Genomic DNA, 55,201 nt, shown 5'->3' with positions numbered 1-55,201 from the left:
GCTTCAGGTGTGACGTGCTTAACAAGGCCGGCACCGAGGTAAACAACATCAGCAACGGCAGTCAACCACCCCAGCGTCCACTGCGTGGCCGCGTCCCCTCCTCATCTGAGGAGGGGAGCTTCATTCCGTCAGCACTTTTTGCCAGGAAAATGGGTTATGGAAAAGTCTTTTTGGGCCTACCTTTGTTAGGGCCTTACCGAGGTCTATTTCCCGCCAACCCATTCGTTTTCTGTATGAAGTTGTCCTTCAAGCCCGCCGACGTGTTCGTAGACCGCCACAACGGTCCTGACGCGGTGGCCGTGGCCGAGATGTTGCGTGTTATCGGCGTTGAGTCGGTCGATCAGCTCATCAACGAAACCGTGCCGCCCCGCATTCGGCTGAAGCGCGAGTTGAACCTGCCTGCCGCCCTCACCGAGCGGCAGTTTTTGCAGAAATTCAAGCAGATTGCCAGCCAGAACAAGGTGTTCCGCTCCTTTATCGGCCTGGGTTACCACGACACCCAACTGCCGGCGGTAATTCTGCGCAACATCATGGAGAATCCCGGTTGGTACACGGCCTACACGCCCTACCAGGCCGAAATTGCTCAAGGTCGCCTCGAAGCCCTGATCAACTACCAAACCATGGTAATTGACCTCACCGGCCTTGAAATTGCCAACGCCAGCTTGCTCGACGAAGGCACCGCCGCCGCCGAAGCCCTGAACATGTTTCACGGCCTGAGCAAGAAGAAAAACGCTTCCAAATACTTCGTTTCCGACCAAGTTCTGCCTCAAACCATTGACGTGCTGCGCACCCGCGCCACCCCGCTGGGTATCGAGCTAGTTATTGGTGACCACCGTACCGCCGACCTCTCCGACGAGACCCTGTTCGGTGCCATGGTGCAGTACCCCGCCGCTGACGGCGAAGTGTTCGACTACACCGATTTCATAGCGAAAGCCCACGACAACGGCCAGTTCGTAGTCGTAGGCGCCGACTTGTTGGCCCTTACCCTGCTCACCGCCCCCGGCGAAATGGGTGCCGATGCCGTGGTAGGCAACTCGCAGCGCTTTGGGGTGCCGCTCGGCTACGGCGGCCCGCACGCCGGTTTCCTGGCCACCAAAGACGCTTACAAGCGCGTGATTCCCGGCCGCATCATCGGCCAGAGCGTGGACGCTACCGGCAACAAGGCCTACCGCATGGCCCTGCAAACCCGTGAGCAGCACATCCGCCGCGAAAAAGCCACCAGCAACATCTGCACCGCGCAGGTATTGCTGTCGGTTATTGCCGGCATGTACGCCGTGTACCACGGCCCGGAGCGCCTCAAGCAAATTGCTTCCAACGTGCACCTGCTGGCCCGCCAGTTAGGCGACGGTCTGAAAGGCTTGGGTGTGGAGCTGTCGGCTGAATACTACTTCGATACCGTTAGCCTCACGCTGGAAAGCGCCGAGCTGCAAGCTGCCGTACGCCGCGAAGCCGAAGCCCTGGGCATTAACCTGCGCTACTTCGGCCAGAGCAACGTGGGCATTTCGCTGCACGAAAAAGCCGACGCGCAGGACGTAGCCGATATCCTGAGCGTGTTTGGTAAGGTGCTGGGTAAATCGGCTGCGGCTGAAAAAGCACCTGCCGATGCCGAGCTGAACTGGCCCACGGGCCTGATCCGGACCAGCGAATACCTCACGCACCCGGTCTTCAACACGCACCACGCCGAGCACGAGCTGCTGCGCTACATGAAGCAGCTGGAGAACAAGGACCTGAGCCTAACGCACTCCATGATTGCGCTCGGCTCGTGTACCATGAAGCTGAATGCCACGGCCGAGATGATTCCGGTGACCTGGCCCGAAATCGGCCAGTTGCACCCCTTCGCACCGCTCGACCAAACGTTGGGTTATAAGCAAATTTTTGAGGACCTGGAAGCCTGGCTGTGCGAGGTAACCGGTTTCGACGCCGTTTCCTTGCAGCCCAACTCAGGTGCGCAGGGCGAATACGCCGGCCTGCTTGTTATCAAAGCCTACCACGAAGCCCGCGGCGACCATCACCGCACTGTGGCCCTCATTCCGGCGTCGGCCCACGGCACTAACCCTGCTTCGGCCGTAATGGCTGGCATGCAGGTAGTGGTGGTGAAGAGCACCGAGCAAGGCGAAATCGACCTCGACGACCTCAAGGCCAAAGCCGAGCAGCATTCCGCTAACCTGAGCTGCCTGATGGTGACCTACCCCAGCACGCACGGCGTGTACGAGGAAAGCATCATCGACATCTGCAACCTGATTCACGAGCACGGTGGCCGCGTGTACATGGACGGCGCCAACATGAACGCCCAGGTGGGCCTTACGTCCCCGGCCAACATTGGGGCCGACGTGTGCCACCTGAACCTGCACAAAACGTTCTGCATTCCGCACGGCGGCGGCGGACCCGGCGTGGGGCCCATCGGCGTAGTAGCCGATTTGGCTCCGTACCTGCCCGGCCACGTGGTGGTGGAAACCGGCCGCAAGGAAGGCGCGGTATCGGCCGCTCCGTGGGGCTCGGCCAGCATTCTGCCCATCTCGTACGCTTACATCAACATGATGGGCGGCGAAGGGCTGAAGGCGGCCACTGAAACGGCTATTCTGAACGCCAACTACATCAAGGCTCGTTTGGAAGGCCATTACCCGGTGCTGTACACCGGTCGTCACGGCCGCTGCGCCCACGAAATGATTCTCGACTGCCGCCAGTTCAAGAAGGCCGGCATTGAAGTAGAGGACATTGCCAAGCGCCTGATGGACTACGGCTACCACGCACCCACCGTGTCGTTCCCGGTGGCGGGCACGCTGATGGTGGAACCCACCGAGTCGGAAAGCAAGGAGGAACTGGACCGTTTCTGCGAGGCCCTGATCAAGATTCGCGAAGAGATTCGCGCCATTGAAGAAGGCCGCGCTGATGCTAAGGACAACCTACTGAAGCACGCGCCGCACACCGCCGCTGTGCTGCTGCAGGAAGAGTGGACGCGCCCCTATTCGCGCGAGCAGGCCGCTTACCCCACCGACTTTGCCCGCCGCTACAAGTTCTGGCCCTCGGTGTCGCGCATCGACTCGGCCTTTGGCGACCGGAACCTGATTTGCGCCTGCACGCCCATCGAGGCGTACGCCGATCAGGAGGAGCATTTGGTGCCCACCGACAAAGGCCCGTCGTACTAGCCCGCGCCGCCTGTTAACTAACAACGCCCGGTACCGTGAGGTACCGGGCGTTGCCGTTTTTGGTGGGGTGTGAAAGGGTGGAGAGGGAAAGGGCGCCTACTGGCCAAAGCAGTTGCGGTACATGTATCCGACCTGGGTTTTACCGGCCGGGTCCGTCACGCGTGCCTTCACGAAATACGCATCAACCGTGTCCATCACCTGCACTTCCATACCGGAAGCGACGGTCATGAGTTGGGGCGACTCTTTTTTCATGCCGTCGTACAGCGTGCATTCAACCACGGTATTGTGCGCGACGGGTGCGCGGTTTGGTCGGTTACCCGACGCAGCGTCGTCTTTGGCAGCGCTGCAACCGGCGAGGGCGCTAACCGCGAGGAGCAGTAAATATTTGTACATAGGAGTGGAGTGTGCGGAAAAGGTACTAAAAAACCGCAGGCATTGGGGCGGTTTTTTACAGTTTCACAACCTTAAATTCTCTTTTCCTTACTGCAGACAGGCCCGGTACATGAAACCAGTAACGCTTTTGCCGTCCTTGTTCAGCCGAGCCTTTACAAAGTATTGATTCACTGAATCCAGGACCTGTACGCGGGTGCCGCTGTCCACGGTGGCCAGCATTTCCGATTGCGTGGAGGCTTGTACGTACAGGCCGCATTGTTTATCAGCGGTCCGCTCGACCACAGTTCGTTTCAAAGATGGAATAACGGCTACGTCGTCGCGCGACGTGGCGCAGGCCGAGCATAGCAGCATTATCCAAAGAAGGTGCTTCATGAATGGAGAAAGAATGTCAGTACGGAATATGAATAGTCAAATGTATTAATCCAAAACCGGATTGTCTTTTATTTTTTCAAGCAGTAAGCCATAATCATATTTGGTGGAACGGAGGCCAGTAGCGGTGTGTTTATTATCTGCGGGGCCTAAGCCGGTTGGCGCAGCATGCTGCCGATGGCCCTTTTCTAAACTGTACCTTTCCATGAAAGCACTCACTCGTTTTTTAGCTCGCCCGGCCGCGTTGGTTGCTGTAGGTTTGAGCTTGCTGTTTGGCGCAGCTGGCTGCGCCTCGGTGCCCCGTGTGGGCGTTTCTTCCGATTTCGACCATGCAACCAACTTCCGCGCTTACAAAACGTGGAGCTGGTACCCCGATCAGCCGACCGATGCCGAAGGCGGTCCGGCTAAGGGTTATAACTCGTTTTTCGACAAGCGCATGCGCACGGCGGTAGAGGCCGAAATGGTGCGCAAGGGCTTCACGAAAGTGGAGAAGAGCCCCGATGTGTTTGTGGCTTACAGCGCCCGCGTAGAAGACAAACAACGTGCGAACCAAACGCCTTACGGCCCTTACGGCTACCCGTTTTGGTACTATGGCTACGGTGCGGCATTAAACCGCCCGTACCAGGTTATGGACTACAAAGCCGGTAACATCATCATCGACATTGTGGATGCCAAGCGCAAAGAGCTGGTGTGGCGCGGCTACGGCCAGAGCCAGGTTGGCGACCAGACCATTTCGGAAACCGAGGTAAACCGCATCGTGGCCGGTGTACTGGGCGACTACCCGCCCAGCGACAACACGGCCCGCCGTTAACCCGGCATTGCACACCCCGTTTTACAGCGCCCGGCCGGTTTGGCCGGGCGTTGTTGTTTAGCCGCCGTACTCGTCGGGGCTGGAAAGCGTAATTTGCTGCCGTTTCATTTACCTGAATCTTGGCGCATGTTACCACGCTTACCCCTGCAGTGCCATTGGCTGCCTCTTTTAGTGGCGCTTGTACCCTTAACGGCCAGTGCCAAACCGGTTCTTTTTACTGAATCAGGCTCTATTGGCACTGTCGGTGAGCAGCCCGCAATGAGCAGGCCCCGTGAGGCGTATACCCCGGCCAATACCACAGCACTAGGCGGCACGTACACCATAAATGCGGCCCTGCCCGCCAGTGCTACCAATTTTACCAGCTTCACGGCGGCCATTCAGCAGCTCAATCAGGTAGGAGTGCAGGCTCCGGTAACGTTTGAAGTGGCAACGGGCCAAACGTTCATCGAAACGCTGCCGGCTATTACCACCGCCGGCGCCCGCGGCGAAGGGGTTACGTTCCGCCGAGCCGGTACGGGCACCAACCCCGTTATCGAGTGCTCAAGCGGCCTGGCCGCCGTAGATGTAGCGGGTGCCGACTTCCTGAATTTCGACGGAATTGATGTGCGGGCCGTGGGTCTGGGGCCTTCTTACGGTTTCCGTATCCGCAATGCCTCGGCTACCAACGGTTCCCGCAATGTAACGGTGCAGAACGCTACCATTACCCTGAACCGGGCCAATCCGGCGTCCATAGCGGTGGTGCAGTCGAGCGTAACGGCCTACGGTGGCATTACGCCCGCCGACACCTCGGGCTGTAACCGCAACAACCGCTACCTGAACCTTACCATCAGCAACACCTACAACGGCCTGTGGGTGATAGGCCAGGGGTTTCTGCTGCCCGAACTGAACACCGAAGTGGGCAATGTTACCATTGGCAACGGCACGGCCGGCGACATTGGCGGCGGCAGCACCGTGGTGTATGCCATGCGGTTGGAAAACCTGCGCGGGAACCGTATCCACCACAACACGGTGCGCGGCGCCACGAGCACCGGCTCGCCCGTATACGGCATTTTCTACATCAACCCCATGGGCGATGCTACCGATGCCAGCCTGCTGTACGGCAACCGAATTAGCGGTTTGCGCTTTCTGAACCCCGCCTCTACTTCTACGGGCGGCATCGTGTACGGCCTGTACGTAGCCATGCCCAACACTGGCGCCACGGTACCCAGCACGGTGAGCGTGTACAACAACGAAGTGCACAGCCTCACGCGTGACTTTGTGGGGAATGAAACCAACCTGCGGCTCATCAGAGGAATTAACGTATTGAATAGCGGCATAGCGGGCAACGAGCTGACCCTGGCCCACAACACGGTGCGCATCGACGCCAGTGCGTCGCCGGCACTGTCGAGCTCGGCTTATGAGTACGCGGGCACCAGCAGCACCGGCGGCACGGTAACCCTGCGCAACAATGTGCTGGTAAACGCTACCGGTGCGCAAACGGGAGTAGCCAAGCACTTCGCCGTATTTCTGGCGGGCACGGCTTTCGGCTCTTCCAGCTCCTCCACCAACTACAACGACCTCCACATTGCCAACCCCGCTAACGGCTTTGTGGGCCGCACCAGCGCCGGCGACTTTGCCACCCTCGCGGCCTGGCGTGCCACGACCAACCAAGATGCCAACTCCCTGAGCCTGGACCCGGCTTTTGCTTCGCTCACAACGCTGCAGCCTACCAACGCGCTGCTCGACAACCAAGGCACGCCCGTAACCGGTATCGGTACCGACATAACCCGCAGCGCCCGCAATCTGGCTACCCCCGACCTGGGCGCCTACGAATTTACGGTGCTTAACACCCGAGCCACTCGTAAAGGGAACCTGAACCTGACGGCCTGGCCCGTGCCGTTTGGGTCGATACTGACGGTGGAGCTAACCACCAGTCGCCGTGGTACCGCCACCCTGGAACTGCTCGACGCTCTGGGACGCACCGTGCGGCAGCAAGCGGTGGAGCTAACCGGCCAGCGGCAGCGCGTAACCCTCACGGAAATGGCTGCGCTGCCAGTCGGCCCCTATTTGCTGCGTCTGCGTACGGCCACTGGCCAGCAAACCATTCGGTTGGAGCACTAGGCTGCTTTACCTCAAAACGAAAAGCCCGCCCCTGAATACGGGGGCGGGCTTTTTGTTTGATGTATACTGACTGCGGTGCCGATTAAATTGGCACGTTTACGTGCCGCTCGGCGTGGTAGGAGCTGCGCACCAGCGGGCCGCTTTCTACGTACTTCAGGCCGCGCCGCAAGCCTTCTTCCTTGTAGTGGGCGAACAAATCGGGGTGTATGAACTCGGCTACCTCAATGTGGCGCTTGGTGGGCTGCAGGTACTGGCCCAGCGTCAGAATGTCGAGGCCGTTGGCGGCCAGGTCGTCCATGGCCTGGTACATCTCGTCCTTGGTTTCGCCCAAGCCCAGCATAATGCCCGACTTGGTGCGGCGGCCGGCTTCCTTGGTGCGGCGAATTTGCTCCAGGCTGCGGTCGTACTTGGCTTGCGGACGCACCAAGCGGTACAGGCTGCCCACGGTTTCCATGTTGTGCGACACCACTTCCTGGCCGCCGGCAATCATGGTATCGAGCGCGGCCCAGTTGGCCTTCACGTCGGGAATTAGGGTTTCGATGGTGGTGGTGGGCGAAAGCTGCTTGGTTTGCACCACGGTTTCGTACCACACGCTGGCGCCGCGGTCTTTCAGCTCGTCGCGGTTTACGGAAGTAATAACGGCGTGCTTCACCCCCATCAGCTTAATGGCTTCGGCCACGCGGCGGGGCTCGTCGAGGTCGTATTCATTTGGGCGGCCCGTGGCCACGGCGCAGAACGAGCAGGAGCGCGTACACACGTTGCCCAGAATCATAAACGTGGCCGTACCGGCACCCCAACACTCACCCATGTTCGGGCAGTTGCCGCTTTCGCAAATGGTATGCAGCTTGTGCTCATCCACCAGCTTGCGCACGTTGGCGTAAGCCGGGCCCACGGGCAGCTTCACGCGCAGCCAGTCGGGCTTGCGCGGTTTGGCCGGAGCCGCTGCCTGGGGCTGAATGACGGGTAACATCAGGATTTCGTCCATGGCTACAAAGGTAGTATCTGGCGGGGTGGATTTCACGAAAAGGGCGGGGCAAAACGGCTGCTCCGGCGGCCCCCAGCAGTCAGGCCCCGGCACAAAAATGGGGCCCACCACCGTTGCCGGCGTGCAGCCCCATAAAAACCGGTCGAATGCTGGTTAGTTGCGGTGCCCGATGTACAGCGTCAGGTAAACCGAGGTAAATACCTGGTCGTTCAGTTTCGCGTCGGAAATACCCTGGTCGCGCAAAACGGTAAGCGGGTTGGTGAAGGCTTCCACCAGCACACCGGCTTCCAGCCCGGCTACGGCGTCGCGGTAGCGGCCGTACTCGAAGTTAAAGGCGCCCCGGGCGTGGGCTCCAATGTTGGGCTTGGTTTCGCTCACGCCCTGAAACAACGGTGCCCGGTCGTAGATGCGAGACGAAAAGTGCTTGCTGGGGTCGTACTGCTCGGCCCGAATGTCGTCGGGGCCGGCGTTGGGGCGAGTGGCGGGTTCGGTGTAGTCGTAGTAAATGTAGTAGGGCATCAGCAGGCCCACGGAAGGACCTCCGCCCGCAATGGCGCTGATTTGCACGCCCGACTCGGGTGCTTTGCGGAAAATAATTCGCTGCACACCAAACGAGGGCCGCACCACAAACAGGTAGTTGCTCTTGCCTTGCACGTAAATGCCGCCGGTATTGGGGTTGCCCACCCGTTGTTCCTTGGGGTGTTTCACCTCCACGCCCTCAATCATCCAGAACCGCGACCATTGGTCGTTGAGCATGCGGGTGGAGCGTACCGAGGCCCCCCCGATAAGGCCGGCGTTCGAGTTAAAATTGATGCCGTATGTAAGTTCTTTGCCGTACCCCAGGCTTTCCGGCGCATCCTGCGCCGAAGCCGAAGGGGCGGTGGCCAGCACGGCCCCCAGCAATGAAGCAACCAGTAGCAGGGTACGTGTATGCACGGTAACAGCAAGCAAGAAGTGGGCAAAAGAAGCAGGACAGCCGTGGGGCGGCTCCTCATCGAAAGTACGTAATTTTGAGCGCATCCGTCTGACGTTTTCTTAAGTTTATGAGCACAGCCACCGCCCGTTACGCCGGCCATTTGCGTACCGAAGCCACCCATGTTGCCTCGGGCACCACTGTTTTGTTCGACGCGCCGGTGGATAACCACGGCCGCGGCGAAGCATTTTCACCTACGGATTTGGTTAGCACCGCGTTGGGTACCTGCATGATGACCATTATGGGCATCGTAGCGGAGCGCCACGCGCTAAACTTAACCGGAGTTTCGTTCGATGTAACCAAGCGCATGGCGGCCGAGCCGCGACGCATTGCCGAAATCGAAATCGAGTTCCGTTTGCCCGGCTCAGTGCCCACCGAGAAGCGCGCCCTGCTGGAACGCGCCGCCCGCACCTGCCCGGTGGCTTTGAGCTTGAACCCGGAAATAAAGCAAACGGTTCAGTTCACTTACGAGGGCTAAACAGCCGACTGGCCAAAGGGTTAAAAACGGCAGCGGGTTTTGAAAAACTTCAAAACCCTCTGCCGTTTCGCCTTTTAGAAAAGCCTGTTGCTAGAGCAACTGCCGCTTCACTTCGCCGAGCTGTATGCTCATGTGTGAGGCGTTGTAGTGGCAAGCACCGTTGCGAATGAGCAGCAACTGCGGCGACTCGTGGTTGATGCCGAATTGCTTGGCTATTTCGTTGGAAATGGGCCGGTAACGCAGTAAATCGAGGTAGTAGGCTTTTACCTGTCCCAGGTCGGCATCTGGCCACTGGCGCTCCAGGCGCGTTTTGGCCATGGCGCTGATGGAGCAGGAGGTGCTGTGCTTGAAAATAACGACGGGTTGCTCCGACGACTCGCGCACGATGTCGGTAAGCTGCTCAGGCTGGGTAAGCGGAATCCACTGCATTATTCAATCGGTTGGGTTTTCTTCTTGCGCCGCGCCGTTTGGTACGACGGGTCACTCACGCGGGCGGTGCCGGTGTTATCGAAACGGTAACGGTCGCGCTTGGTTTGGGAGTTCCGCAGGCGCTGGCCGCTTTCACCGGGGCGCAGGGCCTGCTTATCCACGGCCAGGTGGGCCTGGCGCAAGTCTTCCGAAGCAGGATATTTCTTGGCGTCGCGCAGGGCTTTGCGGGCGTCGCGCTTGGCCGAGCCCGGGTAATCAATTTGCGCATCAGCCACGGAAGCCGTAGCCCACAGCAGCGCCACAATCAGGACCAGGCGAATAAAAGTGAACATAGGCCGCAGTTTAGGATAGTGGAAAAGCAGGATTATTGTACGAAAAAAACCTTGACTTCGGGCATGCAGGTGCTTACCATGGCAAGGTGACACCCAGAAACTTACGCTGCCCCACTTTCTTCTTTAGGCGGCGGCGCTCGTACTTGGGCTTTTTCAGCAGGCCGTTTTTAGTGTAGCTGTTCTTCTGCACTTTAGCTGGCTCCTTGCTGGCGTTCAGATCGGAGCCGTCGGCGGCAGCCGCATCGGTGTTTACGGCTTTCTTGCTGCGCTTTTGCTTGGGTATTACCGGCCCTTTGGGCGTGGGCATGCGGTACGGATGAAACAGCCGGCACCCGCTCATGGCCGGGCTTAGCAGCAGCACCAGCACCAGCAGGTGCCAGCTTAAACGGCGCAGCGAATAAGGAGCAAGGTATTGGACCACGACAAAGACAATGGGAGCTGAAAATTACAAAGCCCGGAGCACATGTGCTCCGGGCTTTGCGGTACTGAACGTATAGCAGCGCGGCTTAACCCGCTCCCAACGCCGTGTTTAGTACGCCAGCAGCTTTTCTACGCACTGGCGCAGGCGGGCATCGGCCAGAAAATTCTTTTCCAGCGGCGGCGCAAACGGAATGGCCGAATCGAGGGAAGCCACGCGCTGAATGGGCGCGTCGAGCAGGCTAAAGCAATGTTCGGCAATCCAGGCGCCGATTTCGCCGCCGATACCGCCCGTGAGCGTGTCTTCGTGCAGGATAATTACGCGGCCGGTTTTGGCCACGGTGGTGCGCACGGCCTCCTGGTCCCATGGCAGCAGCGTGCGCAGGTCAACGATGTCGGCATCGAGCTGCATTTCGTCGGCCAGCTTAAGCGCCCAGTGCACGCCCAGGCCGTAGGTGATGATGCTCAGCTCGGAACCCTCGCGGGCGGTGCGGGCCTTACCAATGGGCACCGTGTAATAATCGGTGGGCACCTGCTCGGCAATGGAGCGGTACAGCAGCTTGTGTTCGAAATAGATAACCGGGTTGGGGTCTTCGATGGCGGCGGCCAGCAGGCCCTTGGCATCGTAGGGCGTGCTGGGATACACCACTTTCAGGCCGGGCGTGTGCACAAACCACGCTTCGTTCGACTGCGAGTGGAAAGGCCCGGCGGCCGAACCGGCGCCGGTGGGCATGCGCACCACCACATCGGCGTTCTGGCCCCAGCGGTAATGGCTTTTGGCGAGGTTGTTCACAATCTGGTTGAAGCCGCAGGTCACGAAATCGGCGAACTGCATTTCCACCATGGCTTTTTTGCCTTTGATGCTCAGGCCCAAGCCCGTGCCCACAATGGCCGATTCGCAGAGCGGGGTGTTGCGCACGCGGCCCTTACCAAACTGCTGCACGAAGCCGTCGGTAATCTTGAACACGCCGCCGTACTCGGCAATGTCCTGGCCCATGAGCACGAGGTTGGGGTAACGCTCCATGCTCTGGCGCAGGCCGTCGGAAATGGCATCCACGTAGCGGCGCTCGGTCGTGGGCGCGTCGGGCGCGGGCGTTTGGTCAGGGGCGGTGAAGGGGCGGTACATGTCGGCCACTTCCTCGGCGGTGTCGGCCGTTACTTCGGGCGTGTCGAACACCACGCGCCAGGCCTCATCGATTTCGTCTTTGATGGTGCGGCGGTAGCGCTGCTTGGCTTCCTCATCGAGCACGCCCTGTTCCAGCAAGTACCGCTCGAAGTTTTCCACCGGGTCTTTCTGCCCCCATTCGTCGAACAGTTCCTGCGGTACGTACTTGGTGCCCGAAGCTTCCTCGTGGCCGCGCATGCGGAACGTGAGGGCCTCCAGCAGCACGGGGCGCGGGTTTTGGCGCATATCCTCGGCGAGGCGGCGCACGGTGTCGTACACTTCCAGCACGTTGTTGCCGTCTACCTGCACGGCTTCCATGCCATAGGCCGGGCCTTTGTTGGTAAACGAGCCGTGGCGGAACTGCTCGTTGGAGGGCGTGCTCAGGCCGTAGCCGTTGTTTTCGACGATGAAAATAACGGGCAGCTGCCACACGGCGGCCACGTTCAGGCCCTCGTGGAAGTCACCTTCCGAAGCGCCGCCGTCGCCGGAGTACACCACGGTTATTTTACCCTCGTTTTCCAGCTTGCTAGCCAGGGCAATGCCATCGGCCACGGCCAGTTGCGGACCCAGGTGGCTGATCATGCCCACAATGTGGTGCTCGTTCGTGCCGAAGTGGAAGCTACGGTCGCGGCCCTTGGTGAAGCCGGTTTTCTTGCCCTGCCACTGTGCAAACAGCTGATCGAGCGGCAACTGGCGGCTGGTAAATACGCCCAGGTTGCGGTGGAGGGGCAGAATGTACTCGTCGGGGTGTAGGGCCAAGGTGCTGCCCACCGAAATGGCTTCCTGCCCAATGCCCGAAAACCACTTGCTCACCTTGCCTTGGCGCAGCAGAATGAGCATTTTTTCTTCGATCATGCGCGGCTTTACAAGGCCTTCGTAGAGGCGCAGCAGGTCGTCGTTTGAGTAGTCTTTGCGGTCGAATTGCATCGGGTGGAAGGTATTCGGGGAAAGGTGGCGGCAAAGGTAGAAGGTTGGGCGAAAGGGCCGAGGGGTTTCCCTATCCTTCTGCCCAAAGCCCTAAGGCTTCACGGTGCTTGGCGGCAGACCAGTCGCGGCGGCTTCGCTCTTGTAGCCCTCGGCTTTTCCAGGGTTATGGTAGCTTCGGGCCGCCTTTAGTTCGGACTTATGGCGTTCAGCCCGCAACGGCTGTTTCCACCGCCGACTACCCGCTTTTTACCTTCGTTACTGCATCCCCCTTTCGTGCCGCTGCCCACTAAACGCTTGCTGCCTTCTATTGCTGCTGTGGCACTACTGCTGGGCGCATGCTGGCTAAGCGTATTCCGTAGGCTGGGCGAGTTGCCTTTGCGCCTGTGGGACGAGTCGCGGCTGGGTGTGAATGCGCTGGAAATGCTGGCTTCGGGCAACTTGCTGGTTACGCAGTACAGCGGCCACACCGATTTGTGGAACAACAAACCGCCGCTGCTCATCTGGCTGCAAGTCCTGAGCATGCAGGGCCTTGGGGCATCGTTAACCAGCCTGCGGGTACCCACGGCCCTGGCAGTACTGGCTACGGTTTTGGTGGTGTACATCTGGGGCCGCCGCTGGCTGGGCACTTCGGTGGCCGGATTGGCAGCGGGCCTGATGCTGCTCAGCACCCCCGGTTACGCCATGGAGCACGTGACCCTTACCGCCGACTACGAGGCCCTGCTTATCCTCTGGACTACCCTGTTCAGCTTTTACTGGCTCGATTACCTAGCCACCGGCCGCCCCGGCGCAGCGCGGCTAACGGGCGTTTTCGTGCTGTTGGCGGTGCTAACCAAAGGTATAGCAGGCTTGCTCATGCTACCGGGTTTGCTGCTCTTTACGCTGGTAGCGGGCCGGGCATCTTACCTGCTTCGACCTGCTGTGTGGCAGGCCGTGGCGCTAGTGGCATTAGGCGTTCTGGGTTGGTACGGCCTGCGTGAGTGGGCCGAGCCGGGCTACTTGGCGGCGGTATGGCGCAACGAGCTGTACGGCCGGGCTAGCGAGGCCATTGAAGGGCACGTGGAGCCGCTGCACTTCTATTTCAGCATGCTGATGCGGCGGCAGTACTATTGGTGGTTGCTGCCAACCGTGGTGGGCTGGGCCATAGGCCTACGGCAACCGCGCGAAAGCCGCCCGTGGCTGCTGGCTTGGTTTACATTGTTCGTTCCCTTGGGTCTGCTCTTGGTACTTACCCTCGTGCCCACTAAGCTGGAATGGTACAGCGCGCCGGTTTACCCGTTGTTGGTTTTGGGGGCGGCGCTGGGCTTGCAACGTATTGCTCAGCGGTTTGGAGGCGGCTTTCCGGGCTGGCTGGCCTGGCCGGCAGTGCTCCTCATAGTTGCTGTGCCGTACGTAAAACGCCTGCGCTACGCCTCGGCCCTTATTGCTCACGAGCAGAGCAAGCTACCGGCCCTTACCGGACGGCATATAGAACAGCAGGCTCACGCCCTGCCCCAGGTCCGTCACTACGGGGTGGTAACCAACCGCGGCTACGCGCCGCAGTACGTTTTTTACCGCTTGCTGGCCGCCCGGCGCCATGCCCACCAAGCCGATGCAGTGAACTATTCCATTATATCGGAGCAGCCGGCAGGGCGGGTGGTAGCGGCCTGCGGGCGGCGGGCACAGGCGCAGTGGCAGCAAGGCTGGAACACCCGGGTGTTGTTCCGCACCGACTCCTGCGCAACGTTGCGGCTGCTATCGAAGCCCGGTTATCGAGCGTTACCCCAGCCCAAGTTGGCCAAGTAGGCGCCGCCGATTCGGTGCGCATGTAGTAGCTTAGCCCGGCTAGCCTTAATTGTTTCCCTTGTGCCCCGTCTGACGCATTTCTTGGCCCCGTTGCTGTTGCTGGGTGCCGCCGGCTTTTTGTTGTTCTGGAAGCTAGGCAGCTTGCCAGTCCAGCAGTGGGACGAATGCCGAACGGGCATAAATGCGTTGGAAACCCTCTTGCACCGCGACTGGCTGGTGATGCGCTACCAAGGCGAGCCAGACCTGTGGAACTCCAAGCCGCCGCTGCACTTGTGGGCGCTCAGCCTCAGCTTTGCCACGCTCGGCCCCACCGAATTCGCACTGCGCCTGCCCTCTGCTTTGGCCGCGCTGGCTACGGTAATGGCCGTATATGCCGCCGGCCGCCGCGCACTGGGCAGCCCTGCAGCTGGCCTGTTGGCAGGTCTGATTCTGGTTACGGCTGGCGGTTTTACGTCGCTGCACGTGGCCCGCTCCGGCGACTTCGATGCCATGCTCACGCTCTGGACCACCCTGGGCACGCTGTGCTGGCTAACGTATCTGCGTACCGGCCGCGGCAAGTGGGCTTGGCTCACCGGTCTGGCCTTTGCACTGGCGCTGCTCACCAAAGGCATAGCCGGTGCATTGCCCGGGCCCGGATTGTTGCTGGCGGCCTGGGCTACCGGCAACTGGCACCGCCTGCGTAACCCCGCTCCGTGGCTGGCGGGGGGCTTAGCTGTCGTGGCCCTAATAGGTTGGTATGGCCTGCGCGAAGCCATAGCACCGGGCTACCTGGCCGCCGTAATGCAGTACGAGCTAAGCATGGCTACCGAAGGCCTGGAAAACAACGGGCACTCCCCCGTTTGGTACATAGGCCGTTTGCTTGAATACAACTTTCCTCCCTGGCTGGCGGCGGCTATACTGGCCGTAGCACTGGCCTGGCGCCGCAACACGCCACCTTCCCCGGCGCAGTTGCTGGTACGCGGCGCCGCCTGCGTAGCAGGCAGCCACCTGCTGATATTGTCATTGGCCAGCACCAAGCTTTCCTGGTACGATGCGCCCATTTATCCGCTGCTGGCATTGCTGGCCGGAGCGGGTATCACCTGGGCCGCCCAGGCGGTTTCGGCGCAGTACCAGTGGCAGCTCCGCCCCGTTATCGTGCTGCTGCTGGTGCTCCTGGTTGCCGCTGGCCCCTTCGCCGACCGTCTCGCTCATCTGCGCGAGTTACACCAGCGGCGCTACACGGTGGCAGCCTTGCTGTACGGCCAGCACCTGCGGGCCCAGGTTACCGCGCTGCCCGAACTGCGCACGTACACCTTGCTGCGCGGTAACGAGTTCAACGACAGCCCCGAGTTTTACCGTACCGCTGCCCAGCTAGAATTGGGCCACGACATCGGCCGCGCCGCGCCCTGGGAAGCCGGTTCCCTGGAGCCCGCTACCGTGGTAGTGGCCTGCGGCGCCGAGGCCCGCAAACCCTGGACGCAACGCTACGAAACGCAAGTGCTGCTGCAAACCGATTCCTGCGTAACCCTGCGGCTGGTGCAGCGGCGGTAAGGTTGTTTCTACCAAACTACCAATTACCAGCAACCTCTCTTTTTCAGGAAAGGACTCAGATAACGGGGGCTATTGGCGGTATACTGCTGTAAAACTGGGCTCTGGCTGATGTCCCAGCACGGGCAACCCCCAACGCTGAACATTGCTTACCACTGACTGCAACAAGCACGCTGCAGGTGCGTGCCGGAACGGAGGGGCTAGCGCTTGGCCCAGGTGGTGACGGACTCCCGACCCGTCGTGGTGCGGGAGCCGACCATGAGCACCAGTTCCGTGTCGGCCAACCGCTGGATAGCAAACGTGGTGGTCGGTGTGTAACCGGGGGCGTTGGTTTGCACCAAGCTCGTGGCCGTGTAGGTATAGGTGCCTGTCCGCCCCGTTTGGCCGTTGTAGGAGTATTCAAAGCGGCCGTCCGCGCGGAAAACGTAACGCCAGATCTGCCCGTTAGCCACGTACGTGTCGGTAGTGGTGCTGGAGGCCACTGTGCCGTCCGGTTTAAAGTCGGTTACTACTTGCTTGGTCAACTCCCACGTGCCCGCGAGGCGGGGGAGCGGGGGCACCACGGGTGAGGGGGTCACCGGCGCGGGGTCCTCCTTTTTTTGGTCGGCACACCCAAGGGCCAGAACCGAAACAAGCACGAGCAACAAGCGGGAAAAGTGGAAAGGCGGCATTGGGCAAAACGCTAAATTTTATGAAAATACATGCAGTGTCCAAAGCCCTTGCAACGGGGTGGGCTTTGGGGCAGGGGCCGGTACAGCAGTTTAGTGCAGCACCACCCGCTGAGTGGCGGTGCCGGCCGGGCCGTTGACCTGCAGCACGTACACGCCGCGGGGCAACTCGCCGACGGGAACCGTAGTGGCCGCCTCCGGCACGGCAAAGCGCAGCACAGCCCGCCCTAAAGCGTCGCGCAGGGTGGCGGCGAGCGGGCCGCGCGTGCCGGTCGGGCGCTGCACGGTCAGGCGGTCGGCCGCCGGGTTGGGGTACACGTCTAGGCCGGCGAGTTGGGCGGGGCGGGTGGCCGTGGGCTGGGCCATGCTGCGGTTGAGGAACACGCGCACGGTATGGTCGCCGGCGCAGGCCACCACCACATCTTGCACGAAGTCGCCGTCCACGTCGCCTAGCTGCAGGGCCACCGGCATGTGCCGGCGGGGAAACGCAGGGGCGTACCGTAGCGGGCGAAGCCGGTAATGCCCGTGTGCAGGAATACCTGCAGCTGGTGGTCGGCGGTGAGCACCAGCAGCTCGTTGCGGGTGTCGCCGTTCAGGTCGGCCAGCAGCACCTGGGTGGGGGCGCCCGAGAGGGCGTAGCTGGTGGGCGAGACGAAGGCGCGGTTGCCGTCGTTGATGTGCATCACCACGTTGGCGCTGCCGGTGTGGCCCACCACCGCGTCGGGCAGCCCGTCCAGGTTCACGTCGCCGGCGGCCGCGCACGAGGGCGTCACGCCCCCGCTCGGCAACTGCACCCGGGAACCAGGGTCGCTCCACCAGACGGTGGAGGGCACACCCGGCGAGGCCCAGGCCACGGTGAAGGTGCTGCCGACCGGGTTGGTTGTCAATACGTCGCGGCGGCCGTCGCGGTTGAAATCTTCGAGGGCAACGCCCCGTGGAGCGTACCCGGGATTAAAGTAGCTGCCCGAATTGGGCGGAATATTGCCTTGGCCGTCGTGCTGCTCCCAGCTCACGGAGCGGTGCGGGGCGAAGGGGGTATCGTACGAATAGGCAAAATCAACCTGGTCGTTGTTGTTGATGTAGGCGGCCACCAGCTGGGGGCTGGGCGCGGGCGAGCCGGTGCCGAAAGGACGCGTGGTGCGCGTGTAGCTGGGTTGGGGGGCCAGGTCACTGCGCAGCAACGTCCATTCACTTCCCGGCCCGCTGAGGGCCACCAGGTCGACGGCCGGGCGGAGCAGGCGCGAGCCCAGCGCCACGGCCACCAGACCGGTGGGCGACGCCCCCGTTGGGAAGGAGGCGTAGGGGGTGGGGAAGGCGCCCGCCGGGCTCTGCAGCCACACTGACACGGCATCGCGGCCTTGCTCGCACACGGCCACGTCCAGGCGGAAGTCCCGGTTGAAGTCAGCCACGGCCAGGGCGCTGGGAGAAGCCCCGGCTGGCAGGGTTATGACGGCACCCGCTTGGAGGCGAAAGGCAGGCGGACCGATTTGTGCAATGGCTCCTGAAGCCGGTATCAATGCACCAAAAATTGAATAAAGTAGAAGTTGTTTCATCACGCTAAAGTTAAGTCATGTTGCATGATTGCTAGTATCACGAAATGGTTGACAAGCCAGATTTTCGCCGAACCTGCCACCCGTTTCGTAGGTTGTACCCCAATACATTCCCTCCTGCCTTTTCGCATCCGATGATACACTTCCAGGAATTCACCCTCGCCAACGGCCTGCGCTGCATCGTGCACGAAGACTTCACGCAGCCCATGGCCGTACTGAACGTGCTCTACAACGTAGGCTCCCGCGACGAAGACCCCGAACACACGGGTTTCGCGCACTTGTTTGAGCACCTCATGTTCTCGGGCTCGGTGAACATTCCCAGCTACGACGAGCCCCTGCAGCTGGTGGGCGGCGAAAACAACGCCTTCACCTCGCCCGACATTACCAACTACTACCTCACCCTGCCGGCCGCCAACATTGAAACCGGTTTCTGGCTGGAATCCGACCGCATGCTGAGCCTCGCGTTTTCCGACAATGGCCTGGAGGTGCAGCGCAAAGTGGTGGTGGAAGAGTTTAAGCAAACCTACCTCAACCAGCCCTACGGCGACGTGTGGCTGAATCTGCGTCCCCTTGCCTACCAGCAGCACCCGTACCGCTGGGCCACCATTGGCAAGGAAATCAGCCACATCGAAAACGCCTCCATGCAGCAGGTGCGCGACTTTTTCGCTAAGCACTACTCGCCTTCGAATGCCATTTTGGTGGTGGCTGGGGCCGTGGCTTTCGAGGAAGCCAAACGCCTGGCCGAAAAGTGGTTTGAGCCCATTGAGGCCGGCACCCGCTACGAGCGGCAACTGCCCGCCGAGCCCCGCCAAACCGAGCCCCGCTTTATGCAGTTGGAGGCCGACGTTCCGCTGAGCGCCCTGTACAAAGTGTACCACATGCCCGGTCGCGCCGACGATGCCTACTTCGCCGCCGACCTACTGAGCGACGTGCTGGGCCGCGGCAAGTCGTCGCGCCTGTACCAGCGGCTGGTGAAGGATCAACCGCTGTTTAACGGTATTTCGGCCTCGGTGAGCGGCTCCCTCGAGCCGGGCCTGCTCGTTATCAGCGGTAAGCTGAATCCCGGCGTAAGCCTCGCCGACGCCGATGCGGCCGTGGCCGCCGTAGTGGCCGAATTAGCTCAAACCGAAGTGGCCGCCGACGAGCTGGAAAAAGTAAAAAATCAGGCCGAAGCCAGCATTGTGTTCAGCGAAGTGGAGCTGCTGAACCGCGCCATGAACCTGGCTTACTACAAGCTCATCGGCGACCCAAACCTGATTAACCAGGAAAGCGCCCGCGTACAGGCCGTTACTCCGGCTTCGTTGCTGGAAGCTGCCCGCGAAGTATTGCGCCCCGATAACTGCTCAACGCTGTACTACCAGGCCCGCCCGCAGCAAGCCACTCCCTCCGAAACCGCCGACCTGGAGGCGGCCACCGTGTAAGCGTCCCATCGGCTTCGGCTTACAGCAAAGCCCCCGCCTCGCGTGCCGGTAACCGGTTTGAGAAGCGGGGGCTTTTAGTTGTAGTACCGCAGGCGGCTACTGAATGCCGTTGCTGTAATCCTGGCTGCGGGGGCGCGTGGAGGGCTTGTACTTAATGGGGCGGCCCATGTAATCGGAGCGGCTGCGGGTGGAGGGCAACAGGGGCGAACCAGGCGCCACGCTCATGCCTTCTACACGGCTAGGGGTACTGGCATTGCTGCCGTATGCACCATCCCAGCCACCAGCCGAGCCAGCATCGGCGCCGCTGTTCTGCGACTGCGCTTGGGCAGGTGCTGTCGTTGCCTGTTCGGTTTTAGGCGCCGGAGCGGGCGTTTCGGTTACCGGTCCCCAGCCGTCGTCAGCCTTGGCAGCCTTGGTCGTCGTCGACTTGGTGGTTTTTTTGGTGGCTGTCTGGGCGTGGGCGGCTGTATAGCTAAGGCCCATCAACAGTGCGAGAAAAGTTAACCGTTTCATGGAGCGAGTACGTCAGGAGGTGGGTTAATGAAATACCACGATGTGTACGAGCAAACCGCAAATCCGGTCACATAAGTTCTTGCTAATCAATTATAAACACACTATATATAAGGTTTCGCGTAAAAAGATACTGGTTTCAAAAGCAGGCAAAATCAGCGAAATAGGCCGCGTTTAAAAGGAAAAACCGCTCCGTAAACGCCCAAAATATTGGGACGTTTACGGAGCGGTTTTTTTGTTATTACCGGCGTTTCCGGCCCGATGATTTTGTGGCTTTGCCCCCGTTCGAGCCCGAGCTCATGGAAGTAGCCGTGGTACGCTTGGCCGTTACCGGCGTCGAAGTCAGCTTATTTTTTGGCTTGATGGGCCGGCCCATGTAATCGGTGGTGAGGGGCATGGGCATGCCCAACCGCATGCCGGGAGCCAGCTTCTGGCCGTTGCCATCGGGGCCGTACTTGGCCCGGGTGGTGGCGTAATGGCTGGAAGGACGGCGCTTGCGGGTTTGGGCCTGGGCAGAAAAATCGGCAAGAATACCTGCTGTGAGCAACAGCAACGGAAGTAGGAAACGCGTCATGGCATTGATGATGAAGGTGGTACCGCTAAAGGCAGGTCACCCTCATACGTGAGCCAAGCGAATTAAGGCTGAGAGTTTCCGTAAAATGGCTGAACCGGAGCGGCCGTACTTCCCGCACCATCGGATTACCTTTGCTCCCGTTATGCAGGATACGATTCAGCAGCTCCAGCAGGAGATTGAAGCCTACGACGTGGCCACGGCGCCCCAGCTCGACCAGTTTCGCATTGCCTACACCGGCCGCAAAGGCCGCATTGCCGACTTGTTCGACCAGCTTAAAACCGTGGCGCCCGAGCAGCGCAAGGCCGTGGGCCAGCAGCTCAACGCCCTCAAGCAGCTGGCGCAGGACAAGTTCGACCAGCGCCGCCAGCAGCTCGAGGAAGAAGCCAGCAGCCTGCCCGCCGACCCCGGCTACGACTACACCCTGCCGCCCGTTCCCGGCGCCCTGGGCACGCGTCACCCCCTGAGCCTCACCCGCGACGAAATCGTGCGCATTTTCGCCCGTATTGGCTTTAATGTAGCCGAGGGCCCGGAAATTGAGGACGACTGGCACAACTTCTCGGCCCTGAACTTCGCCGAAAACCACCCGGCCCGCGAAATGCAGGACACGTTCTTCCTGCCGCCCGCGGCCGGGGAGGAGCAGAACCGCCTGCTGCGCACCCACACCAGCACCGTGCAGGTACGCCTGATGCAGAGCCAGAAGCCGCCCATCCGCAGCATCATGCCGGGCCGCGTGTACCGCAACGAGGCCATTTCGGCCCGCGCCCACATGGTGTTTCACCAAATTGAGGGCCTGTACATCGACGAAAAAGTAAGCTTCGCCGACCTCAAGCAAACCATCTACTACTTCGCCCAGGAGTTTTACGGCGCCGACGTGAAGATGCGGATGCGCCCCTCTTATTTCCCCTTCACCGAGCCCAGCGCCGAGGTGGATATTTCCTGCCTGATCTGCAAAGGCGCGGGCTGCAACATCTGCAAGTACACCGGGTGGGTAGAAATCCTCGGCTGCGGCATGGTCGATCCGAACGTGCTGCGCAACTGCGGCATCGACCCTGAGCGGTACTCCGGCTTTGCCTTCGGCATGGGCCTGGAGCGTCCCACCATGCTCAAGTACCAGATTAAAGACCTGCGCTTGTTCACCCAAAACGACATGCGCTTTCTGCGTCAGTTCGAAGCCATTCACTAGGCTTCGGGCCCGGCAATTCTAACTAGCTTCGCGGCGGGGTGATTTTCGACAGAACGTCACCCCGCCGCCGTTTTATCCCGCTCCCATGTCCCAGGAAACGTCCTCCTCCACTTCGTACGTAATCAAAAAGGTAGCCGTGGTAGGCGCCGGCACCATGGGCGCGGGCATTGCCCAGCTGTGTCTGCAGGCCGGTTTTCCCACGGTGCTCTTCGATGTCAACCAAGCTACCTTGTTTCGGGCCCAGCAAAGCGTTGAAGCCGGTCTGGGCAAGCTGGTGGAGAAAGGCCGCCTCACGGACGAGGAGCGCACTGCAGCGCGGCAACGCCTCACGCTCACCCACGAGCTGGAATCGGTGTGCGCCGACTTGGTGATTGAGGCTGTGGTGGAGAAAATGGACGTGAAGCACCAGTTGTTCCTGGATCTGGCCGCCTGCAACGGCGCGCAAACCATCATTGCCTCCAATACTAGCACCTTCCCCATTACCCAACTGGCCGCGCCCGTGCCCCACCCCGAGCGGGTGGTGGGCATGCACTTTTTCAATCCCGCCCCGCTCATGCCGCTGGTCGAGGTTATTTCAGGCGTGGCTACTGCCCCAGCCGTAACCGAGGCGGTACGCGAGCTAGCCCTGAAGCTGGGTAAAACGCCCGTACTGGCCGCCGATGCGCCTGGTTTCATCGTGAACCGCGTGGCCCGGCACTACTACGTCGAAAGCCTAAAAGCCGTGGAAGAGCGCGTGGCCCCGCTGGAAGTGGTCGACGAGCTGTTGGAATCGGCCGGGTTCCGCATGGGCCCGTTCCGCCTCATGGACCTCATCGGCATCGACACCAACTTTGCCGTTACCAGCTCCCTTTACGCCTCCTTCCACTACGATGCCAAGTTCCGGCCCAGCCGCGTGCAGCAGCAAAAAGTAGACGCCGGCCACCACGGCCGCAAAACCGGCCGCGGGTTCTACCAATACTAAGCGCTACGAACGGAAACCGTAGCAGCCAACGTTAAACATACCATGAAGTCTTTCGCGCTGTCCCTGAATTCCGTTCGTCGTTGCGTGCTGCTTAGCCTAACGGCCCTCCTGACCCTGGCCGGCTGCGGCTCCTCCGATACCCCGCCCGAGCCGTTGATTCCCTCGGCCATTGTAAACGAGAACCTCAACCTCACCAACCAGCAGTATGCCGCCCTGCGCCTCGACGGCGGTTACGTGTACCTGAACGCGGGCGTACGTGGCATCATTGTGGTGCGCCAGAGCCCCCAGCAGTATTTCGCCTTCGAACGCAACTGCCCCTACCAGCCCTACGACGATTGCGCCAAGGTCAGCGTTGATGCTTCCGGTCTATTCATTACCGACGCATGCTGCGGCTCCCAGTTTGATATGCGCGGTCAAGTAACCGCCGGCCCGGCCCGACGCCCTCTCCGTCAATATATTACCGGCCTCAGCGGCAACTTTTTAAGTATTTCCAACTAACATCCACTGATTTTTTTGCCACAAACCGTTGCACAAATCGGTAACGCTACGTAATATTGCACCCGCAACGGCCCTTAAAAGCCGCCATAACCGCTTCCTTAGCTCAGCCGGTTAGAGCATCTGACTGTTAATCAGAGGGTCCCTGGTTCGAGCCCAGGAGGGAGCGCACCGAAGCCCGGCAATAGACTGCAAAGCAGTTTGTTGCCGGGCTTTTTCGTGTTACCGCTTCTGAGGTATTGCCAGCAAAATTCTGCTTGCTGGCACCGCAGGCACATGCAGCGAGGCTAGTCCACCGGGTCGCCGTCGGTGTCGATGGTAAAGCGCCGGCCGTTCTGCGTTACCAGGGCCTTGCCCTGGTCGAAGTCCGTAGCTTGTTCGTAACGGCCGAATGGCTCGGTGCCTTTGCTGGGGTCGGTTAAGTAGTCTTGGGTAACGTAGGTGTAGCCATCGGCGAGCCGCACGCGGGCGAGGCCTTCGCGGAAAGGATAAGCTTCGCGGAAGACGACCGGCGGCTTAGCTGGGTCCTCGGGCTCTGGCCCGTTGATGTAGTACCAGCCCCGGTGGTCGAGCACGGCGGCGTAACCCTCCGAGAAATCCAGGGCATTGAAGTAGTAATTGTCGAACTCCTTCCCTTGCTCGTCGAGAAAAGTGTAGGCGTCGCCTACCCGTACCCGGGCGTAGCCACCCGCGTAGGGATTGAGCGCGTCGTAGGCGGGCGGCACCACTTCCTGGCCACTTTCGTCCACCAACCCGTAGGCTCCGTTTTGTTCGACTACGGCTTGCTCTTGCTGAAACTCCCTAACGGAGGAGTACTTTGGTGCCACTACCGGTTTGCCACTGGCGTCGGCAAAGCCCCATTTTCCGTTTTCCTGGTAAGGCTTGGGCGTACCGGAGCCCAAATGGCTCAGGCCCCACGCTCCCAACCCGAGCAGCCCTACGGCCCCCACCACTGTTGCTACACGGGGCAGGCGCTTACGCCACACCCGTAGGTTGCGGTACGCCAAAACCCCAGGCAGCCCCGAGGCCGGCGCTGCTGCTGGAGACGCGCCCGGTGAAGGCGAGGGCGAAGCAGCACGTGCGTTCAGCTGTTCCACTAACTGGCCCAGCTGCTGGATCTTGGCGTCCAGTTCGCGGTTGCGGGTTTCGGACTCGGCCCGCGAGGCGCGCATGGCTTCGTCCAGGGCGGCCTTCTCCCGGCTTTCGGCGGCCAGTCGTTCGCGCAGTTCTTGAGCTTCGGTGGTGACGGGCGCGGCCTGGGCTAGTTGCGCCCGCAGCTCCGCCATGTTCCGTTCGCGTTGCGCCTCGCGGGTTTCCAGCGCCTGAAGCTGCTGACGCAGTTCGGCCTGCGAGTCCTGCCGGATGCGCTCCAGTCGTTCCTTCTCTGCGCTGCTGGCGGCCACTTGTGCCGCCGGATAGCCTCCGTAAGGCGTATCGTCGGGAATGTCCTCTGCCCCGAGCCAGCGCCACGCCCGCCGCCACAGGCTGTTTTCTTCCTCGGGTTCCGAAGCCGGCGACGCGGCAGCAGCGGCTGCTTGTGCCATGGGCATGGCGGGAGAAGCCACCGGTTCCGGCTCATCGGCAAGGTCACGGGCCCATTGCGCCAGTTCGTCGTCGGTCAGGTCGATTTCGGGGCGGGCCAGCTGCTTGAGCCGGCGGGGCAGCTGGGTGGCATCGGCCAGGAGCTGGAAGTTGCTGCCCGGCTGCTGACCGAGCGCCTCCTCCACGTCGGGGCTGAAGGTGACGGGCGCACCAAACACCACTACCCCGGAAATGAATTGCAGGTTGGCTTGCTCGGCCGATAGTTGCGGCGCCAACCATGCGGCCAAGGCGTCTTTCTGATGACGAAATTGCTCGAACGGGTTGTCGGCCCCTGTTACTGCGCCGCGTACCGTTTGCGCGTCCAGCTTCCAGGCTCCGTACGTTAAGGACGGAATGCTGAGGCGGCCCCCGCCCGGCACAAACACCAGCAGCGTAATGCTGTGGGGGCGTATGACCACGGCGTCCATTGTTTCACCTCCTTCTTCCACGGCAAAGTTGCCCAACAAGAGCGTGGCAGGTGCGCTGGCGTCGTCGCGCAGCGTAGCCCGCACTTGTTCATACAGCTGTTGGCGGGCCGTATCGGGGAAAGGGGCAAATAGAATCTGGTGCAACATGGAAAAGGGCAACGTCCGCTGAGGGCGCGAAGGTAAGTGGTGTTACGGCTTGGCCTCCCCTACGGCTGCGAAGCCGACGGTGTTGGTCCGAACTTTGTTTAAGGGTGGGCGTAGAGCCCGTAAAATTCACATTTCCTTACCCAAATGAAAACCCACTCACTGCTGCTCGCTGCTGGCTTGCTGCTCTTTTCCGGCCCGGTTGTTTGGGCTCAAGGACGCGGCAACGACAAGGATAAGGACAAAAAAGAGTACAAATACCACAAGAATAAAGACCACAAGGGCAAGAAGGAATACAAGTACAAGGAGAAAGACGACAAGGATCGGTACAAGGGCGACGACGACGACGATGACCGGTACGAGGACCGCGACGAAAACCGCAGGACCCGCACGGGCGGCGTACTGGGCGGTATTTTGGGCCGGGTGGTGGTGCCGCCTGCCGGTACTGTAGGCCCGCGGCGGCTGGAAGGCGTGCCGCGCGGCCATTACCCGCCCCCCGGCCAGTGCCGTATCTGGTATCCCAACCGCCCGCCGGGCCACCAGCCGCCGCCCCGTCCGTGCAACAGCCTTGCCGGGGTTCGACTGGAACCGGGCGCCTTTATTTTGCACGGCGACCAAGCCTACGATGCCGACTATAACTGGCGCGAGCAGGAACGCAACCGGCCGGGTTCGGTGGGCCAAGATATCCTCGATATCCTGTTTCCGCGCCGCTAGCCTGCCACGCACCGGTAACTTTGGCTGGTGCTGAGCACGACTACCAGCAGTTACGTCCAAAGCGCGGATTCGCCCAGCAGCTTGCCGCTGGACTCCAAGCCATAAAGCCGCACCGCCCGACCGCTCATGGCTTGAGCGGTCAGGCGGTGCGGCTTTTGATTTAATCGGCTAGTCGTCCCAGTGCTTGCCCTTTTTCCACTTCTCCTTCCATTTTTTACCCCGTTCCTCGCGGTGTTTCTCTTCTTCGCGCCGCCATTCTTCCTCTTTTTTGCGCTGCTCGCGGGCCCTTTCCTCGGCTTTCTTGCTGTACTCTTCGTCGTAGTCATCGTCGCCTTCCTCGTAGCGGCGTCCACCACCCAGCAAGTCCTCCAGCACCTCGCGCACTTGGCCTACGGCCGGTGCGTTTGAGGCCCCACGCGAGCCGGCAGCCCGCGAACTTAAGGCAAGCCCACTCGCTGTGGGGACCACCGCCACAATGTTGCCGCGCAGGTCACACCCTTGTCCCTCGCGTAGCTCCGTGCGCCTACCGTCCCGGCTCACTACAAAGCCATCCTTGGTAACAACGGCACCCGTTGGCAGGCGGGCATCGCGCGTCATGGGGCGTAACTGCCCATTGCGCAAAATCTGCATTTGCCCGTTATGACGCTGGAAACCGTCGTTGTTGAGTTGCTGGGCTGACGACGGCGGAGTAGCCAGACCAATTACCAGCAGGGCAAGCCCGGCCACAGTGGAGAAAAGATTACGCATCGGAAGAGGATTGTGGAACAGCCTCAGCAAATACGAGGCCACCGAAAATACGGTGTACCGGCGCCAGCACTCTTTTTAAGTAGCTTTTTTGGAACAATCGCCGCCGCCACGCCGCGCCATGCGAACTTGCCGGGGCTAGTTGGCGCGGTTAAGCTCCTCCAGGTTGTTGTTGCGACGCTTGGTGTCGACTTTGGCACCGCGGCTGAAGTTGTAGCGCAGCGCCAGCCCCACGCTGCGAAAGCGGAAGTACTGGTCGAAGTCGTTGACGTTGCCGCCGATGTTGGTGCTGAACCGGTAGCGGTAGCCCTTGAATATGTCGTTGACGTTCACGCCTACGTCCAGCTTGTCATTCAGAAAGCTGCGCTTGAGCGCCACGCCTACCCAGTGCATGGGCTCGATTTGGTACAGGCCCGAAGCGGTAGGCCCGAGGTAGCGCGCCTCAATTTCTGCCCGAAACTTGCGGGGCAACAACAGGGTGTGGTTGCTTTGGAGCATGTAGTAGAGCTGCTCGTTGGTGAGGAAACCGTTGGGCGTGGTGCCGCTAAATTTGCGGTACGACACGACGACAGTGTTCTGGCTGTCCCACCACTTGGTGAATTTATACGGCGCTATGCCCGTAAGCCCAACGATGTGGCCCCGGTCTAAGTTGCCGGTGGTGTATAGGGTAGAGGTATCTGCTGCATTAATGATGGGGAGTTCGGTAATGATGTCGGTCTGGTGGTCGTAGGTGAAAGCCAGGCTGTACACCTTCTTATAGTTGTGCGCGATGCGGAAGGCGTGCGTGTATTGCGGGCGCAGGCCGGGGTTGCCCTGTTCAAAGGTGTACGGGTCGCGGTAGAACAGAAAGGGGTTAAGGCTGCCGTAGTTCGGGCGCGTCAGGCGGCGGCTGTAGCTGTAGTTGATGCCGTAGTTTTCGCTGACTTCCTGCTGGATGAACAGCGTGGGAAACAGGTTCAGGTACTGCCGCCGCGTGGTGCTGTCGGTAGTGATGGACCTGCCCACGGAGCGGGTGTTTTCCAGGCGCAGGCCGGCCTGCACCTGCAGGCGCTTAGAGGCCTTGCCGCTCCAACTGGCGTAGGCCGCCTGAATATTTTCGCGGTAGGTGAAGTAGTTGGTGCGGAGCGGGTCGAGCACCAAGGCGTCGTTGTTGAAGAAAAACCGCGAGTCATTGTCGGCCGTCACCTGGCTTACCTTCACGCCGGCTTCCAGCTTGTGTCCGCCGCGCATCGGGCGGGTGAAGTCGGCCTTGGCGGCGTAAATGCCCAGGTTGGTTAAAGTGCTCGTGGCTTCGTTGTTGACGCTGTCCTTGCCCTGAATCAGATTGCGGAACGTGTTAAAAAAGTCGCTGTTACCCCGGTCGCGAATATCTACGTAGTCGAAATCGGCGGTGAGGATAGTGCCGGCCGTGTCGAGCTTGCCGGTGTAGTGCAGGTTGCCGGTGCGGTTGGTATACGTGCGGCGGCCGAAGTTGTCAGCGTCGATAAACACGGTGGGCGTTTCCACGGCCGGACCGATGAATGTTTCGGTCAGGAAATCCGACTCGTTGGTGCGGTAGGTATAACCGGCCACGAAACCCACGCTGTGGTTTTTACTCAGGTTATAATCGGCCCCCAGGCGTACCACGGGAGGCGCGACGGACGTGAAGTTACCAACGGCATTCTGGTTAAAGTAGGTGGTTTTCTCGCCACGGAATACCCGTGTGAAGGTGGCGTTGCGGCCGCCTACCCGGCGTGAGGCATCCAGGTTTATAAACCCGTTCCACTTCTCTTGCTTGATGTTCAGGCTGGCGCCGTAGGTGTGGCCAAACTGCTGAAAGAAGTTGTAGTTGCCGCTGGCGTACACGCTGCCGTTAAGGCCGCGCTGGGTGTTTTGCTTCAGGTTCAGGTTCAGAATGCCAGCGGAACCTTCGGCGTCGTACTTGGCCGGCGGATTGGTGATAATCTCGATGTTCTTGAGGTTTTCGGCGGGCATGCCTTCCAGCATGCTGCGCAGCTCGCGGGCCGAGAGGTACGTAAGCCGGCCGTCGAGCATTACCGTGACGCCGCTTTTGCCGTTGAGCTGAATGTTTCCCTCCTGGTCCACGAACACGCCCGGAGCCTTAGCCAGCACGTCGAAAGCCGTGTTGTTGGTGGCCATGGCCGTGCCCGCTACCGATACCACCATACGGTCGGCCTCCTGCACAATAGTGGGCCGCATGCCCACCACGTTAACTTCGGCCAGCTGTTTAGCATCGGGGCGCAGCACCAAGTTGCCGAAGTCGCGGCCAGGGCTGGCGGCGCTCAGCTCGAAAGCCGGCGTTTCCTGCGTGATGAATCCCAAGGAACTGAGGCGCAAAATGTAGGAGCCCGCCGCCGGTGCCTGAATGCGGAACTGGCCTTTCTCATCGGCCACGGCGCCGGTAACGTTAGCGCCGGTGCCCGCCTGCACCACTGCCACAGTGGTAAAGCCCACCGGCGCACCTTTGTCGTCGGTGGTTTTACCGGTTAGCAACCCCAACTCCTGACCCCAACCAGTCCGGGCACCGAGGAGCAGCAACGCGAAGAACAGGAAAGAGAATACGTTTTTCATGCCGGAGAGGTGTACAGGTTACGCAGCAGGCAAGGGTGGCTTCCCAGCGCCTTTCTTCGGGGCTGGACACTTCTCTTTTCGGCAATAGTTACAGACCTGCCGAAATATTTTTCACGGCTTGGGCAGGTTTTGCTTTAACCCTGGATGAGGTGGCTACGAGGCTCCTGTTTCCGAACCCAGCGTTGCCTTACAATTCAGTCCGGCTTCGGCTGCTGCTCCTTGGGGGCAGCTCTCCGAAGCCGGGTCAGCCATTAACATGCGCGTGGCAAGCACACCCGCCCACCTGCGCTTTTTGCGTTGGACCGGATAGCCCTAAACCACGCGCCACGCCAAGAGAATTTGACTCTGACAGACTGTGCGCCTACAGCGCGGCTCTCAACCTTTTCACACCACACGCAGTATGCGGTTATATAGCGCTGGCCGAAAAACGGCTGGCTTATTGGACTTCTTCCTTACTCGTCATGAAACGTTCCCTTCCCTGGCTGCCGCTGGTTCTGTGCATCCTGTTGCTGCCGCTTTCGGGCTGCGATGTTATCGGCGACATTTTTAAAGCAGGTGCTTACACCGGCATCATCGTGGTGGTACTACTGATACTACTGGTGCTGTGGGTGGTGCGCCGCTTCCGTCGGTAAATCTTCTTTTCTAGCCATAAAAAAAAGGCGGCTCCTGTGCAGGAGCCGCCTTTTTTGTGTCGGTTGCCGCTGGCAGCATTGCTGCAAGCCTAGCTTTTCTCGGCGCCCTGCTTGGGCGGCATGGTGCCAATGATATGGTCCCAGATGGTGGTAGAAACCCCAAAGGCCACCTCGTCTTGGCGGTAGTGGTGCTGGGCGTGGTGATGCCACCACACCTTCAGAAAGTTTTTCGGCGGGGCATACACGTGAATGGCGTAGTGCACAAACAGGTACAGCGCGTAGCCGAATACGAAGCCCGCCAACACGCCGAATCCGGCGTTACCGAAGGTGAAGCGGAAGATGAAGAACAGCAGCGACGCCACGAAAACGGTAACGATAGGCGGCATGGCCAGGCGCGTTTTGTCCTTGGGAAACTCGTGGTGCACGCCGTGCATGGTGTACTGGAACTTGGCCCGCGCCGGCGTGGTGGCCGGCAGGTGGTACAGGTAGCGGTGCATCAGGTATTCCACCAGCGTAAAGCCGAACCAGCCCGCCAGAAACAGCCCGAAGGCCGACAAGCCCGTGAGCAAGCCCTGGCTCAGGCTGTAGTACAGGCTAACCACAGCTACGCCAAAGAAAATGCTTAGCGGACCGGCAATGTGCGTATGCGTCAGGCGCTCCAGCACCGGGTTTTCGAACAAACGCGCTGAACCCTTGTGCTTTGGCTTGTGGAGTTGACCCGACACCGGAGGGGCAGTTTTTTGTTCCATATCGCGAAGTAGTAGAGTATTACACGGCAAAAGTAGCCACCACTGCCCAAACAACGGGCCAAACCGTAACGCTACGCCGTAGTGACATAGTGCTGAACCAACGCAAAAACGGCCTCCGGCGTACAGCGGTCCGCTTGGCAGCACAGCTTGGCTGTGGCATAAAACTCACGCCGGGCGGCTAGGGTTTCGGTAAGCCGCGATTTTAGCGCCGCCTCGTCGGGCAGCTGCGCCAGCAACGGGCGATGCGCGGCCTGCTGCAACAGCCGGCGCACCAGCTCGTCGACCGGCACATCGAGCCACAGGGTAAGGCCGTTCTCGTTCAAAAAGTCCGCGTTTTGGTGGAAGCAGGGCGTGCCGCCACCGGTGGCCAGCAGCAGTTGCGGGTGCTCGGCCACTACGGCCCGCAGCGTGGCGGCTTCGGCCTGCCGGAAATACGCTTCGCCTTCCTGCGCAAACAACTCCACAATGCTGCGTCCTTCGCGGCGCACAATTTCCTCGTCCAGGTCACGGAATGGCAGCCCGTAGCGGGCCGCCAAGGCCAGGCCCAGCGTGGTTTTACCCGAGCCCGGCATGCCCACCAGGTACAAATGCGTTAGGCCCACTCGCTTCGGTGTTTATATCAATTAGCCCAGTTTCACACGGGGGTCGAGCACGGCGTAGAGGATGTCGACGCCGATGTTGATGACCACAAACAGAAACGCCACGAACAGCGTGGCGCCCATTACCACCGGAAAGTCGAGGTTTTCCACAGCCCGCAGCGTTACCGTGCCCAGGCCCTTCCAGTTGAAAATGTATTCAATGAAGAAAGCCCCCGCCATGAGCGACGCCAGCCAGCCCGACACGGCCGTTACCACCGGGTTCAGGGCATTCTGCAGGGCGTGGCGCGTTACCGTATGCCGGTAAGAAAGCCCTTTGGCGCGAGCCGTACGGATGAAGTCCTGGCTCAGCACATCGAGCATGGACGAGCGCGTGAGCTGCACGATAACGGCCAGCGGCCGGATGCCCAGCGCGAAGGCCGGCAGCAGCAAGTTGCGCAGCACCAGATGCGGCTCGGCCGTAAAGGGGTCGGTTTCGAAGAGTTGCCCGGTAAGGTTCAGGCCCGTCCAGTGGCTCCAGTAAAACCCGAAGGCCATGGCAATGAGAATACCCGCCACAAACGACGGCACCGAAATGCCCAGCACCGACACCGTAAGCAGCGTGCGGTCGAGCCAGGTGTGGGCTTTTAGGGCGGCTACTACGCCCAGCAGAATGCCCACTACCGCCGCCAGCAGCATGGCGGCCAGCGCCAGCCACAACGTGCCGGTAAAGTGGTCGAGCAGGATGTCGAGCACGGCTTTGTTCGACTGAAACGAGCGGCGCAAGTAGGGCGTTTTCAGCACCACGGCCCGCTCCTGGCCCAGCGGCAACAGCGCAAAGCCGCCGTAGCGGGCGGTACCAGCCGAGTCGCGTGGGTGAATGCCCAGCGGCGACACGTCGTTCAGGTAGCCCAGCAGCTGCGCGGGCACGGGCTGGTCGAGGCCGAGGTCGGCGGCAATGGCGGCGCGGGTGGCCACGTCGCTGCGCTGACCGGCCAGCAGCGCTACCGGGTCGCCGGGCAACACCTGAAACAGCACGAACACGGTAAGGGCTACCCCGGCCAGAATGAGGATGCCGTGCAACAGGCGCCGGAAGATGAAAAGGAGCATGGGTTGGTTAACAATTGTCGGTTGCCCGTTGTCAGTTGTTAGTTATCAGGAAAAAAGAAGGCAACCCGGACAACTCGCAACTAACAACTCCTTACAAGTCCTCTTCCAGCGTGGCGCGGGTGGGAATGTCGTGGTAGTGGTACTTGCCTTTCACCACGCCGTCTTTCAGGAGCAAGAAGCCGGGGTTCGAGCGAATCATGGACTTGAGCACGGTGGCGTCGGCGAAGTAGTATTTGCCGGCCAGGTTTACTTCGTGGCGAAACACGTCGAACTCGCGCGGGCTGCTGCTGGTAATAATCATCGGTTCGATGCTTTTCTTCGAGGAGTCGATGGATGTCAGCAGTTGGTTGATGGCGGCAAAACGGTCCCGGTCGGCTTTGTCTACACCCTGCACAATGAGCAGCAGCTTGTTGCCCTTCAGCACATCCTGGGTTACGTCTTCCTGCCCGGCGCCCCACACCTTGAAATCGGTGATTTTAGGACCGGCTTCGGGGTTCAAAGGCACCATTTCCTTGAACTTCCAGAGCGTATCGGTGGGGTATTCCTCGAACTCCTGGGTGGTGCCGTTTTTCTCCATGATGTATTTGTAACGCAGCTGCGCCGAGGGCTTCATAAGGGCCCCAATGTCGTTGCCTACTTTGTAGGGCAGGAAATCAAAGTAGGGCATGTGGCCCAGCGCGTACACGCCAATGCCCACGGCCACGGCCCCGGCAAAGGTGATGTACATGGTGCCCACGGTGCCTTTAGCAAATACCCGGCGCAGGTAGCGTTGGTTAAAGAACACCACCGCCCACAAGCCCAGCAGGAATACGTCTTTGAAGAACGACGTCCAGGGCGTGAGCTTGATAAAGTCGCCGAAGCAGCCGCAGTCGGTTACCTTGTTAAAGGCCGCCGAGTAAAAGGTGAGGAAGCCGAAAAACACCAGCAGCGCCAGCAGGGCACGCATGGTGAAGCGCATTTCCCAGCGCAAGAGCAGGGCCACGCCCAGTATGACTTCGAGCGAGCTGAGCGCGATGCTCAGCGTGCGGGCCATGCTCTTGAAACTCAGAAAAAACGAGGCAAAATCAACCGCAAAAACCTCGAAGTATTCTTCCAGCTTATAAGCCGTGCCCACGGGGTCGTTGAGTTTCACGAGCCCCGAGAAAATAAACAACGCGCCGAGCAGCAGCCAGCAGAGTCGGACGAACGTACGCATGACGTGGGAGGGCTGCTGGCCCGCCGTCATGGCCGTGGAAGCAGGGGCGGTGGAAGTGGACATAGCACAAAGTAAGTGGCTGGCAAACGGCCGGGCAACGCGGAATGTTCGCGGAAGTCGGGAAATGCAAAACGATTACGCCCGCCGGTCATGTCGAGCCCCCCTACTCCACCTCCCGCGCCGCGCCGCGCAGAACCAGCGCAAACACGGCGTAGTTGAGCATGTCGCGGTAGTTGGCCTCTACGCCTTCCGAAGCCAAGGTGTAGCCCTGCAAATCCTCAATTTGCTTGGTGCGGTGCAGCTTCATCAAAATGATATCGGTGATGCTGGACACGCGCATCTGGCGCCATGCTTCGCCGTAATCGTGGTTTTTGGCGAATAAGAGGCGGCGGTTGGCTTCCACTTCCTCGTCGTACGCACTAGCCACGGCGGCAGGCTCCAGGTCCAGGGGCGCATCGGTGGGCAGGCGCAGCTGCATCAGGGCAATAACGCAGTAGTTCACAATGGCCACGAACTCGTCGTCGATGGGGTCGGCTACGAGCTGGGCGCCCTTCTCCTGAATGGAGCGGATGCGCTGGGCTTTGATGAACAGCTGGTCGGTAATACTGGGCAAACGCAGGATGCGCCAGGCCGTACCGTAGTCGTGGGTTTTGGCCAGAAACAGCGCCCGGCAGCGCTCAATCACGCGGTCGTACTGGTGCTGGGTTTGGTCGTTCAACGTCAAAAGGCTATTTTTAAGACAGGGCTTGGTGCTTAGTAGCTCGTGTTTAGCAGGTTGCGAAAAACAACCCTCGCTAATGCCACTTTTTGGCCTGAACCAAGCATCCTGCCGAGAGGACGATTTACACGGATTCCCATGACGGGCGGAGCTGCGCAAGATACGCTATTTCGGGTCAGGCAAACACTGCGTTGTGCCAACGGCCGCGTGCTGGATTTAAGCCAGCCGCGGGTAATGGGCATCCTCAACCTCACGCCCGATTCGTTTTTCGCCGGCAGCCGTGTGCCCGACGAAAGCGCCCTGCTGCGCCAAGCCGAGCAGATGCTGCAGGCCGGTGCCGCCGTGCTCGACGTGGGCGGCTACTCCTCGCGCCCCGGTGCCGACGACATACCCGTCGACGAGGAACTGCGTCGCGTGCTGCCCGCCGTGGAAGCATTACGGAAGCATTTCCCAGAAGCCTTTCTGTCCATCGATACTTTCCGGGCTAACGTGGCCGAGCAGGCCGTGCAGGCTGGCGCCGACATGATCAACGATATTGGCGGCGGCGAGCTGGACGAGGCAATGTTTGCCACTGTGGCGCGTTTACGGGTGCCCTACGTGCTCATGCACATGCGCGGCACGCCGCAAACCATGACCCAGCACACCACTTACACCCACGACTTGCTGCTGGAACTCACCCGCTACTTCCGCGACCGGCTCACGGCCCTGCAAGCCCTGTGGCCCAGCGCCTGCGTGGTACTCGACCCCGGCATCGGCTTCGCCAAAACCCCGCAACAGGGCTACGAAATTTTGCGCCGCCTCCAAGAACTACGCACCGTGCTGGATTTACCCCTGTTGGTAGGAGTTTCCCGTAAAAGCCTTGTGTGGAAGCCGCTGGGCCTTACGCCCGAGGCGGCTTTACCGGGTACGGTAGCCTTAAACACATTGGCCGTGCTGGGCGGCGCCAGCCTGCTGCGCGTGCACGACGTGGCCGAAGCCCAGCAAACCGTGCAGTTGGTCCAACACGTTATTAGCTCCTGATTACCATGTTCAACCCCGTCAACATCGGCTTCCTGCGCATCGGCTGGATCGACGTCGTGGACGTGGTGTTGGTAACGGCGCTGTTCTACCAAATTTACAAGCTGCTCACGGGCTCGGTGGCCCTGCGCATTTTCCTGGGCTTTCTGTCGGTGTACCTCGTGTACCTGGTGGTGAAGGCCGCGGGTATGGAGCTGCTCACCATGATTCTGGGGCAGTTTATGAGCGTGGGCGTGCTGGCCGGTATCATTTTGTTTCAGCAGGAAATCCGTCGCTTTTTGCTGAACATTGGCAAGGCCACGGCTTTTGAGCGCATGCGCATGTTCTCGTGGCGCCGCGAGCCGCCGCAGCAGAAAATGAGCATCACGCCCTTCGTGGAAGCCGCCAAAAGCTTGGCCAGCAAGAACACCGGCGCCCTCATTGCCTTCCAGCAGGCTTCGGATCTGAAGTTCTACGCCGAGTCGGGCGACCTGCTCGATGCGGCCGTGAGCAAGCGCCTGCTGCTGAGCATTTTCAACAAAACGTCGCCCCTGCACGACGGCGCCGTGATTGTGTCCGGGCACCGCATTAAGGCCGCCCGCTGCATTTTGCCCGTTAGTGAAAACCCCGACGTGCCCGCCGCCCTCGGCCTGCGCCACCGCGCCGCTATCGGCCTGAGCGAAGTAACCGATTCGGTAGTGCTGGTGGTGAGCGAAGAAACCGGCCAGATTTCCATCGTGCACGGCGGCGAAGTACACCGCAACCTCTCCACCGCCGATTTGCGCGCTAAGCTTAACGAACTGCTGTTCGATGGTCAGCCGAAAACGGCTTCGTCATCGACCCGCACAGCCGAAGAAGTGGCGGCGTAGGCGCCGGCTTTTTTCCTGCACAATTAGCATAGTCAGGCCGAATGTTTACCGCGGGCGCACGTTCGCTAAAGCTTTTGCACACCCGTTTTTGCGTCTACGCATTACAAGCCAATCAGGCCATTGAACATCATCCCAAAGAAAACCGAAAAGGGATATTCAAACCACCGAGGACGGCGAAAAGAAACCTTGCCAGCATATACCTCCGTCAGCTTTTTCAAGGCATCTCCAGAAGCGTTGTAGATATAGTATACTTCTTTGTTCGTTGAGTATATCTCACCTCCCCACGAGTAAAAACCCATTTCTTGATTGATAGGCGCAATATAACTCAGTAATATCACCTTCTCTATATCAAAACCAGCATTAACAAGCCCACCAAAGGATGCGTGTTCATTACTAATAATTAATTTTCCTGCTTGAATACAAAGGACAACATTAACAATACTCAGTAGAACAAATAAAAACGAAGCCAATATAAACACATATAAAATTATATTAAAAACCAATTCATTTAAACTAAACACTGCTAATATCAATATAGCAGACAATAAAAAGCCCATCAGAAAGCAGACGTTTATTGCTCTGAGAAGGGAAGTACGCGGGAGTGGTGACAATCGTATCTGGTACATCGGTGGGTCTACTTAGTGGCTTTAAGCCGAGAAGTTGCGGATATTTCTGCCCCAAACGATGTTGCCGGCAGTACGCGGGCAACAGATGCTCCCGCTAATTTCCCCTATGACCCCTACTCTCGAAAACTACGCCCTAGGCCGCTGGATGCCCGGCTCGGGTGACAAGCAGGAACTGTACGATGCCTCCACGGGCGAGGTAGTAGCCATTGCCGATGGCGAAGGCCTGGACTTCGCGGCCATGCTCGATTACGGCCGCCGCGTGGGCAACCCCGCCCTGCGCAAAATGACTTTTCACGAGCGCGGCCGCATGATCAAGGCCTTGGCGTTCTACTTGATGGAGCGCAAGGAGCAGTTCTACACGCTCAGCTACCGCTCCGGCGCCACCCGCGCCGATTCCTGGATCGACATCGAAGGCGGCATCGGCAACCTGTTCGCCAACGCCTCCCTGCGCCGCAAATTCCCCGACAAGCCGTTCTACGTCGACGGTGACCCAATCGGGTTGTCGAAAGGCGGCTCGTTCATGGCCCAGCACCTCATGGTGCCCAAAGAGGGTGTGGCCGTGCACATCAACGCCTACAACTTCCCCATTTGGGGCATGCTGGAAAAGATTGCCGTGAACCTGCTCGCGGGTATGCCGGCCATCGTAAAACCGGCTGTTCCCACAGCCTACCTCACTGAAGCCGTGGTGCGCGAAATCATTGCTTCCGGCATCCTGCCCGAAGGCGCGCTGCAGCTGGTGGTGGGCTCCGGCATCGGCATTCTCGACCACGTCAACTACCAGGACGTGGTAACGTTTACCGGCTCGGCCGAAACCGGGCGTAAGCTGAAGGCGCACCCGCGCATCATTGAGGAAGCGGTGCCCTTCAACTTGGAGGCCGACTCGCTCAACGCCGCCGTACTCGGCCCTGATGCCGTGCCCGGCACCGCGGAGTTCGACCTGTTCATCAAGGAAGTGCGCAAGGAAATGACGGCCAAGGCCGGGCAGAAATGTACCGCCATTCGCCGCGCCATTGTGCCCGAAAACCTGGTGGAAGACGTGCAGATTGCCCTCGGCAAGGCCCTGGCGCAAACCACCGTGGGTCACCCGCTGGCCGAAGGCGTGCGCATGGGGGCGCTAGCCGGCATGGAGCAGGTAAAGCGCCTGCGCGAGAAGGTGCAGCAGTTGGCCAAGAACACCCCCATTGTATACGGCGACCTGGACAACGTGCAGGTCATTGGCGGCGACTGTAAAGTGGGCGCCTTCATTTCGCCCATCGTGCTGCTGAACTCGGAGCCGTTCCGCTTCACCGATTCCCACGAAGTGGAAGCTTTCGGCCCCGTAACCACGCTCATGCCCTACAAGAGCGTGGATGATGCCGTGAAGCTGGCCAACATGGGCAAAGGCTCATTGGTATGTTCCGTGGCCACCAACGACCCTGGCGTAGCCACGGAATTCGCCCTTGGCGCCGCCACGCACCACGGCCGCATTCTGGTGCTCAACCAGGAAGTAGCTAAGGAAAGCACCGGGCACGGCTCGCCGCTGCCCTTGCTCATTCACGGCGGCCCCGGCCGAGCCGGCGGTGGGCAGGAAATGGGCGGCATGCGCGGCGTAGAGCACTTTATGCAGCGCGTAGCCATTCAAGGTTCGCCGACGATGATTACCGCCATTACCGACGTGTACCAACAGGGCGCCAAGCAAACCGAGCGCGACAAGCACCCCTTCCAGCACTACTTCGAGGAGCTGACCATTGGGCAGACGTACACCACGCACCGCCACACCGTAACCGAGGCTGATATTACCGCTTTCGCGCAAGTTTCGGGCGACAATTTCTACGCCCACGTGGATGCAACCTCCCTGGAAGGTACGCTGTTCACCGGCCGCGTGGCTCACGGCTACTACATCCTGAGCAAGGCCGCCGGCATGTTTGTGGACCCGCGCAAGGGCCCAGTGCTGCTCAACTACGGCCTCGACGAGTGCCGCTTCACCAAGCCTGTGTACCCCGGCATGACCATTGGCGTGCAGCTGACGGTGAAGGAGAAAATCGGCCAGGAAAAGCGCGACGAAACCGACGTAGCCAAGGGCATTGTACGCTGGCTCGTGCAGGTGACCGACGAAACCGGCGAAACCGTGGCCGTAGCTACCATCCTGACGATGGTAAAGAAGAAAAACCAGGAGTAATTCACTCTTAACCGTCATGTCGAGCGCAGCCGAGACATCTCGCGTGCTGATGTTGAATAGTAACCTGGCTCGTTCAACGAGAAGTTTACTATCCGGCGAGATGCCTCGACTTCGCTCGGCATGACGGGCCTTTTTATTGCAATCATTTCCCCATGAGCACCACCGATACCCTAGCAGCCGGCAAAGTCGAAACCACGACCGACGCCCAGGGCGTAGCCACTGTTTCCTTTTTCCACCCGTCGCATAATTCCCTGCCGGGCGCGCTGCTCACGGAGCTAGCCGAAACCATTACTCGTGTTGGCCAAGAAGTGGCCACCAAGGTTATTATTCTGCGGAGCGAGGGCGAAAAAACCTTCTGTGCGGGTGCCAGCTTCGATGAGCTGATGGCCATCGAAAACGAGGCGCAGGGCCTGGAGTTCTTCTCCGGTTTTGCCAAGGTGATTAACGCCTGCCGCACCTGCTCCAAAGTCATTATTGGCCGGGTGCAGGGCAAAGCCATTGGTGGCGGTGTGGGCGTGGCCGCTTCCACCGATTACTGCTTCGCCACGGCGCAGGCCTCGGTGAAGCTGAGCGAGCTGGTGGTGGGCATCGGGCCGTTTGTGGTTGGGCCCGCCGTGGAGCGCAAGCTGGGCACCTCGGCCTACGCGCAGCTGGCGCTGGACGCGGGCGAGTTCCGCTCCGCCGCCTGGGCCCGCGACCGGGGCCTGTACGCCGAGGTATTCGACACGACCGAGCAGATGGACGCTGCCGTGGCCGCCTTCGCCGCCAAGCTGGCCGCCTATAACCCCGAGGCTTTGGCCGAACTCAAGCAGGTGTTCTGGCAAGGCACCGAGCACTGGGGCCAGCTGCTGGTAGAACGCGCCGGCATCAGCGGCCGCCTGGTGTTATCGGATTTCACCCGGCAAGCCATCAGCCGGTTCAAAAACCGCTAATCAGCCAATGCCGTAGCCGGGCGATAAGCCGGCTGAATGAAGCTAGGCCATTACCCGCTCCCGGTTGTTTTTCGCCCGCCATGCGGGCATGGACACGCCTTTCACCGCCAGCCAGCCGGCCAGCGCGGTTTCGGCCACGAATGGGGGCAGTAGAACGTAGGGAAACAGCTGGCTGGCTACGTCCGGAGCAATGATCAGCGCGAAGCTGTTGACGAGGTAGCACACGCCGGCTACCAGCATCATTCGGCCCAGCAAACGGGGCAGAAACTCGGCCCGACTGATCAGGTAGCCCCAGCCCAGGCAGGTAAAGCCGAAAAACAGCAGCCCGATGCCGAAGCCGTAGCCGTGCGCCTGGATGAAGACGTAGGCCAGGGCTTGCCGTTGTGCCGGCTCCAGGACCCGAAGGAAAGCCGCATCATCCAGCAGAAACATCGGTAGCAGCAGGTTGAGTTTGTTCAGAGCCAGTACGGCCGTTTGAACCACATTGGCCAGCAGCGCCATCAGCGCTACGCCGCGGTGCAGAGGCTTCAGCAAAGCGTACAACACGAACATGACCGGTACGTCCAGCAGGTGCATCAGCAGGTCGCCGGCAATGCCCGCCCGCCACAGCAGCGGGGCTGCGCTAATGCGTTGGGCCGTAGCGGCAGGGTCGCCCGCTACTACCAGAGTACCCCGGACGAATGTTTCCCCCAGCAGCCCGGCAACGATAATGATGAGGTAAGCAACGCCGGCTGCCCGGACATACTTGTTTGGCGAGGTACCCAGCGCGGTGCTCAGCATATTACACGGGTTATATATTTCGCTAAAAGTATCGATTTAAGATTATCAGGGTAGTGACTGTCGCCGAGCTTCCTCGTCCGGCCTAAAGGTTGAACTTCTCAGACCAAGCAACAAGGCCTGCCGATGTCATCGGCAGGCCTTGTTGCTTGCTTAGAATATGCGTTTACCGCAAGCCTCACGGCGTGTTCTGAACTACCTGGCCGGCTTCGGGCTGCTGGGCCGAGGGCTCCTTGATGGTACCCAGCTCGCGGCTGACTTCGATGAATGCCTGAATGGCTTTGTCGATGTGGGCGCGGGTGTGGGCGGCCGAGAGCTGCACGCGGATGCGGGCCTGGCCTTTGGGTACTACGGGGAAGTAGAAGCCTACCACGTAAATGCCTTTCTCCAGCATTTTAGCAGCGAATTCCTGGGCCAGCTTGGCATCGTAGAGCATAACGGGCACGATGGGATGCTCGCCGGGCTTGATGTCGAAGCCGGCGGCAGTCATCTTCTCGCGGAAGTACTTGGTGTTTTCCTCCAGCTGGTCGCGCAGCTCGGTGCTTTCCGTCAGCAAATCGAGCACGCGGATGCTGGCGCCCACAATGGCCGGGGCCAGCGTGTTCGAGAATAAATACGGTCGGCTGCGCTGGCGCAACATGTCGATGATTTCCTTGCGGCCCGAGGTAAAACCGCCCATAGCGCCGCCCAAGGCTTTGCCCAAGGTGCCGGTAATAATGTCCACGCGGCCCATCACGTTGCGGTACTCGTGGGTGCCGCGGCCGGTTTTGCCGAGGAAGCCCATGGAGTGGCATTCGTCAATCATGACCAGCGCCTGGTACTTATCGGCCAGGTCGCAGATCTTATCGAGCTGGGCGATGGTGCCGTCCATAGAGAACGAGCCGTCGGTAACGATGATGCGGTGGCGCGTGCCTTTGGCCTGGGCGTCCTGGAGCTGCTTTTCCAGGTCATCCATGTCGTTGTGGGTGTAGCGGTAGCGCTGCGCTTTGCACAGACGCACGCCATCGATGATGGAGGCGTGGTTCAGGGCGTCGGAGATAATGGCGTCCTGCTCGTTGAACAGGGGCTCGAACACCCCGCCGTTGGCGTCGAAGGCGGCGGCGTACAGAATCGTGTCTTCGGTGCCCAGGAACTCGGCCAGCTTGCGCTCCAGCTCCTTGTGAATGTCCTGGGTGCCGCAAATAAAGCGCACCGACGACATGCCGTAGCCGTGGGAGTCAATGGCCTCTTTGGCGGCTTTAATCACCTCGGGGTGCGAAGACAGGCCGAGGTAGTTGTTGGCGCAGAAGTTCAGCACCTCACCGGCCTCGTCGGTTTCGATTTCGGCGCCCTGGGGCGAGGTAATGATGCGTTCCTTTTTGTAGAGGCCGGCTTCTTTTATCTCGGCCAGTTGCTGCTGGAGGTCGGGCTGGAGGGTAGTGTACATGGGAAACGGGAAATGAACGACTATACAAACCTACGCGAACTGCCGGTAGCGTGCCAGCCCTTGGGGCTGCAGGCGTAACCGTGGCGCGGCCGCCGCAGTAAGATACCGGCTTGTATCTGCGCAGTTAAACAGGCTGTACCCGCCGCGCGTTGTTACTTTGCCGATTCGTATGAACATTTACCTGCAGCAAATTCTCGACAACCCCTGGGCCGCGTTGGCCATTGTGGGCAATCTGATCATCATCGAAAGCCTGTTGTCGGTGGATAACGCGGCGGTGCTGGCCACCATGGTGGGCGACCTGCCCAAGGAGCAGCGCCAGAAAGCCCTGCGCTACGGCATCATTGGGGCGTACGTGTTTCGGGGCTTGTGCATTCTGTTCGCTTCGTTTCTCATTGAGTTCTGGTTTCTGAAGCCTTTGGGCGGCTTGTACCTGCTGTATTTGGCCTACGACCAGTTCCGGCCCAAATCCCACGGCTCTTCCGACGACCCCGATGCGCCGGAAAAGCAAAAAAGCTGGCTCTACCGCCGCACCCTGGGCTTGTTCGGCCAGTTTTGGGCCACGGTAGCCCTTATCGAGCTCATGGATCTGGCCTTTTCCATCGACAACGTGTTTGCCGTCGTGGCCTTCACCGACAACCTCATCCTTATCTGCCTCGGCGTATTTATTGGCATTCTGTCCATGCGCTTGGTGGCGCAAGCGTTTGTGCTGCTGATGGCCAAATACCCGTACCTGGAAACGGCGGCATTCCTGGTTATTGGCCTGCTGGGTTTGAAGCTCATGCTGTCGTTGGTGGAGCACTTCTTCCCACAGCATCCGTTCAGCAAGTTCCTCGGCAGCCACTTTGCCGAAGTCGGTCTGACAGTGCTTACGGTAGCCATTTTTGCAGTGCCGGTGCTGTATTCCACGGTAACCGCACGCCGTCGTCAGCAGCTGCCGCGCTGACCTTGTCCTGCTACTCACATCGGAAAAGCCCGGCCAAAATGGTCGGGCTTTTTTGTATTGAAACACGTTGCTTACTACCTCCGCACTTGCGTACGCCCGAAAAACGCTTGCACACCCTGCTGGCCGCTGTTTACCAGCAGTTGCTTCTGCTCTTCTGAAACCCGCTTGATTTTCGGGTTGAAGCCCATGGTGCTGATGCTCACGGTGCGCTGCCAATCCAGTGGCTGGGCGGGGTTCAGGTTCTCGATGGCCACCGTGTACAGCGCGGCCATGTACGAGCCGAAACCATTGATGTCGTACGGCGCCAGCAATTGCCGGCCATCGGGCAGGGTATCCAGCGCAATTTGCTCGGCGCGGTCGAGGCGCAAGCCCAGGGTTTCGGGGTTGAACACGCGGCCGCGGGCATCGGGCGAAGCCGTAGTACCGGCCGGCAGGTAGCGCGGCTGATCGAATATATCCACGGGGTAATTAGCCAATAGGCCGCCATCAACGAGTACCTGAGTCCGTTGGTTAGCTGCGGGTTTGCCGGTTACCACATGGCCCTTTTCGTCGAGCAGCACGGCGCGGAAATACAGCGGGATGCTCATGGAAATGCGCACGGCGTCGGCCACGCGCATATCGGGGTGGGTTTCGTGGCTGAACACCTGCACGCGCTGCGTGGTGAGGTTGGTGCCGGTGGTGTACAGGTCGCGGTACCGGCCGGGCTGTTGCTGGGCCAGCGCGTGCAATTGGCCGAGGGTGAGGTTGCCGTTCTGGGTTTTGCGGGCCACCAGTTCGCTTAGGTATTTGGTAAACTGGTCGCCGCGGTACCAGCCGTACTGCTTTACCAGGCGGTGACTGCCGCCGAAAAAAATGAACCGGCCGTCGTTCAGGCGCTGCACCGGCGTACTGTTCACCACGGTTATGATTTCCTGCGGCGTGTAACCCACGGCCAACAGCGCCGCCTGAATGGCCCCGGCCGAAGTGCCGCCCACCCGCTGAATGCCGGCCAGCACGCCTTGCTGCTCCAGCTCCTGCAAAGCGCCGCCGTAGGCAATACCGCGAATGCCGCCGCCCTCCATTACCAGGTTGCGGTACGTAGCCGCCACAGCGGACTGGGCCCGCAGCGAAGCAGTTGAAATCAGCCCCAGGCCGAGGGCTAAACCGAGCAGACGCAGTGCAGGTACCATCGGGTAAATATAATCTGTTGATGCCCGCTACCAGCTCTTTCGGTGGCTGCGTATAAGTCGGGCTACCCGGCGGCACATACGCCCCCGGAGCGGTATCTTTGGGGCCTTTTCTGCCCCATCTTTTCCCCAACCTCGTTTTCCCCAACATGAGCACACCCGGCAGCGACACAGTTTTGGTAATCGGCGCCGGCGGACAGCTGGGCTTTGAACTCACCCAGGAGCTCCGCCAGCTTTACGGCGCCTCAAACGTAATAGCCGCCGATGTGCGCCTGCCCAAGCACCCGGAGCTGGCCGATGCCGGTCCCTTCGTGCAGCTCGACGTGCTCGACCGCGCTGGTCTGGCCGAGGTGATGCAGCGCCACAAGCCCAAGCAGATTTACCACCTCGCCGCCTTGCTTTCGGCCACCGCCGAAAAGAACCCCGAGTTTGGCTGGCAGCTGAACATGGACGGCCTGTTTAACGTGCTGAACGCTGCCGTGGAGCACAACACCGCCAAGGTGTACTGGCCCTCGAGCATTGCCGTGTTCGGCCCGAATACTCCGCGCGACAACACGCCCCAATACACCGTAATGGACCCCGGCACGGTGTACGGCATTAGCAAGCAGGCCGGGGAGCTGTGGCTCGACTGGTATTTCCGCAAGCACGGCCTCGACGTGCGCAGCCTGCGCTACCCCGGCCTTATCGGCTACAAAAGCCTGCCCGGCGGCGGCACCACCGATTACGCCGTGGATATTTACCACCACGCCGTGCAGGGCCTGCCCTACCAGTGCTTCCTGAGCGAAGACACCTACCTGCCGATGATGTACATGCCCGATGCGCTCAAGGCCACCCTGGATTTGATGCACGCGCCGGCCGAGCAAATCAAGCTCCGTACGTCGTACAACCTGGGCGCCATGAGCTTCTCGCCGGCCGAGGTAACGACCAGCATTCAGCAGCACCTGCCCGATTTTGAGGTAAGTTACCAGCCCGATTCGCGCCAGCAGATTGCCAACTCCTGGCCCAAAAGCATTGACGACAGCCGCGCCCGCGAAGACTGGGGCTGGACGCCCGCCTTCGACCTCAACAAAATGACGGCCGACATGCTGCACCACTTGCAAACGGAGCCGCAGTACCTCGCCCCGTTGACTGCGTCGGTAAAGTAAGTCAGTAATAAACACCCTCAGCAGCGCGGTAGCGTGTGGATTCTTCGTCCGCATGCTACCGCGCTGCTGCATTTGGTCGGGAGCCTTATCTAAATTTTCTTTCGTGCGTAATTCTGGGCAGGCTGCTAACTGCCTCTGCATGATTGTAAACCCCACTCCCGCCGGCTGGCAAATCATTTACCAACAAGCCCACGCTCTACTGGCGGCGCAGCTGCTGCACCAGTGGCCCGCGTTTTTGCCCACCGACCAATGGGTAGGCCTGCTGGCCGCTGCCGCCCAGCACGACGACGGCCAGCGCCGCTGGAACGGCCGATACGCCCTCACGCCCGCCGGCGCCCCCGCCGATTTTACCATGAAAGATTTCTCCTTGGAACAGGCCACCGAAGTGATGCGGGAAGCCAAGTTTCAGGGCCGCTGGCGCAGCTTGCTCACCAGCATGCACATGAGCTTTTTGTACGAAGAGCTGCGGGGTCAAAGCAAAGAAACCGATGCTTTCCTTGACGAACAGCGCAGCCACCAGCAGCGGTGGCGACGTGAGCTGAAAGTGCTGAAAGCCGACGCCCAACGCGCCTACGACCTGCTGCAGTGGTGCGACCGACTTTCCCTGATTTTGTGCCGCCAAGAACTGCCCGAGATGGAGCGCGCCCTGGAAATTAGTGCCGGACCCGACGGCCGCCGGTACGATGTGCTCCAGCATACCGCCGACCAAACGGTAAGCGTGCTGCCCTGGCCCTTCGTGACCGAGCGGTTTTCAGTGTCGGTAGAGGCCAGCACCGTGGCGCAACTGCAGTTCAGCAGCGACGCAGAATTGCGCGAAGCCTTGCGTACGGCGCCCATCGAAACGTTGCGCTGGGAGCTGCGCCGCCGCTAGCTTGTTCCGAACGTAAACGGCGCACTAGTCGTAATACCGCACAGAAGTTAAGCTGCCCCTGCTTTTGGGGCCTTTTTCTTTTGTGACCCTTGCGCATATGGCTACCCCTTTTCAACTCTCCTCGTTGCCTGGCTTGTTTAAAGCCACCGCTAACGAGTTTATGGAGAACAACTCGCTGCGCCTGGCTGGGGCATTGGCTTACAACGCCATTTTCTCGCTGCCGCCCCTGCTGCTCATCGTTATTGCCGCCGCCGGCTCGCTTTTCGGCGAAGAAGCAGTGCAGGGCCGGCTCATGGACCAGCTCAGCGGCTTGGTGAGCCCCGGCGCGGCCAAAACCATTCAAGAGTCCATCAGTAGTTTCCACCAGCAGCAGAAGGGCGGCGCCGCGGCTTTGATCGGTATTGGCACGCTGATTTTTGCCGCCACCACGTTCTTCGTAACCCTGCAGGAAAGCATCAACAGCATCTGGAACCTGAAAGCCAAGCCCAAAAACGGCGTTATGGGCTTTCTGAAGTCCCGCCTGCTCTCGTTTGGCCTCATCCTGAGCGTGGCGCTGCTGCTGCTGATTTCGTTTGTGGTTAGCGCCATGCTCACTTTTTTCACCGATTACCTGCAACAGCTACTGCCCGGCGTGGCGGTGTTCTTCATTAAGCTTGTGGATTTTCTGCTTTCTCTGGGCGTAACCACGGCGCTGTTTGCCCTCATCTACCGCTTCCTGCCCGATGCCATTATCCGCTGGAAGGACACGCTCACGGGCGCACTCATCACGGCTCTGCTCTTCGTTATCGGGAAGTACCTCATTACCTTTTACATTTCCACCGCCGACCCCGGTTCGGCCTTCGGCGCAGCTGGCTCCATCATCGTGCTGCTGATCTGGATTTACTATTCTTCGCTGATCATCTTTTTCGGGGCCGAATTCACCCAGCAGTACGCCGATTGCTACGGCCAGCGCGTGCAGCCCAAGGCCCACGCCGTGCGCATAGAGGTACGCGAGGTGCCGCCCGGCGAAACCCAGGAGGAGCAAAGTACCGGCCGCCCCCATGCCGAGGGCCGCTGGCGGGCGTAAACCGGCTTACCGACGGCAGGGATTCTGCGGGCCGCGCACCTTTTGCCAGATGCCGGTATCTTTGGATCTTACCCAAAGAATTACCCGCTCCTATGCACCGCTTTATTCTCGTTTTGGCCGTTGCCCTTGCCCCGCTGCTAACCAGCGCCCAAAACACCAAACCTGCGCCCACCCCCGCGCTGGCAAAATTCGAGGGCGACATGACGGCCTCTCTGTGCAAGGAGTTCGAGAAGGAAAACGCGGTACGCCCGCTGGCTGAGTTCAGCAAAGACCAGGCACAGACCTTTATGCAAGGCCTGATGAAGGACTACATAACGGCGCGTGAAAAAGAAGTTACCAAGCTCTTTAAAGACAACGGCGGCGTTTCGAACGCGACCATGGAAGCCATGGGCCGCCGCGTGGGCATGCGCTTAGCCAGTGAATGCCCCGTGGCGATGGTGCTTTTCGTCCGGTTAGCGGGCGGATCAACCGATGTACCGGCCAGCAGTTTAACTATTTCTGATGCAGAGCGCCCTTTGCTGAACGACATGGCTGATGGGGTGTGCCAACGCCTCGAGCAAAGCAACAAGCAAAAGCCGCTGACTAGCCTACCCAAGGCCGACCGCATGGCGCTGGTCACGCAAACCATGCAGGAGGTGATGAAAAGCAATGCCAAGCGCATCAGCGACCAGTACGGCCCCGAAATTTTCATGGACCCCGAAAAGCTGAAGGCAATGGGCATGAAGGTAGGCGGCATTATGGCGACTAAGTGCGTTACGGTTTTAACCGCAGTAGGGCAAGAGTAGAACCGAGGCCAAAGAAAAGGGCGCTCCGTTTACAACGGAGCGCCCTTTTCTTTGGCATTAAGGCCGTTAAGCTTCTACGCTCTGTCCTTCTTTGGTAGCCAGCTGACCGCAGGCGGCGTCAATGTCCTTCCCGCGTGAGCGGCGCACATTTACCTGTACACCGCGGTCGGCGAGGTACTTCATGAAGGGCACGAGGCGGTCTTCCTGGGCATTTAGAAAGGCGGCCGGCGCAATGGGGTTGTACTCGATCAGGTTCACCTTGCAGGGAATCCACTTTGTGATTTCCAGCAGGGCCTTGGCGTCCTCAATGGAGTCGTTGAAGTTATCGAACACGATGTACTCGTAGGTCACCATGCGGCCCGTTACCTGGTGGTAATGCTGCAGCGCCTCCTTCAGCACCGGCAGCGAGTTCGACTCGTTGATGGGCATGATGGTGTTGCGCTTGTCGTCGGAGGGCGCGTGCAGGCTGAGCGCGAGGTTGGCCTTGAAACCGTCGTCGGCCAGCTTCTTGATCATTTTGGAAATGCCGGCGGTGCTCACCGTGAGGCGGCGGGCGGCCATGCCTAAGCCTTCCTTGTTGTCGGTAATGCGCTCCACGCTCTTGAGCACGTTGGCGTAGTTGAGCAGCGGCTCGCCCATGCCCATGTACACAATGTTGGTGAGCGGCGTACCAAAGTGCTCCTGGGCCTGCTGGGCAATGATGGCAACCTGGTCGAAGATTTCGGCCGTGTCCAGGTTGCGCTTCCGTTCCATGTAGCCGGTGGCGCAAAACTTACAGGTGAGCGAGCAACCTACCTGCGAGGAAATACAGGCCGTCATGCGCTCATCTTTAGGAATGAGCACCCCCTCCACAAGGTGACCATCGTGCAGGCGGAAAGCATACTTGATGGTGCCGTCCTGGCTTTGCTGCTGGGTGTGAATCTGCACCGCGTTGATGCTGAAGTGGGCGTCCAGCAGCTCGCGGGTGCTCAGCGAGATGTTGTTCATCTCAGCAAACGAGGTGGCCGCATTACGCCACAGCCATTCCATTACCTGCTTGGCGCGGAAGGGCTTCTCGCCGTGTTCCACGAAGAAGGCTTTCAGCTCGTCGGCGGTGATTTTGCGAATGTCGCGCCGGGTGGCGGTGGCGGTAATAACGGGCAGGGTAATCATAGCACAAAGGTACAACCAAACAGCTGCTTAGGTTCCCACAGGCACCTGCTTCCGGCGCGGCAGCGGTTATTGCCGCTGTAGCCAGGCTGCGGCCGCCGCCAGGTCGTCGAAATACTTGATTACAAGCGGTGCGGTAAGCTGCATGATTACCTGCGCCGTGCCCAAGCGGTTAAATACGTTTTGTGACTGCACCACAGCGCAGCACTCGTACGAAGCTTCGCCGATAGCCCGCGGCACCCAATCCTGCGCCAACCATTGCTGGTCAATGGGCAAAATGGGCGGCATCTGCCGGTGGTCGGAAAGAATTTTGGTAAGCCGCAGCTGCTTCAGCGCCTGCAATGCCTCGTTGTAGAGGGCCCGCATATCGGCGCTGCTCATGGCTTCCCCCGTCCAGGCCAGATATACGTACGCCCCCGGCTCGGCACCCACAAAGCCGGCCGCGTTCCGGAAGTGCACAGAAGTAGTAGAGGGAGCCGACTGAATAGGCATAACAACAATCTATCGGGAATGGTAAGATAACAGGTTGATGGCCTTATTTACAAGTAATTTATGGCACTTTTTCGAGCCAGCTACCCGCGCTTTTCCTTTTGGGAAGCTGCCGAACCCATAGGCTCGCCTAGTTAACCTGTTTTGTAAGCCGCTGCGCTGCTTCTTCGGGCAGCAGGCGGAGCTTGCGGGTGGTATAATCGAAGCACAGCATGCCGGTTTTGGCGCGGGCAATGTCGCGGCCGGCAGTGGTTTGCACGAGGTACACCACATCGAATCCGTACTTGTGCACATCGGTGGCGGCCATTTGCACGCGCAGCACGTCGCCGTGAAATCCTTCGCCCTTGTACTCCACGGCTAGGTCGCTCATAATGAGGCCTTGCTGGGAGGCAGGATCAAATTCGGGCAGCTGCATCTGGGCTAAAAACTGCACCCGGGCTTCGTGCAGCAGGCTCACCAGAGCGTCGTTGCCGAGGTGGGCGCCATAATTGAGGTCGGTGATGCGAATGGGCAGCTCGGCGGCAACCGAAAACGCCTCGGGCAGAGTTACTTTTACTCGAGCCATGTTCTGATATTGCAAAGGTAAAGGTACGGGTGCGCGCTTGGGTTACCGAACGTTCACCGTGCAACTACGCACGCATTGCTGAATATGCCACCATCCCCACGCTTCCCTGTTTCCCCGCCAACTCAACCTCACTCTATGAAAGTAGAAGTACGCACCACCGACGACGGCTCCAGCACCCTGTACGTGCCCGCCCTCGACGAGCATTACCACTCCACCCACGGCGCCTTGCAAGAGGCCCAGCACGTGTACCTGGGCGCCGGCCTGGAACCGGCCCTGGTTAGCAGCCCTTCGCCCATCTGGGTACTCGAGGTAGGCTTTGGCACGGGGCTGAACGCACTGCTTACCCTGCAGCGCAGCCTCACCTCGCCCCAGCCCATTTTTTACGACACCATTGAAAAGCACCCGCTGCCGCAACGCGTTATCAAGCAGCTGGGAGCCGAGCGCTACATCCTGAACCCCGAGCTGCTCGACTGCTACCAGCAGCTGCACCAGGCTACCTGGGACGTGCCGGTGGCGCTGACGCCGCAGTTTGCCCTCCACAAGATTTCGGGCGCGCTGCAAAGCACCGAGTTGTCGGAGGGCACCTACCAGGTTATTTACTTCGATGCGTTTGCACCGGAGAAGCAGCCCGATATGTGGACCGACACCGTATTTGCCCAGCTCTACGAAGCTGCCGCGCCCGGTGGGTGCCTGGTGAGCTACTGTGCCAAAGGCTCGTTCAAACGCAGCCTGAAAGCCGCCGGCTGGCTGGTAGAGGCGTTGCCTGGCCCGCAGGGCAAACGTGAAATGACACGCGCCTGGAAGCGGTGATGCGGCTGCGGGCATTTTGCATTTTGGTTGCCGCTGCAGCATTAACCAGTACTTCTGTACGGGCACAAGAAGGCCCGGGCGCGTTCGTAAAAAAAGTATTTGTTATCGTTTCCTCGCATGCCAGCTTGGAAGCTGCTAACCGGGCTGCTGCACAAATAGCCCGCCACACCGGCCTGCCTTTGCACGACCATAAGCTGGCGCTGGTTGGCCGAGAGGTTACTTTTCCACGCGATACGTGTACGTTCTTCCGGTTTGGAATATCCATGCTATGTGCCCCGTGGCCGCTGGGACGATGGTCTGTACATCAGTGTAGAAGCATCGGACAGCTACATAGGCTTTACGCCGGGCCTATTTGTGGTAATGGCAGGCAGCGGTGAGGTGGGCAGCCGGGCGGTAAAAACGGCACTTGACCAAGTGCGAAAACAATACCCAAACAGCTACGTCAAGCAAAGTCCTGTATATGTGGGGTGTTTGCATTAGCACAGCAACCGGCGCCGGTTCTTCTACTCGCCAACCGGTATTCCATGTCCCCCTTTCTCCGTCCTGCGTAAGTTGGCGGTAGTATGAGTCGGAAATTCCTCGAAACCGAAGGCCCGCAGTGGGTGGAGCAGGGCATTATTAGCCCCGAGCAGCACCAGCGGCTGCTGGCGCTGTACCCTACGCAGGAGCGCGCCATTGGGCTGTTGCCGCTACTGGGCAGCTTGCTTATTGGGCTAAGCGTCCTGAGCCTGGTGGCGGCCAATTGGCAGGATTTGCCCGAATGGCTGCGGCTAGTTGTGCTCATCGGGGCCATGGTGGCGGCCTATGCGGCCAGCGAATCGTTTTTGCGGCGTGGGTTTCGGCCCATGGGCATCGGGCTGGCGGGCTTAGGGCTTATTGTGTTTGGAGCCGGTATTGTGCTGACCAGCCAGATGTACCAGTTGGTTGGCTATGATGTAACCGGCCTGTTGGCCTGGGTAGTCGCGGGTGTGGTGCTTACTTACCTACACCGCAGTCGTTTTCTGTTTCTGCAAACCGTGGCCATCGGGGCCCTGGCGCAAGGGTATAGCTCGGCCGAACTGAGCAGCTACAGCTACGCCACGCTGGTTCTCACGGCCGGGGGCCTGGGCTACTATTGGTGGCGCCGTCCCGATTCGCTGGCTGGCGCTGCGCTGGCCACGGGGTTGCTGTGGCAGGCGGGGCTGCTGGTGGGGTACCTGCACATCAAAATCACGTGGTTTTTTGTGCCGGCCATGCTGGTGTACGCCGCCGGCGACTGGCAGCTGAACCGCCCCGCAGCCCGTGCCTTACAGGGCCCGCCGTTGGTAGCCGCGTTTCTGTTCACGCTGGGTTTGGCCATGTTCGGCGAAGAAACCAGCTACACCGATTTGCTCCGCCCGCACATAGCCGCTTACCTCGGCGTGTTGCTGCTGGTGTTTGGTCTATCGGTGGCCGGCAAACGTGCCCGGGGCCGCCTCGGTGGCGCTACCGATTGGCTGCTGCTCCTGCCGGGCTTCTACTTCCAGGGCGGCCTTGCGCTGGCCGTGGCTACGCTGGTGGTACTCTACGCGTATTCCGGGTCGGTGCTGTGGCGGGGCCACCACGAGCAAAACGCCGACCGCATGAACCTCGGCACGGCGCTGTTCGTGTTAACCACCATGGTGGCCTACTTCAAGCTCACGTGGGGGTTTATGGATAAGTCGTTGTTTTTCCTGCTGGGTGGGGCTTTGCTGCTGGGTATGAGCTGGTATTTGCGCCGCCGCACCGTGCGCTCCTTCCCGCCTAACCAATCCTGATGGCCACTACCGCTCCTTCCTGGCTCGACCCTACGGCCGCCGTGGCGCCTGACCGTCAACGGCGGTGGCGGCAGTTGGCCGTGGCGCTTCAGGTAGCTTTTATCCTGGCCGTAGCCGCCGCGGGGTACGCCACCGGCTATTTCGGCCAAGCCATTACGCTGCGCACAACACCCGTCGACCCGCGCGACTTGCTTTACGGCGACTACGTGGTGCTGAACTTCTCCATCAGCCAACTCCCCGCCAAACTTTGGCGCGGTCCGCAGCGGCCCCGCGTGCACCAGCCCGTGTACATAGAGCTGCGCCCAGGCCCCGACGGAGCCTACGAAGCGGTAGCCATTCACGCTGCGCCACCCGGCCAGCTTCCGGCCGACCACGCCGTGCTGCGCGGCTGGGTGCAAAACAGCTGGCGCAGCACCCTGCGCATTCGCTACGGTTTAGAGCGTTACTACGTGCCCGAGGGCAGCGGCCGGAAGCTGGAACGCGCCGCCGGACGCCGAGAGCTGCTGGTGCAGGTACGCGTGGCACCCTGGAGCCAGGCCCGCATCGTGGGCATATCGGGACTGTAACAAAAAGCCGCAACCATGCTTCCCAGAGCAGATTGCGGCTTTTGGATAGCAGGCTTAAACGAGCTTACAAACCTTGGCGCTTCAGCAGCTCGGTGTCGGCGGCATTCAAATCAACCAAGGCGTATTTGTTCTGATCGGTAATGGCCATTTCATCGAGGGCATCCACCAGGTCGCGGTACCGGGAATCGTCGCTGGCCTTGATGAGCACCGTGGTGCTGGGCTGACGTAATTTCTGCGCCAGCAGCACTTGCCGCAGGCCATCCGGGCCGAAGTTGGTCGTGTTCAGTTCGGCGGGCTCCTGCGCTGAGTTCAGTCCAGGAAGTAATGCACTTGGCTGTTTTTGCCCAGAATCAGGGTGAGCGACTTGCTGGCCGGGGTACCCGTTTCCCCGTCTTTGTCGGGCATGGTCAGCTGCATGGCCGCGGGCTTGGCAAACGAGGTGGTGAGCATGAAAAACGTTAGCAGCAGAAAGGCTAGGTCCACCATCGGCGTCATGTCGAGGCGAAACGCTTGTTTCTTCACGCGGGGTTTGGTGCTGCGGCTAGTAGCGGCGGCTTGGATTTCGGCCATGGTAAAGTGCGTTTTGGTGGAAGTGGAACTGACTTCCTATTGAACGCCTCCCGGCTGCACGTATTGCGCAAGCCTTCGGAACCGCTTGCTACTACTGATTCCCAAAATGCCACACGCCCGCAGGCGTTATGCACGCATGTAGGCGTACGTCGCCGGACCAGGCATCGGCAATACGCGGCACGGGCGGCTCCAGGCTCATTCCAATGCGCAGCGCAGCGGGGCGACATTCCAGCAGGAATCGGTCGTAAAACCCTTTACCGTAGCCCACGCGGTGCCCCTGCTCATCAAAAGCCAGCAGCGGCACCAGCACGGCATCGAAAGCTGTGGGCAGCAGCTCAGGAGCGTTTACGGGCTCGGGAATACCCCACTTGCTTGCTGCCAGAACTGTATGGGGTAGGAGCTGATGGTGCGTAAGGCGGCCGTCGGTATGAGACACGGGTACGCCTACCTGCACGGCCGGAAACTCCTGCCACAGCCGATGCACAATAGGCCAAGTGTCTAGTTCTTTCTGCCGCCGAATAGGCAGAAACAGATGCACCGCGCGCCACTCGTTCACCGCAAAGGATGAGAACAACAGCTCCGTTACCTGCGCGCCGCGTGCGGCTAGTTCCTCGGCGGACAAGGCCCGGCGGCGCGTCAGCATGGTGCGGCGCAGGTCGGCTTTCAGCACGGCGCTATTCTTCTTCAATCACCGTAAACTCCAGCGCCAGTGGGTCGAACGCTTCGAGCAGTTGTTCAATAAAGCCGGGGTTGTTAATCAGGATGCTGAGTACGTTGTCGTGGCGCTCCTGCAGGCCGCCTTCGGGAAAGAGCTTTTCCTTGAGGCCGGTTAGCTGATTGTAGGCGGTTTCGTGCTTGGCTTCGGCAGCTTTGCTGAGGCGCTTTTCCAGCCCGGCCACAATGCCGCTGACTTTCTGCTGCTCGGCGGCTACGGTTTTCACCAGCGTGGGATCGAGGCGCTGGGCCAAGGCAGTTACGGCGGCAAAAGCAGCGGAAAGCTGCTGTTGTTGCTCGGCCAGAGAAACTTCCTCTTGCCCCAATGTGGCCGCTACCTGCTTTTTCAGCTCGGGCAGCGGCTTAAACAAATCATCGACCGAGAGGCCCAGCTTGCGCAGTTTGCCCGTGTGGGTACGGCCCGCGTACAGCGCCGAGTTGCGCAG

The 55,201-nt window shown here is 60.2% G+C and carries 56 protein-coding genes and 1 tRNA gene (1 of these 57 cut by a window edge); 25 read left to right on the top strand and 32 right to left on the bottom strand.

The features are described 5' to 3' along the window. Positions 1-233 precede the first annotated feature (233 nt). Positions 234-3,146: an aminomethyl-transferring glycine dehydrogenase gene (gene gcvP, locus ABD903_RS21480; RefSeq protein ID WP_345227651.1), complete on the top strand. Its 2,913-nt coding sequence runs from the start codon at positions 234-236 to the stop codon at positions 3,144-3,146. Positions 3,147-3,242: 96 nt separating this feature from the next. Here gcvP and ABD903_RS21475 read toward each other — a convergent pair whose 3' ends face one another. Next, entirely contained in the window at positions 3,243-3,539 is a 297-nt protein-coding gene (locus tag ABD903_RS21475; RefSeq protein WP_345227649.1) for a hypothetical protein, read from the bottom strand. 87 nt (positions 3,540-3,626) lie between these two features. Continuing rightward, positions 3,627-3,911 carry an SH3 domain-containing protein gene (locus ABD903_RS21470; RefSeq protein WP_345227647.1) on the bottom strand — a complete coding sequence of 95 codons (285 nt, stop codon included), beginning with the start codon at positions 3,909-3,911 and terminating at the stop codon, positions 3,627-3,629. A 202-nt stretch (positions 3,912-4,113) separates the two neighbouring features. Between ABD903_RS21470 and ABD903_RS21465 the strand changes: the two genes are divergently transcribed. Continuing rightward, positions 4,114-4,719, top strand: a complete 606-nt coding sequence (locus tag ABD903_RS21465) for a DUF4136 domain-containing protein (protein WP_345227645.1) — start codon at positions 4,114-4,116, stop codon at positions 4,717-4,719. A gap of 258 nt (positions 4,720-4,977) precedes the next feature. Further along, on the top strand, positions 4,978-6,819 hold the full coding sequence (locus ABD903_RS21460) for a hypothetical protein (protein ID WP_345227643.1): 1,842 nt from the start codon (positions 4,978-4,980) through the stop codon (positions 6,817-6,819). An 82-nt stretch (positions 6,820-6,901) separates the two neighbouring features. On the opposite strand, the gene lipA is transcribed toward ABD903_RS21460, so the two are convergent. Beyond that, on the bottom strand, positions 6,902-7,795 hold the full coding sequence (gene lipA / locus ABD903_RS21455; RefSeq protein WP_345228112.1) for a lipoyl synthase: 894 nt from the start codon (positions 7,793-7,795) through the stop codon (positions 6,902-6,904). Between the two features lie 162 nt (positions 7,796-7,957). Next, a complete protein-coding gene (locus ABD903_RS21450) occupies positions 7,958-8,740 on the bottom strand; it encodes a hypothetical protein (protein WP_345227642.1) in 783 nt (260 codons plus the stop codon). Positions 8,741-8,847: 107 nt separating this feature from the next. Between ABD903_RS21450 and ABD903_RS21445 the strand changes: the two genes are divergently transcribed. Further along, entirely contained in the window at positions 8,848-9,255 is a 408-nt protein-coding gene (locus tag ABD903_RS21445; RefSeq protein WP_345227640.1) for an OsmC family protein, read from the top strand. A gap of 90 nt (positions 9,256-9,345) precedes the next feature. Here the strand turns inward: ABD903_RS21445 and ytxJ are convergent, their stop codons facing one another. The 4 genes from ytxJ to ABD903_RS21425 all read right to left on the bottom strand — a co-directional run bounded on the left by ytxJ (position 9,346) and on the right by ABD903_RS21425 (position 12,525). Continuing rightward, positions 9,346-9,684 (bottom strand): bacillithiol system redox-active protein YtxJ, encoded by a 339-nt coding sequence (gene ytxJ, locus ABD903_RS21440; protein WP_345227639.1) that lies wholly within the window; start codon positions 9,682-9,684, stop codon positions 9,346-9,348. Next, a complete protein-coding gene (locus ABD903_RS21435) occupies positions 9,684-10,016 on the bottom strand; it encodes a hypothetical protein (RefSeq protein WP_345227638.1) in 333 nt (110 codons plus the stop codon). Before ABD903_RS21435 ends, ytxJ begins: the two co-directional genes overlap by 1 nt. A gap of 73 nt (positions 10,017-10,089) precedes the next feature. Continuing rightward, entirely contained in the window at positions 10,090-10,437 is a 348-nt protein-coding gene (locus tag ABD903_RS21430; protein ID WP_345227636.1) for a hypothetical protein, read from the bottom strand. Positions 10,438-10,545: 108 nt separating this feature from the next. After that, positions 10,546-12,525 carry an alpha-ketoacid dehydrogenase subunit alpha/beta gene (locus ABD903_RS21425; RefSeq protein ID WP_345227635.1) on the bottom strand — a complete coding sequence of 660 codons (1,980 nt, stop codon included), beginning with the start codon at positions 12,523-12,525 and terminating at the stop codon, positions 10,546-10,548. A gap of 273 nt (positions 12,526-12,798) precedes the next feature. Here ABD903_RS21425 and ABD903_RS21420 point away from each other — a divergent pair, with 273 nt between their 5' ends. Both ABD903_RS21420 and ABD903_RS21415 read left to right on the top strand, forming a co-directional pair. Continuing rightward, on the top strand, positions 12,799-14,307 hold the full coding sequence (locus ABD903_RS21420) for an ArnT family glycosyltransferase (RefSeq protein ID WP_345227633.1): 1,509 nt from the start codon (positions 12,799-12,801) through the stop codon (positions 14,305-14,307). A 60-nt stretch (positions 14,308-14,367) separates the two neighbouring features. Then, positions 14,368-15,837, top strand: a complete 1,470-nt coding sequence (locus tag ABD903_RS21415; protein ID WP_345227631.1) for an ArnT family glycosyltransferase — start codon at positions 14,368-14,370, stop codon at positions 15,835-15,837. Positions 15,838-16,034: 197 nt separating this feature from the next. On the opposite strand, the gene ABD903_RS21410 is transcribed toward ABD903_RS21415, so the two are convergent. The 3 genes from ABD903_RS21410 to ABD903_RS21400 all read right to left on the bottom strand — a co-directional run bounded on the left by ABD903_RS21410 (position 16,035) and on the right by ABD903_RS21400 (position 17,911). Next, entirely contained in the window at positions 16,035-16,505 is a 471-nt protein-coding gene (locus ABD903_RS21410; RefSeq protein ID WP_345227629.1) for a lipocalin family protein, read from the bottom strand. Positions 16,506-16,595: 90 nt separating this feature from the next. After that, the gene (locus tag ABD903_RS21405) at positions 16,596-16,973 is read right to left on the bottom strand and encodes a T9SS type A sorting domain-containing protein (protein ID WP_345227627.1); all 378 of its coding nucleotides are present in this window, start codon (positions 16,971-16,973) and stop codon (positions 16,596-16,598) included. Beyond that, complete coding sequence (locus ABD903_RS21400) at positions 16,952-17,911, bottom strand: FG-GAP repeat domain-containing protein (protein WP_345227624.1); 960 nt, start codon at positions 17,909-17,911, stop codon at positions 16,952-16,954. Before ABD903_RS21400 ends, ABD903_RS21405 begins: the two co-directional genes overlap by 22 nt. Before the next feature lie 275 nt (positions 17,912-18,186). Between ABD903_RS21400 and ABD903_RS21395 the strand changes: the two genes are divergently transcribed. Further along, on the top strand, positions 18,187-19,473 hold the full coding sequence (locus tag ABD903_RS21395) for a M16 family metallopeptidase (RefSeq protein WP_345227622.1): 1,287 nt from the start codon (positions 18,187-18,189) through the stop codon (positions 19,471-19,473). Positions 19,474-19,569: 96 nt separating this feature from the next. Here the strand turns inward: ABD903_RS21395 and ABD903_RS21390 are convergent, their stop codons facing one another. Together ABD903_RS21390 and ABD903_RS21385 are read right to left on the bottom strand one after the other, a co-directional pair. After that, positions 19,570-19,986: a hypothetical protein gene (locus ABD903_RS21390; RefSeq protein WP_345227621.1), complete on the bottom strand. Its 417-nt coding sequence runs from the start codon at positions 19,984-19,986 to the stop codon at positions 19,570-19,572. 238 nt (positions 19,987-20,224) lie between these two features. Further along, on the bottom strand, positions 20,225-20,557 hold the full coding sequence (locus ABD903_RS21385; RefSeq protein ID WP_345227619.1) for a hypothetical protein: 333 nt from the start codon (positions 20,555-20,557) through the stop codon (positions 20,225-20,227). Positions 20,558-20,699: 142 nt separating this feature from the next. Between ABD903_RS21385 and pheS the strand changes: the two genes are divergently transcribed. The 4 genes from pheS (at position 20,700) to ABD903_RS21365 (ending at position 23,365) form a co-directional block, all read left to right on the top strand. After that, on the top strand, positions 20,700-21,740 hold the full coding sequence (gene pheS / locus ABD903_RS21380; RefSeq protein ID WP_345227617.1) for a phenylalanine--tRNA ligase subunit alpha: 1,041 nt from the start codon (positions 20,700-20,702) through the stop codon (positions 21,738-21,740). 85 nt (positions 21,741-21,825) lie between these two features. After that, entirely contained in the window at positions 21,826-22,701 is an 876-nt protein-coding gene (locus ABD903_RS21375) for a 3-hydroxyacyl-CoA dehydrogenase family protein (RefSeq protein WP_345227615.1), read from the top strand. A 42-nt stretch (positions 22,702-22,743) separates the two neighbouring features. Then, positions 22,744-23,199 (top strand): Rieske (2Fe-2S) protein, encoded by a 456-nt coding sequence (locus tag ABD903_RS21370; protein ID WP_345227614.1) that lies wholly within the window; start codon positions 22,744-22,746, stop codon positions 23,197-23,199. Positions 23,200-23,291: 92 nt separating this feature from the next. Continuing rightward, positions 23,292-23,365, top strand: a tRNA-Asn gene (locus ABD903_RS21365). 118 nt (positions 23,366-23,483) lie between these two features. Here ABD903_RS21365 and ABD903_RS21360 read toward each other — a convergent pair. Next, a complete protein-coding gene (locus tag ABD903_RS21360; protein WP_345227612.1) occupies positions 23,484-25,352 on the bottom strand; it encodes a WG repeat-containing protein in 1,869 nt (622 codons plus the stop codon). A gap of 144 nt (positions 25,353-25,496) precedes the next feature. Here ABD903_RS21360 and ABD903_RS21355 point away from each other — a divergent pair, with 144 nt between their 5' ends. Further along, positions 25,497-26,063 carry a hypothetical protein gene (locus ABD903_RS21355; protein ID WP_345227610.1) on the top strand — a complete coding sequence of 189 codons (567 nt, stop codon included), beginning with the start codon at positions 25,497-25,499 and terminating at the stop codon, positions 26,061-26,063. Positions 26,064-26,231: 168 nt separating this feature from the next. Here ABD903_RS21355 and ABD903_RS21350 read toward each other — a convergent pair whose 3' ends face one another. Beyond that, complete coding sequence (locus ABD903_RS21350) at positions 26,232-26,810, bottom strand: DUF6799 domain-containing protein (protein WP_345227608.1); 579 nt, start codon at positions 26,808-26,810, stop codon at positions 26,232-26,234. A gap of 135 nt (positions 26,811-26,945) precedes the next feature. After that, on the bottom strand, positions 26,946-29,378 hold the full coding sequence (locus ABD903_RS21345; RefSeq protein ID WP_345227606.1) for a TonB-dependent receptor: 2,433 nt from the start codon (positions 29,376-29,378) through the stop codon (positions 26,946-26,948). Between the two features lie 461 nt (positions 29,379-29,839). Here ABD903_RS21345 and ABD903_RS21340 point away from each other — a divergent pair, with 461 nt between their 5' ends. Beyond that, complete coding sequence (locus tag ABD903_RS21340; RefSeq protein WP_345227604.1) at positions 29,840-30,010, top strand: hypothetical protein; 171 nt, start codon at positions 29,840-29,842, stop codon at positions 30,008-30,010. Between the two features lie 89 nt (positions 30,011-30,099). Here ABD903_RS21340 and ABD903_RS21335 read toward each other — a convergent pair whose 3' ends face one another. The 5 genes from ABD903_RS21335 to ABD903_RS21315 all read right to left on the bottom strand — a co-directional run bounded on the left by ABD903_RS21335 (position 30,100) and on the right by ABD903_RS21315 (position 34,357). Beyond that, positions 30,100-30,759, bottom strand: coding sequence for a sterol desaturase family protein (locus tag ABD903_RS21335; RefSeq protein WP_345227601.1), 660 nt, complete (start codon positions 30,757-30,759; stop codon positions 30,100-30,102). A gap of 71 nt (positions 30,760-30,830) precedes the next feature. Then, positions 30,831-31,361, bottom strand: a complete 531-nt coding sequence (locus tag ABD903_RS21330) for a shikimate kinase (protein ID WP_345227599.1) — start codon at positions 31,359-31,361, stop codon at positions 30,831-30,833. A gap of 21 nt (positions 31,362-31,382) precedes the next feature. Next, positions 31,383-32,444, bottom strand: coding sequence for an ABC transporter permease (locus ABD903_RS21325; RefSeq protein ID WP_345227597.1), 1,062 nt, complete (start codon positions 32,442-32,444; stop codon positions 31,383-31,385). A gap of 91 nt (positions 32,445-32,535) precedes the next feature. Then, positions 32,536-33,702 carry a BT_3928 family protein gene (locus ABD903_RS21320; protein WP_345227595.1) on the bottom strand — a complete coding sequence of 389 codons (1,167 nt, stop codon included), beginning with the start codon at positions 33,700-33,702 and terminating at the stop codon, positions 32,536-32,538. A gap of 100 nt (positions 33,703-33,802) precedes the next feature. Then, positions 33,803-34,357 (bottom strand): DUF1599 domain-containing protein, encoded by a 555-nt coding sequence (locus ABD903_RS21315; protein ID WP_345227593.1) that lies wholly within the window; start codon positions 34,355-34,357, stop codon positions 33,803-33,805. A gap of 138 nt (positions 34,358-34,495) precedes the next feature. Between ABD903_RS21315 and folP the strand changes: the two genes are divergently transcribed. Together folP and cdaA are read left to right on the top strand one after the other, a co-directional pair. Continuing rightward, positions 34,496-35,377, top strand: a complete 882-nt coding sequence (folP, locus tag ABD903_RS21310; protein WP_345227591.1) for a dihydropteroate synthase — start codon at positions 34,496-34,498, stop codon at positions 35,375-35,377. A gap of 5 nt (positions 35,378-35,382) precedes the next feature. Next, the gene (cdaA, locus tag ABD903_RS21305; RefSeq protein ID WP_345227590.1) at positions 35,383-36,222 is read left to right on the top strand and encodes a diadenylate cyclase CdaA; all 840 of its coding nucleotides are present in this window, start codon (positions 35,383-35,385) and stop codon (positions 36,220-36,222) included. Positions 36,223-36,323: 101 nt separating this feature from the next. On the opposite strand, the gene ABD903_RS21300 is transcribed toward cdaA, so the two are convergent. Next, positions 36,324-36,779 carry a hypothetical protein gene (locus ABD903_RS21300; protein WP_345227588.1) on the bottom strand — a complete coding sequence of 152 codons (456 nt, stop codon included), beginning with the start codon at positions 36,777-36,779 and terminating at the stop codon, positions 36,324-36,326. Positions 36,780-36,954: 175 nt separating this feature from the next. Between ABD903_RS21300 and paaZ the strand changes: the two genes are divergently transcribed. Both paaZ and ABD903_RS21290 read left to right on the top strand, forming a co-directional pair. Further along, entirely contained in the window at positions 36,955-39,006 is a 2,052-nt protein-coding gene (gene paaZ / locus ABD903_RS21295; RefSeq protein WP_345227587.1) for a phenylacetic acid degradation bifunctional protein PaaZ, read from the top strand. A 152-nt stretch (positions 39,007-39,158) separates the two neighbouring features. After that, positions 39,159-39,938, top strand: a complete 780-nt coding sequence (locus ABD903_RS21290) for an enoyl-CoA hydratase/isomerase family protein (protein ID WP_345227585.1) — start codon at positions 39,159-39,161, stop codon at positions 39,936-39,938. 42 nt (positions 39,939-39,980) lie between these two features. On the opposite strand, the gene ABD903_RS21285 is transcribed toward ABD903_RS21290, so the two are convergent. Next, positions 39,981-40,718, bottom strand: a complete 738-nt coding sequence (locus tag ABD903_RS21285; RefSeq protein ID WP_345227582.1) for a DUF4386 domain-containing protein — start codon at positions 40,716-40,718, stop codon at positions 39,981-39,983. Between the two features lie 175 nt (positions 40,719-40,893). Then, the gene (kbl, locus tag ABD903_RS21280; RefSeq protein WP_345227581.1) at positions 40,894-42,141 is read right to left on the bottom strand and encodes a glycine C-acetyltransferase; all 1,248 of its coding nucleotides are present in this window, start codon (positions 42,139-42,141) and stop codon (positions 40,894-40,896) included. 169 nt (positions 42,142-42,310) lie between these two features. On the opposite strand from kbl, the gene ABD903_RS21275 reads away from it, so the two are divergent. Continuing rightward, entirely contained in the window at positions 42,311-43,084 is a 774-nt protein-coding gene (locus ABD903_RS21275; RefSeq protein ID WP_345227579.1) for a DUF475 domain-containing protein, read from the top strand. 74 nt (positions 43,085-43,158) lie between these two features. Here the strand turns inward: ABD903_RS21275 and ABD903_RS21270 are convergent, their stop codons facing one another. After that, the gene (locus ABD903_RS21270) at positions 43,159-44,253 is read right to left on the bottom strand and encodes a patatin-like phospholipase family protein (protein WP_345227577.1); all 1,095 of its coding nucleotides are present in this window, start codon (positions 44,251-44,253) and stop codon (positions 43,159-43,161) included. 146 nt (positions 44,254-44,399) lie between these two features. On the opposite strand from ABD903_RS21270, the gene ABD903_RS21265 reads away from it, so the two are divergent. The 4 genes from ABD903_RS21265 to ABD903_RS21250 all read left to right on the top strand — a co-directional run bounded on the left by ABD903_RS21265 (position 44,400) and on the right by ABD903_RS21250 (position 48,117). Next, positions 44,400-45,395 (top strand): NAD-dependent epimerase/dehydratase family protein, encoded by a 996-nt coding sequence (locus ABD903_RS21265; protein ID WP_345227575.1) that lies wholly within the window; start codon positions 44,400-44,402, stop codon positions 45,393-45,395. Between the two features lie 139 nt (positions 45,396-45,534). Beyond that, entirely contained in the window at positions 45,535-46,266 is a 732-nt protein-coding gene (locus ABD903_RS21260) for a DUF3891 family protein (RefSeq protein WP_345227573.1), read from the top strand. Positions 46,267-46,363: 97 nt separating this feature from the next. Beyond that, a complete protein-coding gene (locus ABD903_RS21255) occupies positions 46,364-47,332 on the top strand; it encodes a YihY/virulence factor BrkB family protein (RefSeq protein ID WP_345227571.1) in 969 nt (322 codons plus the stop codon). Between the two features lie 92 nt (positions 47,333-47,424). After that, positions 47,425-48,117, top strand: coding sequence for a hypothetical protein (locus ABD903_RS21250; RefSeq protein WP_345227569.1), 693 nt, complete (start codon positions 47,425-47,427; stop codon positions 48,115-48,117). Positions 48,118-48,183: 66 nt separating this feature from the next. Here ABD903_RS21250 and rlmN read toward each other — a convergent pair whose 3' ends face one another. From rlmN to ABD903_RS21235, 3 genes are all read right to left on the bottom strand, one after another. Further along, positions 48,184-49,269 carry a dual-specificity RNA methyltransferase RlmN gene (gene rlmN, locus ABD903_RS21245; protein ID WP_345227567.1) on the bottom strand — a complete coding sequence of 362 codons (1,086 nt, stop codon included), beginning with the start codon at positions 49,267-49,269 and terminating at the stop codon, positions 48,184-48,186. Between the two features lie 66 nt (positions 49,270-49,335). After that, a complete protein-coding gene (locus tag ABD903_RS21240; RefSeq protein WP_345227565.1) occupies positions 49,336-49,758 on the bottom strand; it encodes an STAS/SEC14 domain-containing protein in 423 nt (140 codons plus the stop codon). Positions 49,759-49,885: 127 nt separating this feature from the next. Further along, positions 49,886-50,320: a thioesterase family protein gene (locus ABD903_RS21235; protein ID WP_345227563.1), complete on the bottom strand. Its 435-nt coding sequence runs from the start codon at positions 50,318-50,320 to the stop codon at positions 49,886-49,888. A gap of 135 nt (positions 50,321-50,455) precedes the next feature. On the opposite strand from ABD903_RS21235, the gene mnmC2 reads away from it, so the two are divergent. From mnmC2 to ABD903_RS21220, 3 genes are all read left to right on the top strand, one after another. After that, positions 50,456-51,130, top strand: a complete 675-nt coding sequence (mnmC2, locus tag ABD903_RS21230; protein WP_345227561.1) for a tRNA (5-methylaminomethyl-2-thiouridine)(34)-methyltransferase MnmC2 — start codon at positions 50,456-50,458, stop codon at positions 51,128-51,130. 563 nt (positions 51,131-51,693) lie between these two features. Then, complete coding sequence (locus ABD903_RS21225; protein WP_345227559.1) at positions 51,694-52,905, top strand: DUF2157 domain-containing protein; 1,212 nt, start codon at positions 51,694-51,696, stop codon at positions 52,903-52,905. Next, positions 52,905-53,471: a GDYXXLXY domain-containing protein gene (locus ABD903_RS21220; RefSeq protein WP_345227557.1), complete on the top strand. Its 567-nt coding sequence runs from the start codon at positions 52,905-52,907 to the stop codon at positions 53,469-53,471. Before ABD903_RS21225 ends, ABD903_RS21220 begins: the two co-directional genes overlap by 1 nt. A 64-nt stretch (positions 53,472-53,535) precedes the next feature. On the opposite strand, the gene ABD903_RS21215 is transcribed toward ABD903_RS21220, so the two are convergent. From ABD903_RS21215 to bshC, 4 genes are all read right to left on the bottom strand, one after another. Then, on the bottom strand, positions 53,536-53,718 hold the full coding sequence (locus ABD903_RS21215; RefSeq protein ID WP_345227556.1) for a hypothetical protein: 183 nt from the start codon (positions 53,716-53,718) through the stop codon (positions 53,536-53,538). 62 nt (positions 53,719-53,780) lie between these two features. Then, on the bottom strand, positions 53,781-54,041 hold the full coding sequence (locus ABD903_RS21210) for an ExbD/TolR family protein (RefSeq protein ID WP_345227554.1): 261 nt from the start codon (positions 54,039-54,041) through the stop codon (positions 53,781-53,783). Positions 54,042-54,132: 91 nt separating this feature from the next. After that, positions 54,133-54,729, bottom strand: coding sequence for a 5-formyltetrahydrofolate cyclo-ligase (locus ABD903_RS21205; protein WP_345227552.1), 597 nt, complete (start codon positions 54,727-54,729; stop codon positions 54,133-54,135). Further along, positions 54,716-55,201: the 3' end of a bacillithiol biosynthesis cysteine-adding enzyme BshC gene (bshC, locus tag ABD903_RS21200; protein ID WP_345227550.1), read on the bottom strand. The gene runs 1,095 nt beyond the window's last position; the window shows 486 of its 1,581 coding nt (coding positions 1,096-1,581); the start codon falls outside the window, past its right edge — the gene reads right to left on this strand; its stop codon occupies positions 54,716-54,718. Before bshC ends, ABD903_RS21205 begins: the two co-directional genes overlap by 14 nt.

The sequence above is a fragment of the Hymenobacter koreensis genome, from assembly GCF_039541855.1.
Classification (GTDB): domain Bacteria; phylum Bacteroidota; class Bacteroidia; order Cytophagales; family Hymenobacteraceae; genus Solirubrum; species Solirubrum koreensis.
This window is presented reverse-complemented; position numbering and strand designations above follow the sequence as displayed.

What these genes read in the sequence shown, in the direction of transcription:
- gcvP (WP_345227651.1), top strand. Translation starts at nt 234, where the DNA reads ATGAAGTTGTCCTTCAAGCCCGCCGACGTGTTCGTAGACCGCCACAAC.
- ABD903_RS21475 (WP_345227649.1), bottom strand. Translation starts at nt 3,539, where the DNA reads ATGTACAAATATTTACTGCTCCTCGCGGTTAGCGCCCTCGCCGGTTGC.
- ABD903_RS21470 (WP_345227647.1), bottom strand. Translation starts at nt 3,911, where the DNA reads ATGAAGCACCTTCTTTGGATAATGCTGCTATGCTCGGCCTGCGCCACG.
- ABD903_RS21465 (WP_345227645.1), top strand. Translation starts at nt 4,114, where the DNA reads ATGAAAGCACTCACTCGTTTTTTAGCTCGCCCGGCCGCGTTGGTTGCT.
- ABD903_RS21460 (WP_345227643.1), top strand. Translation starts at nt 4,978, where the DNA reads ATGAGCAGGCCCCGTGAGGCGTATACCCCGGCCAATACCACAGCACTA.
- ABD903_RS21445 (WP_345227640.1), top strand. Translation starts at nt 8,848, where the DNA reads ATGAGCACAGCCACCGCCCGTTACGCCGGCCATTTGCGTACCGAAGCC.
- ytxJ (WP_345227639.1), bottom strand. Translation starts at nt 9,684, where the DNA reads ATGCAGTGGATTCCGCTTACCCAGCCTGAGCAGCTTACCGACATCGTG.
- ABD903_RS21435 (WP_345227638.1), bottom strand. Translation starts at nt 10,016, where the DNA reads ATGTTCACTTTTATTCGCCTGGTCCTGATTGTGGCGCTGCTGTGGGCT.
- ABD903_RS21425 (WP_345227635.1), bottom strand. Translation starts at nt 12,525, where the DNA reads ATGCAATTCGACCGCAAAGACTACTCAAACGACGACCTGCTGCGCCTC.
- ABD903_RS21410 (WP_345227629.1), bottom strand. Translation starts at nt 16,505, where the DNA reads ATGCCGCCTTTCCACTTTTCCCGCTTGTTGCTCGTGCTTGTTTCGGTT.
- ABD903_RS21405 (WP_345227627.1), bottom strand. Translation starts at nt 16,973, where the DNA reads ATGCCGGTGGCCCTGCAGCTAGGCGACGTGGACGGCGACTTCGTGCAA.
- ABD903_RS21395 (WP_345227622.1), top strand. Translation starts at nt 18,187, where the DNA reads ATGATACACTTCCAGGAATTCACCCTCGCCAACGGCCTGCGCTGCATC.
- ABD903_RS21390 (WP_345227621.1), bottom strand. Translation starts at nt 19,986, where the DNA reads ATGAAACGGTTAACTTTTCTCGCACTGTTGATGGGCCTTAGCTATACA.
- ABD903_RS21385 (WP_345227619.1), bottom strand. Translation starts at nt 20,557, where the DNA reads ATGACGCGTTTCCTACTTCCGTTGCTGTTGCTCACAGCAGGTATTCTT.
- pheS (WP_345227617.1), top strand. Translation starts at nt 20,700, where the DNA reads ATGCAGGATACGATTCAGCAGCTCCAGCAGGAGATTGAAGCCTACGAC.
- ABD903_RS21375 (WP_345227615.1), top strand. Translation starts at nt 21,826, where the DNA reads ATGTCCCAGGAAACGTCCTCCTCCACTTCGTACGTAATCAAAAAGGTA.
- ABD903_RS21370 (WP_345227614.1), top strand. Translation starts at nt 22,744, where the DNA reads ATGAAGTCTTTCGCGCTGTCCCTGAATTCCGTTCGTCGTTGCGTGCTG.
- ABD903_RS21360 (WP_345227612.1), bottom strand. Translation starts at nt 25,352, where the DNA reads ATGTTGCACCAGATTCTATTTGCCCCTTTCCCCGATACGGCCCGCCAA.
- ABD903_RS21355 (WP_345227610.1), top strand. Translation starts at nt 25,497, where the DNA reads ATGAAAACCCACTCACTGCTGCTCGCTGCTGGCTTGCTGCTCTTTTCC.
- ABD903_RS21350 (WP_345227608.1), bottom strand. Translation starts at nt 26,810, where the DNA reads ATGCGTAATCTTTTCTCCACTGTGGCCGGGCTTGCCCTGCTGGTAATT.
- ABD903_RS21345 (WP_345227606.1), bottom strand. Translation starts at nt 29,378, where the DNA reads ATGAAAAACGTATTCTCTTTCCTGTTCTTCGCGTTGCTGCTCCTCGGT.
- ABD903_RS21340 (WP_345227604.1), top strand. Translation starts at nt 29,840, where the DNA reads ATGAAACGTTCCCTTCCCTGGCTGCCGCTGGTTCTGTGCATCCTGTTG.
- ABD903_RS21335 (WP_345227601.1), bottom strand. Translation starts at nt 30,759, where the DNA reads ATGGAACAAAAAACTGCCCCTCCGGTGTCGGGTCAACTCCACAAGCCA.
- ABD903_RS21325 (WP_345227597.1), bottom strand. Translation starts at nt 32,444, where the DNA reads ATGCTCCTTTTCATCTTCCGGCGCCTGTTGCACGGCATCCTCATTCTG.
- ABD903_RS21320 (WP_345227595.1), bottom strand. Translation starts at nt 33,702, where the DNA reads ATGTCCACTTCCACCGCCCCTGCTTCCACGGCCATGACGGCGGGCCAG.
- folP (WP_345227591.1), top strand. Translation starts at nt 34,496, where the DNA reads ATGACGGGCGGAGCTGCGCAAGATACGCTATTTCGGGTCAGGCAAACA.
- cdaA (WP_345227590.1), top strand. Translation starts at nt 35,383, where the DNA reads ATGTTCAACCCCGTCAACATCGGCTTCCTGCGCATCGGCTGGATCGAC.
- ABD903_RS21300 (WP_345227588.1), bottom strand. Translation starts at nt 36,779, where the DNA reads ATGGGCTTTTTATTGTCTGCTATATTGATATTAGCAGTGTTTAGTTTA.
- paaZ (WP_345227587.1), top strand. Translation starts at nt 36,955, where the DNA reads ATGACCCCTACTCTCGAAAACTACGCCCTAGGCCGCTGGATGCCCGGC.
- ABD903_RS21290 (WP_345227585.1), top strand. Translation starts at nt 39,159, where the DNA reads ATGAGCACCACCGATACCCTAGCAGCCGGCAAAGTCGAAACCACGACC.
- ABD903_RS21285 (WP_345227582.1), bottom strand. Translation starts at nt 40,718, where the DNA reads ATGCTGAGCACCGCGCTGGGTACCTCGCCAAACAAGTATGTCCGGGCA.
- kbl (WP_345227581.1), bottom strand. Translation starts at nt 42,141, where the DNA reads ATGTACACTACCCTCCAGCCCGACCTCCAGCAGCAACTGGCCGAGATA.
- ABD903_RS21275 (WP_345227579.1), top strand. Translation starts at nt 42,311, where the DNA reads ATGAACATTTACCTGCAGCAAATTCTCGACAACCCCTGGGCCGCGTTG.
- ABD903_RS21270 (WP_345227577.1), bottom strand. Translation starts at nt 44,253, where the DNA reads ATGGTACCTGCACTGCGTCTGCTCGGTTTAGCCCTCGGCCTGGGGCTG.
- ABD903_RS21265 (WP_345227575.1), top strand. Translation starts at nt 44,400, where the DNA reads ATGAGCACACCCGGCAGCGACACAGTTTTGGTAATCGGCGCCGGCGGA.
- ABD903_RS21260 (WP_345227573.1), top strand. Translation starts at nt 45,535, where the DNA reads ATGATTGTAAACCCCACTCCCGCCGGCTGGCAAATCATTTACCAACAA.
- ABD903_RS21255 (WP_345227571.1), top strand. Translation starts at nt 46,364, where the DNA reads ATGGCTACCCCTTTTCAACTCTCCTCGTTGCCTGGCTTGTTTAAAGCC.
- ABD903_RS21250 (WP_345227569.1), top strand. Translation starts at nt 47,425, where the DNA reads ATGCACCGCTTTATTCTCGTTTTGGCCGTTGCCCTTGCCCCGCTGCTA.
- rlmN (WP_345227567.1), bottom strand. Translation starts at nt 49,269, where the DNA reads ATGATTACCCTGCCCGTTATTACCGCCACCGCCACCCGGCGCGACATT.
- ABD903_RS21240 (WP_345227565.1), bottom strand. Translation starts at nt 49,758, where the DNA reads ATGCCTATTCAGTCGGCTCCCTCTACTACTTCTGTGCACTTCCGGAAC.
- ABD903_RS21235 (WP_345227563.1), bottom strand. Translation starts at nt 50,320, where the DNA reads ATGGCTCGAGTAAAAGTAACTCTGCCCGAGGCGTTTTCGGTTGCCGCC.
- mnmC2 (WP_345227561.1), top strand. Translation starts at nt 50,456, where the DNA reads ATGAAAGTAGAAGTACGCACCACCGACGACGGCTCCAGCACCCTGTAC.
- ABD903_RS21225 (WP_345227559.1), top strand. Translation starts at nt 51,694, where the DNA reads ATGAGTCGGAAATTCCTCGAAACCGAAGGCCCGCAGTGGGTGGAGCAG.
- ABD903_RS21220 (WP_345227557.1), top strand. Translation starts at nt 52,905, where the DNA reads ATGGCCACTACCGCTCCTTCCTGGCTCGACCCTACGGCCGCCGTGGCG.
- ABD903_RS21210 (WP_345227554.1), bottom strand. Translation starts at nt 54,041, where the DNA reads ATGGCCGAAATCCAAGCCGCCGCTACTAGCCGCAGCACCAAACCCCGC.